Origin of the sequence: Delftia deserti (genome assembly GCF_042653485.1) — a bacterium.
GTDB lineage: Bacteria > Pseudomonadota > Gammaproteobacteria > Burkholderiales > Burkholderiaceae_C > Comamonas > Comamonas acidovorans.
In genome coordinates this window covers 6,866,144-6,920,839 of the sequence record NZ_JBHSIH010000001.1, presented here as the reverse complement: position 1 = coordinate 6,920,839, position 54,696 = coordinate 6,866,144, and the positions used below count along the sequence as shown (strand labels likewise).

Genomic DNA, 54,696 nt, shown 5'->3' with positions numbered 1-54,696 from the left:
CCGCTGAGCTAATCACCCGCGAAGCCGGCTGCGAGGCCAACTTCCTTGGAAAAAATGGTGGGTGATACATGGATCGAACATGTGACCCCTGCCGTGTGAAGGCAGTGCTCTACCGCTGAGCTAATCACCCATATGTCGTTACTGCGACAAGACTTAGATTATGTCATAACTTCTAGGACTGATTTTCGAAGCCGCGCCAAATTGTCTTGCCGCCGCTCGATTTGTCCATCTGCACCATCACATCCTCGTGTGCGGCCAGCTCCTGATCATTGGCGTGCACCACGCGCAGCTTGAAGCTGGCCAGATCCACCTGCGCCACCACCAGCCCACCCTCGGACTGGACAGGCTCCTCCGCCATCAACAGGGCCTCCTGGCCCCGCGTGAGGTTGATATAGACATCGGCCAGCAACTCCGCATCCAGCAACGCGCCGTGCAGCGTGCGCCCGGAATTGTCCACCTCCAGGCGATCGCACAGCGAATCGAGCGAGTTGCGCTTGCCAGGGAACATCTCCTTGGCCATGACCAGGGTGTCGATGACCCCGCTCACGCACTGGAGGATCGGCGGGCGGTTGGCGAGCTCAAGTTCCTTGTTCAGGAACCCCAGGTCAAAGGGCGCGTTGTGGATGATCAGCTCGGCGCCCTGCAGGTATTCCCAGATCTCCTCGACCTTGTGCTCGAAGCGCGGCTTGTCCTTGAGGAATTCGGTGGTGATGCCGTGCACGCGCAGCGCGTCCGGATGGCTGTCGCGCCCCGCATTGAAATACAGATGCAGGTTGTTGCCGGTCAGCTTGCGGTTGACCATCTCCACGCAGCCCAGCTCGATGAGCCGGTCGCCGTTGTCGGCTGACAGGCCAGTGGTTTCAGTGTCGAGAATGATTTGACGCGACATGTGCTGGCCCTCAGTGGTTTTCCTTGGCGTGATTGAGCGAGTACTTGGGAATCTCGATGGTCACGTCCTCGCGTGCCAGGATGGCCTGGCAGGACAGGCGGGACTGCGGCTGCAGACCCCAGGCACGGTCCAGCAGGTCTTCTTCCTCTTCCTCGGCCTCGTTCAGCGAGTTGTAGCCCGCCTTGACCACCACATGGCAGGTGGTGCAGGCGCAGCTCATGTCGCAGGCATGCTCGATCTTGATGTTGTTGTCCAGCAGGGCCTCGCAGATCGAGGTTCCGGCGGGCGCCTCGATTTCGGCTCCCTGGGGACAGTATTCGGCGTGGGGAAGTATTTTGATAACGGGCATGACGGATCTGCTGTCGGATCAGAAATCAGGAAAGGGATTGCACGCTCTTGCCGGCCAGGGCCTGCTGGATGCTGCGGTTCATGCGCTCGGCGGCAAAGGACTCCGTGCCCTTGGCCAGCGCTTGCGTTGCGGCCTCGATGACGGCGGCATCCTCGGAGCCCACGCTGGCGCGCAGGGAGTCGATCAGCGTATCGATGGCTGCGCGCTGGTCCGCGGCGAGCACATCGCCATCGGCCTGCAGAGCGCTCTCGGTGGCCATCAGCATGCGATCGGCGTCGACACGTGCCTCCACCAGTGCGCGGGCCTGCATGTCCTGCTGGGCCGTGGCAAAGCCGTCCTGCAGCATGCGGGCAACCTCGTCATCCGACAGGCCGTACGAAGGCTTGACATGGATATGGGCCTCGACGCCGCTGGTCTGCTCCTTCGCACCTACCGACAGCAGGCCGTCGGCATCCACGGTGAAGGTCACACGAATGCGGGCCGCGCCGGCCGCCATGGGCGGAATGCCGCGCAGCTCGAAACGCGCCAGGCTGCGGCAGTCCGCCACCAGGTCGCGCTCGCCCTGCACCACATGGACGGCCAGGGCCGTCTGACCATCCTTGTAGGTGGTGAAGTCCTGGGCACGGGCAGTGGGAATGGTCTCGTTGCGGCTGATGATCCGCTCGACAAGGCCGCCCATGGTCTCCACGCCCAGGGACAGAGGAATCACGTCGAGCAGCAGCATGTCGCCGCTGGAGCTATTGCCAGCGAGCTGGTTGGCCTGGATGGCTGCGCCCAGCGCGACGACTTCGTCGGGGTTGAGGTTGATGAGGGGATCGCGGCCAAAGAACTCGGCCACGGCCTCGCGCACCTGGGGCATGCGGGTGGAACCGCCGACCAGCACCACGCCCTGCACTTCATCGCGTGCCAGGCCCGCATCCTTGAGTGCACGGCGCACGGCCGCCAGCGAACGTGCTGTCAGATGGGCGGTGCTCGCATCGAAATCGCTGCGCTTTACGTCGAAATGCACGGCGCCGGTAGACAGCTCGGCCGTGAGCGTTGCGACCTGTGCATCCGTCAATGCCTGCTTGCAAAGGCGCGCCGCCATGCGCCAGCGGGCCTTGTCCTCGGCCGTCTGGGGAACCACGCCGGCCTGCTGCGCCACCCACTCGGCCAGGGCCGCATCGTAGTCGTCGCCCCCCAGGGCCGAATCGCCGCCAGTGGAGACGACCTCGAACACGCCCCGGGACAGGCGCAGGACAGAAATGTCGAAAGTACCGCCACCCAGGTCGTAGACCGCGTAGACCCCTTCGGAGCCATTGTCCAGGCCGTAGGCAATGGCGGCAGCCGTGGGCTCGTTGATCAGGCGCAGCAGGTTGATGCCGGCGAGCTTTGCCGCATCCTTGGTGGCCTGGCGCTGCGCGTCGTCAAAGTAGGCAGGCACGGTGATGACCGCGCCATGGATATCGTCATTGAAGGTGTCCTCGGCGCGAAAGCGCAGCGTGGCCAGGATCTCGGCGCTGACCTCCACGGCTGTCTTGGTGCCATCGACGGTCTCGATCCCGATCACGCCGCGGCCTGCCTCCTGCTCCGCAAAGCGGTAAGGCAGCTTTTCCGGCGCATCGATGTCAGCCAGCGTGCGGCCCATGAAGCGCTTGGCCGAGGCAATGGTGTTGCCCGCATCGGTAGACAGTGCAGCCTGGGCGGCGTGGCCGATCTCGCGGCGGCCCTGGGGCAGATAGCGCACGACAGAAGGCAGCAGCACCCGGCCCTGGTCATCCGGCAGACATTCGGCCACGCCATTGCGGACAGCTGCGACCAGCGAATGCGTGGTGCCCAGGTCGATGCCCACGGCAATGCGCCGCTGGTGGGGATCGGGGGACTGACCGGGTTCGGAAATCTGCAAAAGCGCCATGGAAATACTCGGGGAAATTGCAGGTCCGGGCCAGCCGGCCTGCCTTGTGAATGAGGGTCTCTCGTGGGAGGTACGGGTCGCGGGCTATTGTCCCAGTTGATCGCGGCGACGCTCTATGTCCTGCGCAAATCGCGCAACAAACATGAGGGCTCTGACCTGCTGCACAGCCGCCTGCGCATCGTGCAGCTCATCCAGCTGACGTCCGCATTCGGCCAGCATGCTCTTTCTCGCCTGCAGCACCTCGTCGTCCAGCGCATCCAGGGCGGCCTCGTCCTGCGCCTCTTCCAACGCCTCGCGCCACTCCATTTGCTGCATCAGAAAGGCCGTGGGCATGGACGTGTTGTCCTCGGCACGCACGGGGGCGCCCAGCAACTCGCAGAGATAGGCTGCGCGCCTGAGCGGCTCTTTCAGCCGCTGGTAGGCCTCGTTGATGCGCACCGACCATTGCATGGCCACGCGCTGCGCAGCAGCTCCCTGCGAAGCGAAGCGGTCGGGGTGGGCCTCGCGTTGCAATTCCTTCCAGCGCGCATCAATGGTGCTGCGCTCCTGCGCAAATTGGCGCGGCAGCGCAAACAGCTCGAAATCGTCCGATTGCAGGTTCATGTCGATAAAAAGCCGCCAGCACCGAAGCGATGGCGGCCTCTTGAGGGAGTAGAAAAAATCAGGGCCTGCCGGTCATGCCGCCAGGCCACAAGGGCCCGGCCACCCGGCAGATGCCGGTCAGATGCGAAAGCTCTCGCCGCAACCGCAGCGATCACGCTCGTTGGGGTTGTGGAACTTGAAGCCTTCGTTCAAGCCCTCACGCACGAAATCCAGTTCCGTGCCGTCGATATAGGCCAGGCTCTTGGGATCGACCAGCACCTTGATGCCGTGGTCCTCGAAGATCACGTCCTCGGGCAATTGCTCGTCCACATACTCCAGCTTGTAGGCCAGGCCAGAGCAGCCCGTGGTCTTGACCCCGAGGCGCACGCCGATGCCCTTGCCGCGGCGCGACAGGTAGCGGCTCACATGGCGGGCCGCAGAATCGGTCAGCGAGATCGCCATATCAGGCGGCCACCACCGCAGTGCGCTTGGCACGGTAGTCATCGACTGCTGCCTTGATGGCGTCTTCGGCCAGGATGGAGCAGTGCACCTTGACGGGAGGCAGAGCCAGCTCTTCGGCGATCTGGCTGTTCTTCAGCGCAGCCGCCTCATCCAGCGTCTTGCCCTTGACCCACTCGGTCACCAGCGAAGACGAGGCAATCGCGGAACCGCAGCCATAGGTCTTGAAACGCGCATCCTCGATGACGCCGGTTTCGGGGTTGACCTTGATCTGCAGCTTCATCACGTCGCCGCAGGCAGGAGCGCCGACCATGCCGGTGCCCACCGATTCGTCGTTCTTGTCGAACGAGCCCACGTTGCGGGGATTTTCGTAGTGGTCTACCACTTTGTCGGAATAAGCCATGATGTCTACCTCTTCAATACTTGATTCGCGTGCCTGCCAATGCTCAGTGAGCCGCCCATTGGATGGTGCTGAGGTCGATGCCGTCCTTGAACATCTCCCACAGCGGGCTGAGTTCGCGCAGCTTGACCACATTGGTGCGGATGGTGCTGATCGCGTAGTCGATTTCCTCTTCGGTGGTGAAGCGGCCGATCGTCATGCGCAGGCTGCTGTGCGCCAGTTCGTCGCTGCGGCCAAGTGCACGCAGCACATAGCTGGGCTCCAGGCTGGCCGATGTACAGGCCGATCCCGAGGACACCGCCAGACCCTTGATGCCCATGATGAGCGACTCGCCTTCGACGAAGTTGAAGCTCATGTTCAGGTTCTGCGGCACACGGTGCTCCATGCTGCCGTTGATGAAGACCTGCTCCAGATCCTTCAAGCCGTTGAGCAGACGCTGCTGCAGCGCGTAGGCCTTGGCGTTGCTTTCAGCCATCTCTTCCTTGGCAATGCGGAAGGCCTCGCCCATGCCGACGATCTGATGCGTGGGCAGCGTGCCCGAGCGCATGCCGCGCTCATGGCCACCACCGTGGATCTGCGCTTCCAGACGCACACGTGGCTTGCGACGCACATACAGGGCACCCACGCCCTTGGGGCCATAGGTCTTGTGCGCGGTCATGCTCATCAGATCCACCGGCAGCTTGGACATGTCGATCTCCACGCGGCCCGTGGCCTGCGCAGCATCCACATGGAACAGGATGCCCTTCTCACGGCACAGCGCGCCGATGGCGGGAATGTCCTGGATGACGCCGATCTCGTTGTTCACGAAGAGCACGCTGACCAGAATGGTGTCCGGGCGCAGCGCGGCCTTGAATGCCTCGATGTCGAGCAGGCCATCTGGCTGCACGTCCATGTAGGTCACCTCAAAGCCCTGGCGCTCGAGTTCACGCATGGTGTCGAGCACGGCCTTGTGCTCGGTCTTGAGCGTGATCAGGTGCTTGCCCTTGCCCTGGTAGAAATGAGCTGCGCCCTTGATGGCGAGATTGATGGATTCGGTGGCGCCGCTGGTCCAGACAATCTCACGGGGATCCGCGCCGATCAGGTCCGCGACCTGGCCGCGGGCCTTCTCGATGGCCTCCTCGGCTTCCCAACCCCAGGCATGGCTGCGCGATGCGGCGTTGCCGAAATGCTCACGCAGCCAAGGAATCATGGCGTCCACCACGCGAGGGTCCACGGGGGTGGTCGCACCATAGTCGAGATAGATGGGGAAATGCGGGGTCATGTCCATGACTGGCTCTTATCAAAGTTCCGGCTGGCAAAAATCGGGAAGGCGATGAACTCCGGTGAATCCATCCAGGCGGACAACACCGCGCCACACAGCCATGCGCGGCGGTGCCCTGCCCTCAGGGTGTCAAAAGTCGATCAGGACTTGGCGAAGGCGTTGCCCAGCGCGAATACCGAGTTCGGAGCATTCACACGGATGGGCTTGACCACGGGAGCCGTGGAAATCGCGCGGCGCACCACGGGCTTGTCCTCGATCTGGATGCCCTTGGCCAGTTGTTCGTCCACGAGCTTTTGCAGCGTCACGGAATCGAGGAACTCGACCATGCGCTGGTTCAGTGCAGCCCACAGCTCGTGCGTCATGCAGCGGCCGGCTTCGCCCAGGCAATTTTCCTTGCCGCCACACTGGGTGGCGTCAATGGGCTCGTCCACGGAGACGATGATGTCGGCCACGGTGATGTCGCCAGCCTTGCGGGCAAGTGTGTAGCCGCCGCCGGGTCCACGCGTGGACTCGACGAGTTCATGGCGGCGCAGCTTGCCGAACAGCTGTTCGAGATACGACAGGGAAATCTGTTGCCGCTGGCTGATGGCAGCCAGCGTGACAGGGCCGTTGTTCTGGCGCAGGGCCAGATCGATCATGGCAGTGACCGCAAAACGGCCTTTGGTGGTGAGACGCATTACGAGCTCCTTCAGTCAGGCTTGTACGTTACAGAAACACCCGCTCCAGCGATTTGACTGGAGTTGGGCTCAGTCTCCGCCCTTACTCCGTCCTGTTCAAAAGGTTCAGAGCCCTTCTTTTCATCGAAGTTTTTGTTGTTGTTGAGTGTTGACCCTTAGTGTACCACATTCCCCATCAATTTTGTCGGGTAACAAGAGCCAACAGTCTTCAGACAAGACACCGCCTCAGGAAACCTGCGCGGAAGAACCCCCGAACAGTTGCTCCTTGAGCAGTGCCAGCTGATCGCGCACCCGCGCAGCCTGTTCGAACTCCAGGCTGCGCGCATGTTCGAGCATCTGCTTCTCCAGACGCTTGATTTCCTTGGCCACATCTTTTTCAGACATGTCCTCGACACGCGCTCTTTCGAGCTGATTGGCCTGCAGGCGTTCCGCTTCCTTGCCACTTTTTTCGCTGTAGACACCATCAATCAGGTCTTTCACCCGCTTGACAATCTGCTTGGGCTCGATCCCGTTTTCCTCGTTGAAGCTTATTTGCTTGGCGCGACGGCGCTCGGTCTCGCCAATGGCCTTCTTCATGGACTCCGTGACCCGGTCCGCATAGAGAATGGCCTTGCCATGCAGGTTGCGCGCCGCGCGGCCGATGGTCTGGATGAGGCTGCGTTCGGCGCGAAGAAAGCCCTCCTTGTCGGCATCGAGGATGGCGACCAGCGAGACTTCGGGGATGTCCAGCCCCTCTCGCAGCAGGTTGATGCCCACGAGCACGTCGAAGACGCCCAGGCGCAGGTCGCGAATGATCTCCACGCGCTCCACGGTTTCCACGTCGGAGTGCAGATAGCGCACCTTGACGCCGTTTTCACTCAGGTAGTCGGTGAGCTGCTCGGCCATGCGCTTGGTCAGCGTGGTGATGAGAACGCGCTCCGTGCGCTCGACGCGCAGGCGGATTTCCTGCAGCACGTCGTCCACCTGATTGGTGGCCGGGCGCACTTCGATTTCAGGATCGATGAGGCCTGTGGGCCGAACGACCTGATCCACGACCTGGCCCGAGTGGGTCTTTTCGTAGTCTGCCGGCGTGGCAGAGACAAAGATGACCTGGCGCATGCGCCGCTCGAATTCCTCGAATTTGAGCGGCCGGTTGTCCAGTGCAGAAGGCAGCCGAAAGCCGTATTCCACCAGCGTGGTCTTGCGCGAGCGGTCGCCGCTGTACATGGCGTTGAGCTGGCCGATCATCTGGTGGCTCTCGTCCAGGAACATGAGGGCGTCGCCGGGCAGGTAGTCGGTCAGGGTGCTGGGCGGCTCGCCGGGTGCAGCGCCTGAGAGGTGGCGGGTGTAGTTCTCGATGCCCTTGCAGTGGCCGACCTCGGTGAGCATCTCCAGATCGAAGCGCGTGCGCTGCTCCAGGCGCTGGGCCTCGACCAGCTTGCCGTCACCCACCAGTTGCTTGAGCCGCTCGGCCAGCTCCAGCTTGATGGTTTCCACGGCGGCCAGCACCTTGTCGCGCGGCGTGACGTAGTGGCTGCTGGGGTAGACGGTGAAGCGGGGGATGCTCTGGCGCACGCGGCCCGTCAGCGGATCGAACAGTTGCAAGCTTTCGACCTCGTCGTCGAAAAGTTCGATGCGGATGGCCAGCTCGGAGTGCTCGGCGGGGAAGACGTCGATGGTGTCGCCGCGCACGCGGAACTTGCCCCGGCTGAAGTCCTGGTCGTTGCGCTGGTACTGCATGCGGATCAGTTGCGCGATGACATCGCGCTGGTTGATGCGGTCGCCGGTGCGCAGCGTCATGATCATGCGGTGGTAGCTTTCGGGCTCACCGATGCCGTAGATGGCCGAGACCGTGGCGACGATGACCACGTCGCGCCGCTCCATCAGGCTTTTGGTGCACGACAGCCGCATCTGCTCGATGTGCTCGTTGATGGCGCTGTCCTTTTCGATGAACAGGTCGCGCTGGGGCACATAGGCCTCGGGCTGGTAGTAGTCGTAGTAGCTGACGAAGTATTCGACGGAGTTCTTGGGAAAGAACTCGCGGAATTCGCTGTACAGCTGCGCTGCCAGCGTCTTGTTGGGCGCGAAGACGATGGCCGGGCGGCCCAGGCGGGCAATCACGTTGGCCATGGTGAAGGTCTTGCCCGAGCCCGTCACGCCCAGCAGGGTCTGGAACGATTCGCCGTCCTGGATGCCTTCGACCAGCTTTTCAATGGCTGCGGGCTGATCGCCGGCCGGCGGATAGGGCTGGAACAGCTCGAAGGGGGAGTCCGCGAAATGCACGAACTGGCCGGAGGCCTCAGGTGCTGGAGAGGAATCAGAGACTTCGTGCATGACGTGGGTTCGCAAAAGTGAGTATCGGCCGGCGAGATCGCTAGAATTCATGGGTTAACCCGAAAGCCTACCGTAGCTTGGGGCTAGCCGCGTTTTTTCCACCTCCCAAGACATCCCAAGGACGCTTCATGTCTCTGTTTACCGCCGTCGAAATGGCCCCCCGCGACCCCATCCTGGGTCTGAACGAGCAGTTCGCTGCCGACACCAACCCCAGCAAGGTGAATCTGGGCGTGGGCGTGTACTTCGACGACAACGGCAAGTTGCCCCTGCTCGAATGCGTGCAGGCCGCCGAGAAGGCGATGATGGACAAGCCCACGGCCCGCGGCTACCTGCCCATCGACGGCATCGCTGCCTATGATGCCGCAGTCAAGGGCCTGGTGTTCGGCGCCGAGTCCGACGTCGTCAAGTCCGGCCGCGTGTCCACGGTGCAGGCCATCGGCGGCACCGGCGGCCTGAAGATCGGCGCCGACTTCCTCAAGAAGATCAGCCCCGCCGCGAAGGTGCTGATCTCCGACCCGAGCTGGGAAAACCACAAGGCCATCTTCACCAATGCCGGCTTCGAAGTGGGCACCTATGCCTACTACGACGCAGTCAACCGCAAGGTGAACTTCGAAGGCATGCTGGCCGACCTGAACGCGGCAGCCGCCGGCACCATCGTGGTGCTGCACGCCTGCTGCCACAACCCGACCGGCTATGACATCACGGCCGAGCAGTGGGACCAGGTGATCGCCGCCGTCAAGGCCAAGGGCCTGGTGGCCTTCCTCGACATGGCCTACCAGGGCTTTGGCCACGGCATTGCCGAAGACGGCGCCGTGATCGGCAAGTTCGTGGCTGCCGGCCTGAACATCTTCGTCTCGACCTCGTTCTCCAAGAGCTTCAGCCTGTACGGCGAGCGCGTGGGCGCACTGTCGGTGGTGGCCAACGACAAGGAAGAGGCGGCCCGCGTGCTGAGCCAGCTCAAGATCGTGATCCGCACCAACTACTCCAACCCGCCCACCCATGGCGGCGCCGTGGTGGCCGCCGTGCTGAACAACCCCGAGCTGCGCGCCCTGTGGGAAAAGGAACTGGGCGAGATGCGCGTGCGCATCAAGGCCATGCGCCAGAAGCTGGTTGACGGCCTGAAGGCTGCCGGTGTCCAGCAGGACATGGGCTTCATCACCACCCAGATCGGCATGTTCAGCTACTCCGGCCTGAGCAAGGACCAGATGGTGCGCCTGCGCACCGAGTTCGGCGTCTACGGCACGGATACGGGCCGCATGTGCGTGGCCGCGCTGAACAGCAAGAACATCGACTACGTCTGCCAGTCGATCGCCAAGGTGGTCTGACCGTCACCCAGCCACCCGGCCCTGCGCCGGGTTGCAAAGCATGCCGCCGGCGCGCCCTGCCCTGGCGGCATTTTCTTTGTGCGGGCGGGTTTTGCATCCTCGCAGTCCGGTATGCGCCAGGTCTGCGCGAACACCGGTGCGATCATGCGGGCAGCCGAAACATCGAATGAAGAACGAGACACTCCATTCCCATGCCTGATCACGCCTGCCTCGCTGCCTCCACCTCCTCTTGCCCCGACGGGCTGCCACTGTCCGGCGTCCGGATCCTGAGTCTGGCCCTGAACCTGCCCGGACCTGCAGCCCTGATGCGCTGCGCGGACATGGGCGCGCAGTGCAGCAAGCTGGAGCCGCCATCTGCGCAGCCAGGGCCTGCCGGAGCGGACCCGATGGCTTTGTACAGCCCGCAGGCCTATGCCGACATGCACCAGGGCATCGCCGTCTGGCAGGCGCAGCTCAAGACCGAGGACGGACAGGCCGCGCTGCGCAAGGCGCTGGACAGCGCCGACATCCTGCTCACCTCGTTCCGCCCCGCCGCACTGGCCAAGCTGGGGCTGGACTGGGCGTCGCTGCAGCAGCGCCATCCGCAGCTGTCGCTGGTGCGCATCGTCGGCAGCGCGGGAGCCCTGGCCGATGTGCCGGGCCATGACCTGACCTATCAGGCCGAGGCAGGTCTGGTACAGAAAGGCGCCATGCCACCCAGCCTGTTTGCCGACATGGCCGGTGCACTGATGGCCAGCGAAGCCGTGCTCAAGGCCTGGCTGCTGCGCCAGCGCAGCGGCCGCGGCAGTCTCCAGGAAACAGGCCTGGCCCAGGCCGCGCAGTGGCTGGCCCTGCCCTGGCATTGGGGCCTGACCCGGCCCGATGGCGATGTGGGCGGCGCGCACGCAGGCTATCGCGTCTACGCCTGCGCCGATGGATCGGTGGCCGTGGCAGCCCTGGAGCCGCATTTCGCGGCCCGCCTGTGCGCCGTGGCGTCGGTGAATGGCGATGGCAGCATCGCCAGCATGCGCAGCCCCGCCATGCATGCCGCCCTGCAGGCCTTCCTGGCCCCCTTGTCCTGCGCCGAGCTGGCAGACCTGGCCGAGCAGCACGATCTGCCCCTGCACCCTCTTCCCAACCAGCCCTCGGCACTGCCTCGCTTGTAGGCGGATACCGAAAAGCACCACCTGCCCGCAACCTACAAGCCGCGCAGGTCATGGCTGGCCGCAGCATACGGGCACACTGCTGCCAATGACCCTCTTTACCGCGATAGCCCGCTCCTCTTAAATCGGAGTTGCGCATACAACCGGACAACCCGAACACATCTGGAAACACCCATAATCGGCTTATCTGGAGGCAGCCCCATGGTTCGAGAACATTCATCAACCGCCCGGATATCCGGGATGCGTCAGCCACCTAGCCATTCGGCGCCAGCCCTGCGGCGCATTGGCGCCAGCGCCTGAGCCGCCCACACGGCCAACCCTGCCCTGCTCCGCCCATGCAAAGCCAGCCCCCAGCCCATGTGCCGGTACTGCAGCTGGTGCAGCGCATCTGGCCCCTGGTGCTGGTGGTCGTGGTGCTGGTATTCATGGCCAGTGGCAGCCTGTACCTGGTGTCTGCGGTGCGGGCCTTCGTGGCCGGGGAAAGCCTGTGGTCCAAGGCGCAGAAAGATGCCATCTACGCCCTGAGTCGATATGTGGACAGTGGCTCGGCGCGTGACCTGGCACGCTTCGAGCAGGCCATGGTCGTTCCTGCAGGCGACTGGCAGGCCCGCATGGCGCTGGATGATGTGCCGGCAAGGATCAAAGACGCGCGCGCCGGCATTCTGCTGGGGGGCAACCACCCAGACGATGCCGACGCGCTGATCTGGCTGATGCAGACTTTTCGCCATGTCGAACTGCTGGAGGAGCCCTATCGTTACTGGAAACAGGGCGACCAGTACCTGCAGCAGCTCGACCGGCTGGCGCAGGAGATAGAGCAGCGTCACACCGTGGGAAGCGTGAGCGCCGAGGACGTCATCACCTGGAAGCGCGAGATCGAGCAGATCAATGCCGGCGTCACACCCGCCACCCAGCAGTTCAGCGCCTCGCTGGGCCGCAGCTCCCGGCAGATGGTGATGTGGCTGCAGGGCATTCACCTGGTGCTGGGCGTGGCGCTGATCCTGGTGGCGCTCTGGCATACGCGGCGCATGCTGCAGCAGCGCCAGCAGGTGCAAAACGACCTGCTGACCGAAAAGGAAAGGGCCCAGACCACGCTGGCCTCGCTGGGCGACGCCGTGATCACCACGGACGCCCAGGGCGTGGTGGACTATGCCAATCCCGCCGCGCTGGGCCTGCTGGGCAACAGCGAGCAGCAGCTCAAGGGCCGGCACCTGGCCAAGGGCCTGCATTTCAACAGCATTGATACCACCCAGACCGCGGAAAGCCTGCTGGCACATTTGCTGTCGGGCCAGCAATTGCGCGAGGAGCACACGCGCTGGCTGCGGCGCCATGACCGCAGCATCGTGCCGGTCAAGCTCATGGGCTCGGCCATCAGCGGCGGCGGGGAGCGCCCGGCGGGTGCGGTGATCGTGCTCAGGGATGTCTCGCGCGAGCAGCAGTATCTGGACCAGCTGTCATGGCATGCCAGCCACGACGGTCTGACCGGGCTGGAGAACCGCGTGGAATTCGAGCGGCGCCTGCAGCGCCTGCTCAACCAGGGCCAGCACAGGTTGCGGCCCGCAGCCCTGCTGTACATGGACCTGGACCAGTTCAAGCTCATCAACGAGACCTGCGGCCATCCGGCGGGCGACGAAATGCTGTGCGAGGTCAGCCGTCTGCTGCTGCACAATCTGCGCGAGACGGACACCCTTGCCCGCCTCGGCGGCGACGAGTTCGGCGTTCTTCTGGAGAACTGTCCGCCCGAGCCCGCCCTGCGCATTGCCGAAAAGCTGCGCCAGGCTGCCGAGGCCCTGCACGTTCATTGGGGCAAGCAGGTGCTGCGCACGGGGCTGAGCATCGGCCTCGTGCACATAGGCGGCGAAGTGCAATCGGCCCAGGACCTGCTGCGCATGGCCGACATGGCCTGCTACCGCGCCAAGGAGCGCGGCCGCAACCGCATCTATGTCTACCGCAGCGATGATGGCGAGTACACGCGCCACGTCAGCGAAATGGAATGGGTGACGCGCATACGCACGGCGCTGGAGCAGGAGCGCTTTTGCCTGTACGCCCAAAGCATTGCACCGCTGCAGCCCGACGGCCAGCGCGGCCTGCATTTCGGGGTGCTGCTGCGGCTGCGCGACGAGCAGGGCCAGATCATCTCGCCGGCCACCTTCATTCCCGCGGCCGAGCGCTACGGCATCATGCCCACGGTGGACCGCTGGGTGATCGCCAGAACGCTGGCCACGCTGGCCCAGCATCCGGCCGCACTGCGCCATATCGACACCTGCGCCATCAATCTGTCAGGCCCCAGCCTCGACGACGACGGACTGCTGGATTTCGTGCAGGCGCAGCTGAGCACGCACGGCATCGCGCCGCAGCTGTTGTGCTTCGAGATCACCGAGACCAGCGCCATCGCCAGCCTGTCCAGTGCCACCAGGCTGATCCAGGCCCTGCGCACGCTGGGCTGCCGATTTGCGCTGGACGACTTCGGCGTGGGCATGTCCTCGCTGACCTATCTGAAGCAGCTGCCCGTGGACTACCTGAAGATCGACGGCGGCTTTGTGCGCGACATGCTCCAGGACCCCAGCAACCACGCCATGGTGGAGATGATCAACCGCATAGGCCATATCCTGGGCAAGCGTACGGTGGCCGAGTATGTGGAAAGCCGGGAAATCGCCCAGGCCCTGCAGGCCGTGGGCGTGGACTATGCACAGGGCTTTGCCCTGGCACGGCCCGTGCCGCTGGACACGCAGTACTTCGAAAGCGGTGCCCATGCTGCCCGCCGCGAATGGCAGGGCACGCTGGCGCCGGCCGCCAGCTAGAGGCAAAGGCGCGTCAGCGCGGCTTGCGACCGCCCGGCGCCGCCTTGCGGCCCGAACCGGCAGCGCCCGCAGAACGGGAAGGACCGCCCACACCGGGTCGCGGCGGCAGACCCGTGTGCTGGGTCAGCATGCGGCCCGGCTGGGGCTGGCTGGAACGGAAACGCACATCGCCCGCAGGCTCGCGCGACTCTGCCAGCACCTTGCCCGGCCCGGCATTCTTGCCGCCGGCCTTGTTGAGGGCGTAGGCCTTGCCTTGCTGGGATACCACGGCACGCGCGGCCACGCCCGTGCCCTGGGTGCTGTTCTTGCGGCGCGCGCTCTGGTAGCCGCCATCGACCAGGGGCTGGAAGGTGGGGATCAGGTGCTGCTTGCCGTTGCCGATGAGGTCGGCACGGCCCATGGCCTTCAGGGCCTCGCGCAACAGCGGCCAGTTGTTGGGATCGTGGTAGCGCAGAAAGGCCTTGTGCAGGCGCCGGCGCTTTTCACCGCGCACGATGTCCACCGACTCCTCGTTCACGTCGCGCATCTCGCGGCGCACCTTGGTCAGCGTGTTGCGGCCCGAGTGGTACATGGCCGTGGCCGTGGCCATGGGGCTGGGATAGAAGGTCTGCACCTGGTCGGCGCGAAAGCCGTTCTTCTTCAGCCAGATGGCGAGGTTCATCATGTCCTCGTCGCTGGTGCCCGGGTGGGCCGCGATGAAGTACGGAATCAGGTACTGCTTCTTGCCCGCTTCCTCGCTGAACTGCTCGAACATCTGCTTGAAGCGGTCATAGCTGCCTATGCCCGGCTTCATCATCTTGGTCAGCGGCCCGGACTCGGTGTGCTCGGGCGCGATCTTCAGGTAGCCGCCCACATGGTGCTGGACCAGTTCCTTGACGTACTCGGGCGACTTCACGGCCAGGTCGTAGCGCAGGCCCGAGCCGATCAGGATCTTCTTGATGCCCGGCAGATTGCGCGCGCGGCGGTAGATCTTGACCAGCGGAGCGTGGTCGGTGTGCAGGTTCTGGCAGATGCCCGGGAACACGCAGCTGGGCTTGCGGCAGGCGGCCTCGATCTCGGGGCTCTTGCAGCCCAGGCGGTACATGTTGGCCGTAGGGCCGCCCAGGTCGGAGATGGTGCCGGTGAAGCCCTTGACCTTGTCGCGGATGTCCTCGACCTCCTGGATGATGGACTCCTCGGAACGGCTCTGGATGATGCGGCCCTCATGCTCGGTGATGGAGCAGAAGGTGCAGCCGCCGAAGCAGCCGCGCATGATGTTGACCGAGGTGCGGATCATCTCCCAGGCCGGGATCTTGGTCTCGCCCTCATGGCTGCCGCTGGCGTCGGCATAGCTGGGATGGGGGCTGCGCGCATAGGGCAGGCCGAAGACCCAGTCCATCTCGGCCGTGGTCAGCGGGATGGGGGGCGGGTTCAGCCACACATCGCGCGCGGTCACGCCCTCGCCGTGGGCCTGGACCAGGGCACGTGCATTGCCGGGGTTGGTCTCCAGGTGCAGCACGCGGTTGGCGTGAGCGTAGAGGATGGGATCGGCCTTGACCTGCTCGTAGCTGGGCAGGCGCAGCACGGTCTTGTCGCGCGGCGGCTGCTTGCCCTTGCCGCGCAGCGACGGATTGGGTACGAACTGGATGGTCTGAACGGCGGCGACCGAGGCACCGTCCGGCTTCGCGGCGGCATCACCCTCTTCCTTGGAGCAGGACTGGCCCTGGGCCTCGGCCTGCTCGCTGGTGGTCATGTAGGGGTTGATGTGGGGCTCGACCACGCCGGGCTCGTCCACCACGGAGGAGTCCAGCTCGAACCAGCCCGCTTCCGACTCGCGGCGGAAGAAGGCCGTGCCGCGCACATCGGTAATGCTTTCCACCGGCTCGCGCGCGGCCAGGCGGTGGGCCACCTCGACCAGGGCGCGTTCGGCGTTGCCGTACAGCAGGATGTCGCACTTGCTGTCCACCACGATGGAGCGGCGCACCTTGTCGCTCCAGTAGTCGTAGTGGGCGATGCGGCGCAGGCTGCCCTCGATTCCGCCGAGCACGATGGGCACGTCCTTGTATGCCTCACGGCAGCGCTGGCTGTAGACAATGGCCGCGCGGTCAGGGCGCTTGCCGCCCACGTCGCCCGGCGTGTAGGCATCGTCGGAGCGGATCTTGCGATCGGCCGTGTAGCGGTTGATCATCGAATCCATGTTGCCCGCCGTCACGCCCCAGAACAGGTTGGGACGGCCCAGGGCCTTGAAGGCCTCGGCGCTCTGCCAGTCGGGCTGGGCGATGATGCCCACGCGAAAGCCCTGCGCCTCCAGCACCCGGCCGATCACCGACATGCCGAAGCTGGGGTGATCCACATAGGCATCGCCCGTCACCAGGATCACGTCGCAGCTGTCCCAGCCAAGCTGGTCCATCTCGGCCCGGCTCATCGGCAGGAACGGGGCCGTGCCGAAGCGCTTGGCCCAGTACGGTCGGTAGCTGGTCAGCGGCTTGGCAGCGCGATGGAAAAAGGAAACGTCAACGGGGGCGTTCATGATGGGCGGTTCGGCTTCTGGGAGCCTGTGCGGAAGGAACCGGCCAGTGTACGTTTCAGCAGTCAACCCTGCACGCTAAGGGTCTTGCTCCAGCCCTCTGATATGGCCCTCCTGCTGCTGCCAGCCCGACCTCTTCGCGGCCTCCTGCGCCAGATAGGCCTTGGGCGTATGCCCGGACCAGCGGCGGAAGGCCCGCGCAAACACCTTGGGAGAGTCGTAGCCCGCATTCTCCGCAATGCGGGCCGATGACAGCCCGCCGGCCTCCATCTGCTGGGCGGCCAGCGCCATGCGGTGCGCCGTCAGGTAGCCGATGGGCGTGGCGCCCACCAGCTGCTTGAAGCGCATGCTGAAGCGGGTGCGCGACATGCCGGCCTCGGCCGCCAGCGTCTCCACGCTCCAACTGCGCTGCGGCTCCCGGTGCATGCAGACAATGGCGCGGGCAATGCAGGCATCGCCCAGGCCCCGCAGCCAGCCTTCACCCACGGCAGCCTCGCGCGCCAGGTGCTCGCGCAGGATGTTGACCAGCAAAAGCTCGCCCATGCGCGCGGCCGACAGGCGCCAGCCCGGGCGCCGCGCCAGCGTCTCCAGGGTGAGCGACTGCATGGTGGTGGCCAGGCAATCGGCCAGCGGCAGATCGCTTGCGCGGATGTGGATCAGCGGCGGCAGGATGCGGAATACCGAATGCCGGCAATAGGCTGAAAACCACAGCAGGGCCGAAAACATGTCGGTCGCCTCGCCCCCGCCGCCATGGCTGAAGACCAGCGGATTCTCGTCCTGCGGGCCTTCGGCATGGCGGGAGATCAGCCGCGAGAACAGCTCGCAGGCCATGCCCAGGTCCGAGGCCACCACATGTGCCGCACCCATGGGCAGCATGACCAGGTCGCCGGGCTCGACCCGCAGCGGCTGCATGCCCTCCACCTGTATCCAGTAAGGCGCGCCGCGCGCCATGCGGATCATGGCGCCCGTGACGCCGGTGGACTTCAGGCTCCACGGCGCGGTCAGCGCAAAACGCGCCGTCACGGCGCGCTCTGACCGGCAAATATCGAGAACTTCGCTCAGCACATCCATGGGGTCGTGGCATCCTTGATTCCGGGCCGATGTTAGCCAGCGCCGGCCACGCAACCACCCCGCAGGGCTAGCGGTTTACCCTAGGCTGGAGATCCTGCTGCGCCGCCTGCACCAGCTCGGAGAACTGCTGGGCGCTGCCCAGCCGCTCGGCTGCCAGCAGCGCCAGCTTGACCAGAAACAGCTCGGATTGCTGCGGGCCTGCCGCGTCAATGGCCGTGGCCAGTTGGTCGTAGACGGCCTCCAGACCGGCGATATCCAGGGTGCCGGACGATTCAAGCGTGTCGGGCGAAGTGGGTGCTTGGCTCATGCCTGGGCTCCTTGCGTGCAGGTGGCGTTGTCGAGTGCGGATTGCAGGCGCCGCGCATCCAGCGCCAGCCAGCGTGCGCAGACATGCTGGTCGGGCCGCAGCAGGTAGGCGGCGCCAGAAGGTGGATCGGCAGGCACGCCATGGCGTTCGCGGCAGCGGCCCTGACCATCGGAAAGGGTCAGGTCGGCGCCCTGAACTGGCTGCGGCTCCGCCTGGCTGGAGATGGCCACGATGCGCAGGCCCACGCCGCGGCCGCGCACCACGCGGGCAACCTCGCTCAACGCGGGCGGCACGGCCGAGCCATCGGTGAAATACAGCAGGTCGAAGCCGCCGCCCAGGTGGTCCAGCAGATAGTCGTCCGGCGCCAGGCACACGTTCTGCGGCGGCGCGCCATGGGCGGGGCCGCCCTTGAACAAATGGTTGTCGTCGTCCCTGCTGTTGAGGGGCGAGCAGGCGTACTCATGGGGGCGTGATGTACGCCAGTGGTACAGCGGGCGCACGAAGGCCTGGGTGAGCGACAGCGACAGCACGGCATCGCGCAGCAGCCGGAAGCCGCGCGAAGGCGGCGCCATGAAGCGCGTGCTCTTGCCGGCCTCTTCGACAATCTCGCGCGCCGCGCCCACGCGCTCGCTGCTGTAGCTGTCCAGCAACCGGGCCGGGGCCACGCCGCGCGCCACCAGGGCCAGGCGCCAGGCCAGTGCCTGGGCGTCCTGGAAACCGGTGTTGGCGCCGCGCACCCCGAAGATGGGCAGCAGGTGGGCCGCATCGCCCGTGAAGACCACGCGGCCGTGCACATAGTCCGGCAAGGTCAGCGCGCGTGCCGAGTAGACCGAGCTCCAGTCCATCTCCCAGGGCATGCCGCCAAAGCCGATCATCTCCAGTTGCGCGTCGATGCGCGCCTTGAGCGATTCGGGCTGCAGTGCCTGCTGCGGATCTTCGCCCGCAGGCAACTGGTAGTCCACGCGCCAGATGCCGTGCGGCTCGCGGTGCATGAGGATGGTGTTGCCGGGGTTCCACACCGGATCGAAGAAGGCCAGTCGCTCGGTGGGCAGCGGCAGGTCGATGCGGATGTCGGCAATCACGAAGCGGCCTTCGTATGACGCCCCTTCCATGACCAGGCCCATGGCCGTGCGTATGCCCGAGCGTGCGCCATCGGCGGCGACCAGCCAGTCGGCTTCCAGCGCATACGGCCCCTCGGGCGTGTCCACCTGCAGCCGCGCTTTTGCAGCAGCGCCTTCGCCAGCCTGCTCCACCCGCTCCACGCGGTTGCCCCAGCGCAACTCGATCAGCGGATGGGCCAGCACGGCATCGACCAGGTACTCCTCCAGGAACTGCTGCTGCAGGTTGGTCATGGGGAAGAAGCGGTCGTCCTCGCTGTGCGGTGCTTCCATGCGAAACACGCGCTGGCCCCGGTAGAAGGAGTTGCCAAAGCGCCATGGCAGCCCGCTCTCGCTGACCCGCCCGGCCACGCCCACCTGCTGGAGGATCTCCATGGAGCGGCGCGTGAAGACGATGGCGCGGCTGCCTTCGGATACCTGCAGCTCGGACTCCAGCAGCACGCATCGCTGCCCGTGGCGCGCCAGCTCCAGTGCCGTGGTCAGGCCTACCGGCCCCGTTCCGACGATGACGACAGGGTGCCGCTGCACCCCCTGATGCTCCGATGGCAGCCAGGGCCGATGCACCTGGTACCGGTAGTAGATGGACTGCCTGGGCTGGGCATGGGGCTGGTGCATGGGGGTCTCCATCGTGCGTCTTGTTCAGGGCGCAGTGTAGGCAGCACCGGCCATGGTGATGTCCCCGGATGGGGACATACCGAGACGCCTGCCCCTGGGCTCAGGACAGCGCCTCGGGCGCCATCAACAAGGCAAACAGCTCACGCTGCCCCTGCACGCCCAGTTTGGCGCAGACCCGCTTGAGATAGGTTCGCGCGCTGGACACGGTGATGCCCAGGCGCTGCGCCAGCCGCTCGGCATCAAGCCCCTCGATCACGCAGCGCACCACGTCCAGATCACGCTGCGTGAGATGGGAGAAGCGCCCGGCCAGGCGCGCCAGCACCAACCCCGCCAAATCGTCCTGCAGCGCCTGGCCCGCATAGTGCAGGCGCATGGCCTGCATGACCAGGGGCACAAAGGCTTCGATGCGTGCAATGGACTGCGCATCAAGGCAGCCGTGCTCCTCGCCCCGGTACAGGTTCACCGCCAGCCACCGTGCGCCAGGCTGCAGGGTCAGCAGCGAGAGCCGTTCCACCAGGCGCGGCAACCCGTAGCAGACATGGCGGTATTCGGGATGGCTGACATCGCCAGGGCGCTGGCGATGCAGCCAGACGCGCGCGGGAGCCTGCGGGTCGCGCTGCTGCCGCGCCAGTTCGGCCTGCATCACGCGCTGTGCGCCGTCGAGCGGATAGAAGCGCTCGCTGTAGTCCTGCGAAATCATGGGCAGCGCCCCCGTGCGTGCCCGGTCGCCAAAACCCACGATGCGCGGCCGCGATCGGCCCTGGAACGAAAAGATGGTGCACTGCGCCAGCGGCACGTGCCGGCCCAGCAAATGCAGCAACTGCCCGGCCACCTCGTCGCTGCTGCCGCTGGAGCGGCCCACCTGCTCCAGCAGCGCCGTCACATCGCCCAGGGGCACGGGCAGGCTGGCGTCGCTGGCGGAGGCAGGCGCCAGCAGCCAATGGCTGCGGCCGGTGTCAATGCTCATGGTTCCTGCAGGAATGCAAAAAGGCCGGCGCTTCGCGCAGCCGGCCTGGGTGGGTAGGTACGTGGAAATTGGAAACTGGAAATGATAAATCCAGCGCAGCGAGGCAAGAGCCTGCTGCGCCTGGTTCGCGGCCTGTTCGCTTGAGGGTCACCGCCTGTCGGCGGGCCGCTGCACGGTCCAGCCGGACCTGACAGCACTGATGCCGCTGCAGGCCCTTGGCCAGGCGGCACCTGCCATCACCATTCGCCGACGTTGCGGATGCGCTGGTCCAGATCCAGAGGAATGCCGCCGCCAGCGGCTTCATGGTCCTGACCAGCTTGCTCCAGCGCCATGGGCGGGGGACTGAAATGATCGCGGCCAAAGGTGTGTTCGGTGAGAACGGGATCGCGGGAAGGTGGGGTGTTCATGGTTGCGCCTCCTTGACAGAAAGCTTACTGCGAATCCTTCACGATTTCTGTAGGACAAACCTGGATGCAACCCTCTGAAGCTGAAATGACACAAGGTACGCATGCTCACAAATGTGTAGCGCTTCGTAATAAAGGCGTAATGAATCCATGGACCAAACCCGGGCCCAGGGACGATAGGGTAAGCTTGCCGGCCTCCATGCCACAGACACTCCGCGCGCCCGCGCACAGCGAACTCATCATCAAGAAAAGCCGCTTCATCGGTTGCGTGCAGCCCATGGCCGATCGCGCCAGCGCCCAGGCGGTGGTCGATGCGCTATGGCGCGAGCACCCCGGCGCCGCCCATGTCTGCTGGGCTCTGCTGGCAGGTGGCCAGTCGGCTGCCGTCGATGACGGCGAGCCCAGCGGCACGGCAGGCCGCCCCATGCTGGACGTGCTGCGCCACCAGGACCTGGAAGGCGTGCTGGCCACCGTGGTGCGCTATTTCGGCGGCGTCAAGCTGGGTGCGGGCGGCCTGGTGCGCGCCTACACCGATGCCGTGGCCCAGGCCCTGCTGACCGTCGAGAAAGTGACACTGCAGCGCATGCAATCGCTGCGCTGCGCCGTGCCCTATGCGCTGGAAGGCCTGGTGCGCCGCGAGATCGATGCGGCAGGCGCCGAACTGATCCAGGTCGAGCATGGCTCGCTGGTGCAGTTCGATCTGCGCCTGCCGCAGTCGCAGGCCGAAGGTTTTGTAGACCGCCTCAATGACGGTGGCCAGGGGCGCGTGGGGTGGATGGAAATCCACCATGGCGAATGAAATGCGCCGAGCTGAAGCAGTTCAACCAGCCAGCGGCACCCAATGGGCGGCGCCCACGACGATGTTGTCGTCGTTGAAGTCATAAGCCCGGGTTCTGCACCATGCAGGCGCCTTGCTCGCTTGCCTCGCCATTGCGCCTGCAGCGTGACATGTTACGGACCCAGCAGCTCCAGCGCGATCTGGCGCGCGAAGTCCGTCTCCCTGGGCGTGCTGAACAACACGGCATAGCCGGGCGGCCAGTCGAGTTGCGCCTGCGCGCCGAAGCCCTCGGCCTGCACACTCGCCAGATCGCGAATGCGCTGCTACAGCCGCCTGCGCACGGCGGCATCCGACGCACGCACGCTCAACTCCAGCACGGCACTGTGGGCAATCACGTTGTCGGCCCTGCCTGCGTGGATGGCTCCCACGGTCACCACCGCCCATTGCAGCGGATCCATGTTGCGCGAACCGATGGCCTGCAAGGCCACGACGATGCTGGCGGCCGCCACGATGGGTTCTGCCGTGCGGCATGGCACCGTGCCCTCCCACGCCGGTGAGGGTGAGCTTGGCGTAGCGCGCCTCGGCCTGGTCACGCTGCGCCAGCGCAGCGAGGCACCGGCGCTGGCCACCTTGCGGGGGCTGATGGAAGAGTCGATGGGAGGCGCGAGTCACCCGCTGCGACCTGGTGCAAACGCTGCGGACGGCGGGCCGGCGATTTCGGGGATTGACCTACGCACACCCGCAGCGGGCAAATGCAGACTAGGCCGGGCATGGAAACGGCGCCCTTCAGGGGACCGCGATCAAAGGAATGACCGCATGAAAAACCCACCCACCACCGCTCTGGACGTCATCATCGTCGGCGCCGGCTCGGCCGGACTGTCGGCTCTGCGCGAGGTGCGCAAGCACACTGAGCATTTCGCCATCGTCAACGACGGCCCCTGGGGCACGACCTGCGCGCGGGTAGGCTGCATGCCGTCCAAGTTGCTGATCGAGGCGGCCAACGCCTTCCATGCCCGCCATCACTTCGAGGCCTTCGGCATACGCGGCGCGAGCGGACTGCAGCCGGACCTGCCCGCCGTGCTGCGCCGCGTGCGCAAGCTGCGCGACGAGTTCGTGGCGAGCACGATCGAGGCCACGGAGGGCCTGGGCTGGCGGGCCGTTGACGGGCGTGCCCGGCTGCTGGCGGCCAATCGCATCGAGGTCAACGGCAAGGTGCTGGCCGCGCGCAAGCTCATCCTGGCGCCGGGCTCCGCTCCCGTGGTGCCCGATGAATGGAAGCGCTTTGGCAAGCGCATCCTGACCACCGATACCTTGTTCGAGCGCAAGACCCTTGGCCCGCGCGTGGCCGTCGTCGGCCTGGGCCCTCTGGGCGTGGAGATGGCCCAGGCGCTGGCACGGCTGGGCCTGCAAGTCACGGCCCTGGGACGGGGCCCGAAGCTTGCCGGCCTGTCCGACCCCAATGTCACCGACGCATTGCGGCATCTGCTTGAGAAAGAGATGAGGGTGATCACCGACCATGAAGTGCAGTTGAGCAAGGGCCCGGAAGGCAGCATCGTCGTGCGTGCGGGCGACGCCCGCATCGTCGTGGACCATGTGGTGGCGGCCCTGGGCCGGCGCCCGCAGCTCGAAGGCCTGGGCCTGGAGACGCTGGGCCTTGAACTGGACGAGCACGGCCAGCCGCCCGTGAGCCGGGAGACGCTGCAGGTCGGCGAGCTGCCGCTGTTCCTGGCTGGCGACGCCAACGGCGACCGCCCCTTGCTGCACGAGGCCGTGGACGAAGGCCATATCGCCGGCACCAACGCCATGGCAGAGAACCTGGCCTGCTTTGAGCGGCGCGCGCCGCTGTCCATCGTCTTCAGCTCGCCCAACGCGGCCGTCGTGGGCCAGCCCATGAAGGCGCTGCTGGGGCAGGACTTCGTGGTGGGCCGGGTGGATTTTGCACACCAGGGGCGTGCACGCGCTGCGCAGCGCAACGCAGGCCTCCTCCATGTCTATGCGGACCCGGCCAGCGGCCTGCTGCTGGGCGCGGAAATGTGCGCGCCGGGCGGCGAGCATCTGGCCCATCTGCTGGCCCTGGCCGTGCAGCAGCAGCTGACCTTGCACGAGTTGCTGCGTGCGCCCTTCTACCACCCCGTGCTCGAAGAGGGCCTGCGCACCGCCCTGCGCGATGCGGTACGCCAGTTGCCCGAGCAGCCGCCGTCCGACCTGGGCAACTGCGACCCCTTGCCCATGGATGATTGATCGCGCGCGGCACAGGGCCGCACGCGGATCAAGCCCGAGGCGCGCTTTGCGGTGCACTTCCTTCCGACAGCGCCCACCCGCCATTGCCATCGACCGCCAGCGCGTGGGTATGGAAACCCGCCAGCGTGCTGCGGTGGCCCACGCTCACCAGCATGGTCGAGCGCATCTGCTCGCGCAGCAGCGTGTACAGCGCATGCTCCAGGCCCTCATCCATGGCCGAGGTGGATTCATCGAGAAAGACGATGGCGGGCCGGTTGAACAGCACGCGGGCAAAGGCCAGGCGCTGCTGCTCGCCAATCGACAGGATGCGGGACCAGTCCTGGTTGACATCGAGCTTGTCGGCCAGATGGGCCAGGCTGACCTGACGCAGCGCCTGCTGAAGGCGGCCGTCGTCCTTCGGCGAGGCGTCCATGGGATAGGCAATGGCCGTGCGCAGGTCGCCCAGCGGCAGATACGGGCGCTGCGACAGGAACAGCGCCTGGTGGCCGCCCGGGCGGCCCACCGTGCCTTCGGCGTGCGGCCACAGGCCGGCAATGGACCGCAGCAAGGTGGTCTTGCCGCTGCCCGAGGGGCCCTTGATCAGCAGCGCCTGGCCGGGCAGGAGCGTCAGTTGCAGGCCGTTGAGCAGGTGGTGGCCGTCCGGGCGGCTGACCTGCAGGCCCTCGATGTCCAGGGCGCCGGGCTGCTCCCGGTGGACCACCTGGGGCAGTTCGCGGGTCTGGGCATTGGCATCCAGAAAGCCGCACAGGCGGTCCAGGGCAGCGCGGTACTGGGCAAAGGTGTCGTAGGAGGTGCGGAAGAAGGACAGCGCATCCTGCACCTGGCCAAAGGCCTGCGAGGTCTGCATGACGTCGCCGAGCTTGATGGCACCGCTGAAAAAGCGCGGTGCCTGCAGCAAAAATGGAAAGACCACGGCTACCTGGTTGACGGTGAGGTTGAAGCCGTCGAACTTCAGGCTGCGGTAGACCAGGGCCCAGACATTGGCGATCAATGCAGAGAAGCGCGTCAAAAGCGTGTTGCGCTCGATGCCCGCACCCTGGTAGAAGGCGATGTTCTCCGCGTATTCGCGCACGCGCACCAGGGCGTAGCGGAAGTTGGCGGTCAGCCTCTCGTTCAGGAAGTTCAGCCGGATCAGCGGCTGGCCCAGGCGAAAGGCGATCAGCGTGGCGATGATCACATAGATGTAGACCGCAAAGACCATGGCCCGCGGAACCTCCACGCCCGCCACGGCAATGGGCGCGGACAGCCCCCAGAGAATGCCCGTGAAGGCCACCAGCGAGACGACGGCGCTGACGGCACCCAGCGCCAGGGTCAGCGAGTTCGAGACAAAGGTGTTCACATCCAGCTCGATGCGCTGGTCGGGGTTGTCCACCGGCTCGTCCAGGAAATGGCTGCGGTAGTAGGCATCGCCGCGCATCCAGTCGGTGGTCACGCGCTCATTGAGCCAGACCCGCCAGCGGATGCGGAACGCCTGGTTCACGTAGTAGTTGAACAGCTCGCGCATCACATGGATGGTGGCCAGCACCGCGAAGATGCCCAGGAATCGCCAGAAGCCTTTCTGGTCCAGCTCCTGCAGCGCGCTGTAGAAGCCGTTGTACCAATAGGAGAACAGCACGTTCATGCGCACCGAGATCAAGGCCAGCACCAGCAGCAGGGTGAACACCAGAAGCGGCCACCAGCTGTTTCTGGGGTGCAGGAACGGGCCGGCCAGCTGCCAGAACTGCTTTCCCCAGCGCGTGCATCGAACCAACAGCAGCGCCACGGCCGCGAAGGCCACGACGGTGATCACTGAGGCAGCCGCCAGCCAGGCCAGGCTTTCCTGCAGCGCCTTGCTCCAATCCATGTCCATGTCGGAGATCCTTGGTTTTTGTGGGTGGGAAGAATCTACTCCTGTTCAGGCACGCCGGCGGACAGGGCATGGCACGCGCAGGCGGCAAGCCATCTGCGCTTGCAATGCCCCCATCGCCGTTGCCGATGGGGCCGCTGCCGACAAGGCCACTGCGCAGGATTAATATGCCGTGCGTGCCGCCCCTGCGGCACGCACGGAGACAGGATCGGCCCGCACGGTTCCACCCCATGACAACAGCGATGCCGTCCCCGGGCCCTGCCCCGGGCGGCCCAGACACAAGCCAGAACATGCCCGCATCGCCGCCACCGGCTTCCCCGCCACACGACACCGCCGATGCGCCTGCCCAGCGCCCTGCCCCCGCCAACCTGCGCGACCTGTTCTGGTCCTTCACCTGGCTGGCCCTGCAGGGCTTTGGCGGCGTGCTGGCCGTGGTGCAGCGCGAGCTGGTCGAGAAAAAGCGCTGGCTGACCAACGACGAGTTCGTGGAGGACTGGGCCGTGGCCCAGATCATGCCCGGGCCCAATGTGGTCAACCTGTCCATCACCATTGGCGAGCGCTACTTCGGCTGGCGTGGCGCCGTGGTCGCCGTGTGCGGGATGCTGTGCTTTCCCATGCTGCTGGTGCTGACGCTGACCGTGATCTATTCGCAGCTGGCCGGCCACCCCGCCATGGCCGGGGCGCTGCGCGGCATGGGCGCCGTCGCGGCTGGCCTGGTGGCGGGCATGGGGCTGAAGCTGACCAGCACGCTGAGCCGCCACCCGCTGGGGCGCTGGTGCAGCGCGGCCCTGGCGCTGGCCTCGTTCATTGCCATGGCCGTGCTGCGCGTGCCGCTGGCCTGGGTGCTGCTGGTGGTCGGCGGTGCCGGCTGCGTGCTGACCTGGAGAAAGCTCGCCCCATGAACGCCGCCCACCAGATCGCCCTGAACCTGCAGCCCGCCGACTGGCTGCAGTTGCTGCTGTATTTCCTGACGCTGTCGCTGATGGCCGTGGGCGGCGCCATTGCCACGGCGCCCGACATGCACCGCTTCCTGGTCGATGGCCACGGCTGGCTCAGCGAGGCGCAGTTCAGCAGTTCCATCGCCATCGCCCAGGCAGCGCCCGGGCCCAATGTGCTGTTCATCGCCCTGCTGGGCTGGAACCTGGGCCTGAATGCGGGTGGGGGCACCGGGCCGCTGGCATGGGCCTTTGGCGCGCTGGGCGTGACCATTTGCATGGTCGGCATCCTGCTGCCCAGCTCCCTGCTGGCCTGGCAGGCCTCGCGCTGGGGCCAGCGCAACAAGAACCGGCGCGGCGTGCGTGCCTTCAAGCAGGGCATGGGGCCGCTGGTCATCGGGCTGCTGCTGGCCACGGGCTGGCTGCTGGGCAGCGCCAGCGGCCGCCCCGCCCAGGACTGGCGCCTGTGGCTGCTGACCCTGGCCTGCGCCCTGCTGGTGTGGCGCACGCGCATCCACCTGCTGTGGCTGCTGGGCGCGGGCGCGTTGCTGGGTGCGCTGGGCTGGATCTGAGAGGTCCTGAGGACTACCCTGGTTTTTTCGTCAAAAGGAGCCGTACATGGCGCAAGCCCCTTCCCTTCGTCCCCTTGGCCGCAGCGGCCTGCAGGTCTCGCCGCTGTGCTTTGGCGGCAATGTCTTCGGCTGGACCGTGGACGAGGCCACCTCGTTTTCGCTGCTCGACGCCTGGCTGGATGCCGGCATGAACTTCATCGACACGGCCGACGTGTACTCGCGCTGGGCGCCGGGCCACGCGGGCGGCGAGTCCGAGTCCGTGATCGGCAAATGGCTCAGGCGCAGCGGACGGCGCGCCGACATCGTGCTGGCCACCAAGGTCGGCAAGGACATGGGCGGGGGCCGGGTGGGCCTGCGCCCCGAGTACATCCACCAGGCCGTGGATGCCTCGCTGCAGCGCCTGCAGACGGACTACATCGACCTGTACCAGTCGCATGACGACGACGCCAGCGTGCCGCTGGCCGATACCCTGGGCGCCTTTGCCGACCTGATCGCCGCAGGCAAGGTGCGGGCCATCGGCGCCTCCAACCACAGCGCGCCGCGCCTGGCCGAGGCCCTGCGCACCAGCGCCGAGTTGGGCCTGCCGCGCTACGAAAGCCTGCAGCCGCTGTACAACCTGTACGACCGCGCCGTGCTGGAGCGCGATCTGGCGCCGCTGTGCGAGGCCGAGCAGGTGGGCATCATCAACTTCTATGCGCTGGCGGCGGGTTTTCTGACAGGCAAGTACCGCAGCAGCGAAGACGCAGCCAAGAGTGCGCGCGGTGGCAAGACCGTGGCCACCTACCTGAATCCACGCGGCCTGCGCATTGTGCAAGCCCTGGACGCCGTGGCCGCGCGCCTGGACAGCCAGCCCGCGTGCGTGGCCCTGGCCTGGCAGATGCAGCGCCCGTTTGTGACCTCGCCCATAGCAAGCGCGACCTCGCTGGCCCAGTTGCAGCAACTGGTGCAGGCCACGCGCCTGCAGCTGTCGGCCCAGGACGTGGCAGAACTCAACCAGGCCAGTCAGGAAGAAGGCGCAAGGGACTGACCTGCGCAGGCCAGGGCAGCCTGCCCGCCCTGGCCCGGGGCCTCTCAGCCCGCCAGCAGCGCGGGCAGGATCCGGGCCGATGGGCCGCGCAGGCACTGGTGCGCTGCGTCATCCAGCTCGGAAGGTGCCGGGTTGATGACGGCCACGTGCGCGCCGGCCTGGCGCGCGATCCGAGCCAGCCCCGCGGCCGGATACACGGCGCCCGAAGTGCCGACCACCAGCAGCACATCGCAGCGCTGCACGGCAGCCTCGGCGGCCTGCCATACGCCCATGGGCAGGGACTCGCCGAACCAGACCACGCCCGGGCGCACCAGGTTGCCGCAAACAGGGCATTGCGGAGGCTCGCCAGGGTTCTGCCCGGCCAGGTCGCAGCAGGCGCGGGGCCGCTCCAGCCAGCGGTCGCGCATCAACTCGCCATGCAGGCACAGCACGCCGGGGCTGCCCGCGCGCTGGTGCAGGCCATCCACGTTCTGCGTGACCAGGGTCATGCGGCCCGGGCGCTGCAAGGCCCACTGCGCCAGCGCATGGTGGCCTGCATTGGGCTGCACTGCCGCCACGGCCTCGCGCCGGTGCGCATACCACTGCCACACGCGCCGTGGGTGGGCGCGAAAGCCCGCCTCGCTGGCCATGTCCTGCGGGTTGAACTGTGCCCAGTAGCTGTTCTTGTCATCGCGGAACGTGGGCACGCCGGATTCGGCACTGACGCCTGCGCCCGTGAGCACGGCCATGTGCGCTGCACCTGCAATGCGCTCGCGCAGCTCGCCCTGGCCGGGCAGTTCAGTAGCGGTAGAAGGCAGCGCAGTGGGGGAAGGTTCGTCGGGCATCGGAGGGCGAAGGAAAAAAAGCAGGCCATTGTGCGGCAGTGCCGCACCAGGGTGCATCAAATGCCTTTTTCCACCATCTCCAGCAGGCGCAGCGCCAGCGCCCGCCGCTGCTCGGGCGTGGCACGGCGCAGCGGGCCATCGATCACCAGCAAGGCCATGCCATGCACGGCCGACCAGGCCAGGAACTCGGCCTGGGGCCGGCGCTCGGGCGGCAGCACGCCGGCCTCGGCCATGCTGTCCAGCGCGTAGCCCAGCAGCTCGAACGGGTTCAGGCCCATGGCCGCCGCACGCGTGTTGTCGGGCGGCAGGTCCACGTCGTACTCGACGGAGGCAAAGGCCGTGCGGAACCAGCCGGTCTCCGTCTGGGCAAAGCCCAAGTAGCCCCGGCCCACGGCGGCCAGCAAGGCGCGCGAGCGCAGCAGCGCATCGGGCAAGGCACGGGCCTGGGCCATTTCGGCCTCGATGGCCACGGCCAGCGCGCCCAGCGCGGCAGCGCGCACCGCGTCAAACAAGGCCTGGCGATTGGCAAAGTGACGATAGGCCGCATTCGGCGCCACGCCCGCCCGCCGCGTGGCCTCGCGCAGCACGATGGCCTGGGGACCACCTTCACGCGCCAGCGCCAGGCCAGCCTCGACAAGGGCCTGGCGCAGGTCGCCGTGGTGGTATGACTCACGCCTGACACGTCGCTGCGTCACTGTTTTGGTTCCTTTTTTTTCTGCATGACCACGTCAAACGCAAGGGACGACAGCCCTGCCCCGCCGATTTACAGCTTGACACCGAAGCTGACAGCACCTGATGTGGACAGCGTCCATTTTAGTCCCTAGCATATGTGAACGGCGTACACACGCCGGGCAGAAATCGATAAAAAGCCGGCATCGAACGGCAAAAAGCGGTTTTCACCGTCACCAAGGAGACAAGCATGGCTTTGCACACCGGCCGCATCCAGCCCTGCCTCTGGTTTGACAACCAGGGCGAGCAGGCGGCGCGCTTCTATACGGAAGTCTTTCCCGATTCCCGCATCACGGCCATTGCCCGCTATGGCGAAGCCGGCCACGACATCCACGGCAGGCCGGCCGGCAGCGTGATGACAGTGCAATTCGAGCTGGACGGCCAGCCCTTTCTGGCGCTCAACGGCGGCCCGATGTTCCGCTTCAACGAGGCCGTCTCGCTGATGGTCAGTTGCGATACGCAGGACGAGATAGACCACTACTGGGGCGCCCTGTCCGAGGGCGGCGACCCGGCGGCGCGTCAATGCGGCTGGCTCAAGGACCGCCATGGCCTGTCGTGGCAAATCGTCCCGGCCCAGATGGCGGGCTGGATGGGGGGCCCCGACATGGCCGCCGCCCAGCGCGTGATGCAGGCCCTGCTGGGCATGCAAAAGCTGGACATCGCCGCTCTTGAGCGAGCGCATGACGGCCACTGAGGCCTCCTGCGCCCATCCTCCCACTCCTCTCCCCCTCTCCTCGCCACCATCCGCTTCAGGAGCGTTCCATGCAATTCATCCCCTATCTGAACTTCAACGGCAACTGCGCCGAGGCCTTTGCCTTCTACGCCAGGCTGTTCGGCGGCACCATCGTGCACCAGAGCACCTTCGGCGAGACACCGGGCATGGAGCAGATGCCCGATTCCGCCAAGGGGCTCATCATGCATGCCCACCTGCAGATCAAGGACCAGGCGCTGATGGCCTCGGACGCCACCGACAACTGCGGTGGCGGAGGCTACCAGCAGGCCCAGGGCATGTGGATCTCGATCGGCGTGGACGATGCCACCGAAGGCGGCCGCATCTTCAACGCGCTGGCCGAAGGCGGCAAGGTGACCATGCCCTTCCAGGCCACGTTCTGGTCGCCGGGCTTTGGCATGGTGACGGACCGCTTCAACACACCCTGGATGGTCAACGTCAAGGGCGAGGCCTGAACAAGGCCGGCCGACACATTGCCTCTGTCACCCAAGAAGGAGTCTTCATGAACGCCAATCCCGTCGTCTGGTTCGAGATCCATGTGCAGGACATGGCGCGTGCGCGCCGGTTCTATGAAACCGTCTTCCAGGGCAAGCTGGAGCATCTGCCGGCGCCAGATGGCTCCGACAGCCAGGAGATGCTGTCCTTTCCGATGGACATGACAGGCCCCGGCGCGGGCGGAATGCTGGTGCGGATGGACGGCGCACCTTCCGGCGGCGGCGGCACCCTGGTCTATTTCGGCTGCGAGGACTGCGCCATCGAACAGGGCCGCGTCGAGGCCGCAGGCGGGCGCATCGAGCAGGCCAAATTCTCCATAGGCCCCCACGGGCACTGCGCCGTCGTGGTGGACACCGAGGGCAACCGAATCGGCCTGCATTCCATGCAATGAGGAGCGCCATGACAGCACAAGACCTTCCCGATCACGCCAACGACCTGGTGCTCACGCGCCTGCTGGACATTCCCGCCGACAGGCTCTACCGCTGCTGGACCGAACCCGCGCTGATCCAGCAATGGTTTGCGCCCAGCCCCTGGAGCGTGGCCCGCGTGGACAACGATGTGCGGCCCGGCGGCCACAGCCTCATCGTCATGCGCAGCCCTGAAGGCCAGGAGATGCCCGGCAGCGGCGTCTACCTGGAAGTCATTCCCAACCGCCGCCTGGTCTTCACCGACGCCTTCACCCAAGGCTGGGTGCCTGCCGACAAGCCCTTCATGACGGGCATCGTCAGTTTCGACCCCGAAGGCGGCCAGACCCGCTATACCGCCCGGGTGCGCCATTGGAGCGCTGCCGACCGCGCCCGGCATGAAGCCATGGGTTTTCACACCGGCTGGGGCCAGTGCACGGACCAGCTGGCCGAACTCGCGACCCGGCTCTGAAGCCGGATTTCACCAGGAGAGAGCCATGCACTACATCGACGGATTCGTACTGCCCGTGCCCCGGGCCAACCTGCAGGCCTACCGCGAGGTGGCGCATGCCGCCGGCCAGGTATGGATGGAATACGGCGCGCTGCAGTACTGGGAATGCGCGGGCGATGACGTGCCCATGGGCAAGCTGACCTCGTTTCCCCAGGCCGTGCAGCTCAAGGAAGGCGAGATCGTGTTCTTCTCATGGATCATCTATGCGTCGCGCGCGGAGCGCGACCGCATCAATGCCGCCGTCATGAAGGACCCGCGCATTGCCTCCATGGACCCGGCCACCATGCCCTTCGACGCCAAGCGCATGTTCTGGGGCGGCTTCGAGAGCGTGGTGGAACTGGGCACGGGCGAGGGTGCAAGTGCGGGCGCCAGCGGCGCGCCGGCCTAGATCTGGTCAGCCGGGGCGGCAGACACGGCAGGCGTGGTGCCCTGGCCGCGCTGGCGCAGCGCTTCGTACAGGCACACGCCGCTGGCCACGGACACGTTGAGGCTGGAGACGGCGCCCATCATGGGGATGCCGATCAGCTCGTCGCAGGTCTTGCGCGTGAGCTGGCGCATGCCGTCGCCTTCGGCGCCCAGCACCAGGGCGGTGGGGCCCGTGAGGTCCACCTCGTACAGGGTCTTGGGCGCATCGTCGCTGGTGCCGATGATCCAGATGTCGCGCTCCTTGAGCTCATTGAGCGTGCGCGCCAGGTTGGTGACCATGAAATAGGGCACGGTCTCGGCCGCGCCGCTGGCCACCTTGGCCACGGTGGCGTTCACGCCCACCGCATGGTCCTTGGGCGCAATCACCGCATGGGCGCCGGCGCCATCGGCCACGCGCAGGCAGGCCCCCAGGTTGTGCGGATCGGTCACGCCGTCCAGCACCAGCAGCAGCGGCTTGCTGATGCCGTCTGCCTCCAGCTGCTCCAGCAATTCGTCCAGCGAATGCACCTGGGCCACCGCCTCCACGCGAGCGGCCACGCCCTGGTGGCCATGGCTGCCGGCCAGCTTGGCAAGGCGTTCGCCGTCGGCCTCGATCAGCCGGACGCCGGCCGACTTGGCGCGGTCGAGGAACTGGCGCATGCGCGCATCGCGGCGCGTGGCCTCGTAGTAGACCTCGATGATGGATTGGGGCGCGGTCTTCATGCGCACGCCGACGGCGTGGAAGCCGAAGAGAACTTTGGGGGACGACATGGGGCGCAATTATCCCGCCAATTGAGCGGTGCCCCGGCCCCCGCCTTGCGAAGCCCGTCTGCGCGCAACGGCTCCTGTGGTTTTTACGTAGCCGCTACACTGCGCGGCTTGGCCGCCTTCCAGCAGCCCTGCACATTGCGGCATGCACCGTAGCCACGGGCATGCCGCTTTGCATTTTTCCATCGCTTGGGTTTTTTCCTTTTCTTTGCCAACCATCATGCTCAAAGCCCTCTTCGCCCGGCTTGCCCGCACCAGTCTGGTCGGCCAGATCGCCATCAGCCTGGTCGCTGGCGGCCTGCTGGCCTGGCTCTGGCCCGAGGCCGCCCGGTCCGTGTCCCTGCTGGGCACGCTGTTCATCTCCGCCCTCAAGGCCGTGGCGCCCGTGCTGGTGCTGCTGCTGGTGGTCTCGGCCACCAGCAACCACCGGCCTGGCCAGGCCACGCAGATCCGCCCCATCCTGTGGCTGTATGTGCTGGGCACCTTTGCGGCGGCCGTGGTCGCCGTGGCGGCCAGCATGGCCTTCCCTTCCACCATCCAGTTCAAGGATGCCGCCCCGGCCCAGGGCGCGCCCGGGCGCATTGGCGAAGTGCTGATGGCCCTGGTGCAAAGCGCCTTCGACAACCCCGTGCGTGCGCTGATGAATGCCAACTACATCGGCATCCTCGCCTGGGCACTGGCCATGGGCATGGCCCTGCGCCATGCCTCGGAGTCCACGCGCACCGTGATGCAGGACCTGGGCCAGGCCATCACCCGCGTGATCCAGGGCGTGATCCGTCTGGCGCCGCTGGGCATCTTCGGCCTGGTGGCCGGCACCTTTGCCCAGTCGGGCCTGGAAAAGCTGCTGGACTACGCGCACCTGCTGGCCGTGCTGCTGGGCTGCATGCTCTTCGTGGCCCTGGTGGTGAACCCGCTCATCGTCTGGACGCAGACGCGCCGCAACCCCTATCCGCTGGTGCTGACCTGCCTGCGCGAGAGCGCGGTGACGGCCTTCTTCACCCGCAGCTCGGCCGCCAACATCCCCGTGAACCTGGCGCTGGCCAAGCGCCTGGGCCTGGATGAGGACACCTACAGCGTCTCCATCCCGCTGGGCGCGACCATCAACATGGCCGGCGCCGCCGTCACCATCAGCGTGCTCTCGCTGGCTGCGGCCCATACGCTGGGCATCGAGGTCGATCTGCTGACCGCCATCTTGCTGTGCGTGGTGTCCGCAGTGTGCGCCTGCGGCGCCTCGGGTGTGGCCGGCGGCTCGTTGCTGCTGATTCCGCTGGCCTGCAGCCTGTTCGGCATCTCCAACGATCTGGCCATGCAGGTGGTGGGCGTGGGCTTTGTCATCGGCGTGATCCAGGACTCGGCCGAAACCGCGCTGAACTCCTCGACCGACGTGATATTCACGGCAGCTGCCTGCGAGGCAGCCGGGCGCCGTGAGGCCGTGGCGGCCTGAGCTTCACCCCATGCCGGCGTCCGATCAGGCCGCCAGCGCCTGTCCCTCTTCGATGCGGGCGACGCGGCCGGCCTCGATGGTCACGCGACGCTCGCAGCGCGCAGCAATGGCGCGGTCATGGGTGACCATGACCAGGGTGGTCCCGCGCTCGCGGTTGAGCGCGAACATCAGCTCCATGATGGTTTCGCCGGTCGCAAAGTCCAGGCTGCCCGTGGGCTCGTCGGCCAGCAGCACGGCGGGCTCGACCACGAAGGCACGGGCCAGCGCCACGCGCTGCTGCTCGCCGCCCGACAGCAGCTTGGGATAGTGGCCCAGGCGCTGGCCCAGGCCCACGCGCTCCAGCATCTCGGTGGCGCGGCGGCGGGCCTCGCGGCTTCCCGCCAGCTCCAGCGGCAGCATCACGTTCTCCAGCGCCGTCAGATTGCCCAGCAGCTGGAAGCTCTGGAACACAAAGCCCAGCTTTTGCGCGCGCACGGCGGCGCGTGCATCCTCATCCAGCGCGAACATGTCCTGGCCCTGCAGCCGCACCGTGCCGCGCGTGGGCGTATCCAGGCCGGCAAGAATGGACAGCAGCGTGCTTTTGCCCGAGCCCGAGGCACCGACGATGGCCACGGTTTCCCTTGCGGCAAAACGCAGATCGATATCCCGCAGAATATCCAGTGTTCCGGTCGAATCGCTGACCGACTTGAAGACATGCTCGACTTCGATCAGGGGCTGGGCAGTGCTTTGTGACATGGAGGATGGGAAGACGATGCAAGACAAGCTGCGCGCAATGCGCCGACGCCGCCACTTTATATCGGCCGGCTTGGCCTTCGGCCTGCTGGGTACTTGGACGGCCACGTCCACGTGGGCAGCCGAGGCGGGCCCGCTGCTGGTGCTGGGCGACTCGCTGAGTGCCGAGTACGGGCTGGCCCGTGGCACGGGATGGGTGGCACTGCTGCAAAAGCGCCTGCAGGAGAGCCAAAAGAATGTGCCGCTGGTCAATGCCAGCGTGAGCGGCGAGACCACCTCGGGCGGCCGCTCTCGCCTGCCTGCCTTGCTCAAGCAGCACAAGCCATCGGTGGTGGTGATCGAATTGGGTGGCAACGATGCGCTGCGGGGTCTGCCGCTGCAAAGCACGCAGGGCAATCTGGACGCCATGGTGCGCGCAGCCCGGGATGCCGGAGCCAAGGTGCTGCTGGTGGGCATGCAGGTGCCGCCCAACTATGGCAACGGCTATACGCGCCAGTTCGAGCAGTTGTTTGCCAAGGTGGCGCAGGAGCAGAAGGTGCCGCTGGTGCCCTTCCTGCTGGCCGGCATCGGTGACGCGGCCGATTCGGCCCAGTGGTTCCAGGCCGACCGCATCCACCCCACGGCCAAGGCCCAGCCGCGCATGCTGGACAACGTCTGGCCCCAGCTCAGCCGGCTGCTGCCCTGAGCTCAGGGCAGGCAGGGTGTCAGCTGCCGCGGCCTTCCTCGCCGGGACGGGCTGCTGCAGGAGATGCCTGCGCATTACCTTCTGAGCCGCCGCCCTCATGGTCGTCGGGTCTTTTTTCGGCCTTGGCCTTCTCCTTCTCTAGCTTCTTCTGCTTCTTGGCCAGTTCGCGCTGGCGTTTTTCATAGGCGTAATTGGGTGTCGCCACAGGTGGACTCCTCTGTTGTTGCAAGCCCCACTGTAGCCGCAAGACGGGGCATGCCAGGAAAACCTCAGGATATGGTGGACGCAGGCACGGCGGAATCGCCCACGCTGCAGCGGTATGCATGCCAACTGGCACAGCCCAGCAAAGGCCCCACCAGCAGCAGGCCCGCGCCGTACCACCACAGGGCAACCGCCACCAGCACGGTGATGATCGCGGCCCACTGCAGCATGACGACCAGGTTCAGGCCGACCACGCGCATGCTCGTGATGCAGGCCGTGAGCGCGTCGCTGCCCCGATCCAGCATGGCCGGCAGCGCCACCACCATGCTGGCGAACACCAGGGCCGCGAATGCGCCGCCAACCAGCAGGTAGATGGCCAGGAATTCCCAGTTCTCGGGCCGCGCCACGGCCTGCAGCATGCCGGCCGTGGTGGGCATGCCGGTATCGAAGAACACGGCAAAGACCACCATGGAGGCGCGCGCCCAGAGCATCTCCAGCACCAGCAGCACCATGACCAGCATGCCCATGCTGCCCATCTGCGTGTCCCAGCAGGTCAGCGAGCTGCTCAGTTGGGGCGGCAAGCCCCGCTCCAGCCTGCGGCTGGTGTCGTACAGGCCCATGGCCAGGAAGGGGCCGATGAGCAGGCAGCCGCTGGCCATGGCCATGCTGTATTCCGGGCTGGCGCGGAACACCCAGCCGATCAGCAGGGCCATGGCCCAGAAGCACAGGCCGTAGAACAGCGCCACGCCGGGCGCACGCCGCAGATCGCGCCAGCCCAGGGCCAGCCAGTGCCAGGGGTCGCCCATGCGCAGCAGCTGCACCTGCAGCGTGCCGGCCGGGTTGTCGGAAGCTTTCTCGCGAGCGGGGGATGCCTGCATGCCTGGACCTCCTGGATCAGCGGGTCCAAAGTTATCGCAGCCATGGCACTGCTGCCATGGCGGAAACTACCGAGGCCCGCCCAGACCCCCAGGTCTGTACCCCAGTCTGCACTCAGGCCTGGACCAGCTTGCCCGGCTGGCCGGGCAGCACCTTCCAGGCCGCATCGCGCACAGCCTGGTACTGGCGGCTGAACACGGTGTCCACGTAGATCCACTCGGCCTGGCAGGCCTGCGGCGTGGCCGTGACGATCATGTAGCCACGGCGCGAGGTATCGCAGTACTTGAGCGTGGAGATGAATTGCAGCAGTGCGCCACGCAGCTGGGCCGGGTCCTGGCCCGACAGGTATTCCTCGAAACCCGGCGAGCTGACGGACGAGGTGGCGAACTCCACGCCCACGGCCTGCCCGCTGCGGTCACGCAGTTCGCTGGCCCAGGCATTGTGGGTGTCGCCCGCCAGCACGACCAGGTTCCTGCCCAGGCTGCGCGCCGTGGCCAGCACGGTCTCGCGTGCCACGGCGTAGCCGTCCCATGCATCGAGGTTGTAGGGAATGCTGGGCTGGGCCAGGATGGCCTTTTCCGCCGCCGTCAGGCTGGCCGGGTTGGCCTGCGCCTTGGCCAGCAGCGCCGCGTAGGCCGGCAGCGAGACACCACTGCCGGGGCTGAGGATGTCCATCAGCAAGGGGGCCGGCAGCTCCATGCGCCCCATCAGCACCTGCTGGCCCAGCACCTGCCAGGTGGCCTGGGAGGCCGCCAGTTGCTGGCCCAGCCACTGGGTCTGGGTGGCGCCCATGAGCTGGCGCGCAGGATTGGCCATGTCGGAGGTGAAGCGTGCCGCGTCCAGGCCCTGGGCGGTGAAGTAGTCGGCATAGTCCAGCTGTTCGTCGCGGCCGATGACACGCGTGTCCAGCATGTGCAGCGCCAGCAGGTCGCCGAAGGCGAAGCTGCGGTAGATGATCTCGGGCTGCGCGTTGCGCGTGGGCATCCACTCGTGGTAGGCCTTGAGCGCCGCTACCTTGCGCAGTTCGAAATCGCCCTCGGTGGCCGGCTGGTGGTTTTCGGCGCCGTGCATCCATGTGTCGTTGGAGATTTCGTGGTCGTCCCAGACGGCGATCATGGGCGCCGCCGCATGCAGGGCCTGCAGGTCGGCATCGCTCTTGTACTGGGCATGGCGCTGGCGGTAGTCGGCCAGGCTGACGATTTCGTTGGCAGGCAGGCTCTGGCGCTGCATGGCTTCGGCCTTGCCATTGGCATAGCCTCCGCGTGCGTATTCATAGATGTAGTCGCCCAGGTGCACGGTGGCATCCAGGTCGCCCTGGCGCGCCGCATGCGCGTAGACATTGAAGTAGCCGGCCGGGTAGTTGGCACAGGAGAACACGGCCAGCTTGACCTGCTGCACCGCGCCCACGGGCAGGGTGCGCGTGCGGCCCGTGGCGCTGGTCATGCCCTGGCAGCGAAAGCGGTAGTGGTAGCGCGTGGCGGGCTTGAGGCCCGTGGCGTCGGCCTTGAAGGTGAAGTCCTGGGTGGCGCGCGCCATGGCCTTGCCCGAGGTCACGATGGTCTTGAAGTCGGCGTCCGAGGCCAGCTCCCACTCCACCTCGATGTCGCTGGAATGGCCCTGGGGCGGCGTCACGCGGGTCCAGAGGATGACGCGGTCGCTCAACGGGTCGCCGCTGGCCACGCCGTGGCGGAACTCGACGGGAATGCTGCTGTCGCCATCGGAGCCGCCGCAGCCGGCCAGTGGCAAGGCCAGCGCCGAGACGCCCATGCCGCGCACGAAATGGCGGCGGCTGGCCACGATGCCGGACCCATCGGACGCGGTCTTCGCGTGCTGCAGGATATTGGTGATGCTCTCTTTGTGCTTCATGCTGGACCAGGGCCTGGAGGCCCCCGTGGGATGGTATGAAGCCAACGAGCATCGGTGCTGCCGGTGACAGGCGCATGTCACCGGCGCCTGGCGCTCAACTATGCGAACGCGGCGGCCAAGGCCTGCTCCAGGTCGGCACGCAGGTCCTGCACGGCCTCCAGGCCGATGGCAAAGCGCACCACGGTGCCGCTGCGTAGCTGGGGCGTGGGGCAGCTGCGCATGGACGGCAGCTCATAGGGCACGACCAGGCTGATGGGGCCGCCCCAGCTGTAGCCGATCTTGAACAGGCGCAGGCTGTCGCAGAAGCGGTCCACGGCCTGTTGGCCGTGGCGCGGGTCGATGACCACGCTGAACAGGCCGGCCGCCACGCCCTCGCCGCCGCCGGCTGCGCCGCACAGGGCCTTCCAGTTCTCGTGGCCCGGAGCGCCCTCGAGCGCGGGATGCAGCACCTGGACCACGGCCGGCTGCTGCTGCAGCCAGCGCGCCAGCTCGCGCGCGGCGCGGTCCTGTGCGTGGTAGCGCAGTGCGATGCTGGGCAGCGATCGCAGCACGGCCTCGGTGTCGTTGCCGCCCACGCCCAGGCCCAGGCGCATATGGGCCAGCTTGATGCGCATGTGCAGCGCCTGGTCGCGCGTGATGATGCTGCCCATGAGCACATCGCCGCCGCCGCTGGGGTACTTGGTGAGCGCGTGGACGGTGGCGTCCACGCCCAGACTGTGCGAGCCGTCGCCCAGCAGGTCGAAGGGATTGAAGGCCAGGCCCGCGCCCCAGGTGTTGTCCAGCACGGTGGTGATGCCGCGCGCGCGGCACAGGCGCACCATGGCGATGAGGTCAGGGAACTCCATGGTCACCGAGCCCGGCGCCTCCAGCCAGACCAAACGCGTCTTGGGCGTGATCTTGGCTTCGAGGTCGGCAACATCCAGGGCGTCGTAGCACTGGTGGCGCACACCGAAATGGGCCAGCTCGCCCTCGCTCAGGGTCTTGTTGGGACCGTAGGCGTTGTCGGGCAGCAGCATCTCGTCGCCGGTGCGCAGCAGGGCCAGGGAGGTGGTGGCGATGGCCGCCAGGCCGCTGGGCACCAGCAGGCACTGCAGGCCGCCTTCCAGCGCACTCAGGCGCTCTTCCAGCAAGAAGGTGGTGGGCGTGCCGTGCAGGCCGTAGGTGTAGCTGCTCTTGTCCAGCCACTGGCGGCGGCGCATGGCCGCCACGTTCTCGAAGATCACCGTCGAGGCCTTGTGCACCGGCGGCTGCGGCGCGACAAAGCCTTCGGGCGGCTGGTAGGGATGGTGGATGAGATGGGTGCTGATCTGCAGGTCGGGTGTACTCATGCAGCGCATCTTATGCGCTGGGCCACGGCGTTCAGGCATAAAAAAACCAGGCGGACAGAGCGCCTGGTTTTCATTGGGGGAGCAAAGCCGGTAGCTGCGATCAGCTGGCCTTGATCTCCAGCATGTTGCTGACGTTGTTCACGCCCTTGACGGCCTTGGCAATGTCGCCGGCGCGCATCTTGAGCGCATCGCTGGGCACCGAGCCGGTCAGCGTGACGGCGCCGGCCTTGGTGTCCACGTCGATCTTGAGGGCGGAGATATCGGGTTCCTTGATCAGGTCGGCCTTGATCTGGGCGGTGATGCCTGCATCGTCGAGCGCGGCACCTGCCTGGCTCATGGCGTTGTTGGTGGCCGTTTCGGCCTTCATCGCGCCTTCCTCGATCTTGGTGCCGGCGCTGCTCATGGCGTTGTCGATCTTCTGGCCTGCGCTTTGCGCGGCCTGCTGGGACTGCTGGACGGCGGAGTCGAGCTTCTGGCCGGCAGTGTCTTCGGTCTTGCCGCATGCGGCGAGGCCGAAGGCCAGGGCGGACACGGCGAGGATGTGGCAGCAGCGTTGGGTGATGAAAGTCATGCGGTTACTCCTTGAATAGTTGTGAGGCGGTCAACACAGGCCTCGACTTTATTTATGGCCCTGGGACAAACCCATACGACGCCGACGCAAGCGCCTGTAGGACAAGCCCGAACATCCCGGCACCATCCAGTTAGCATGACAATAGCGGCCATGCATTCCCTGGCGCGCTGGTTTCCCTTCCTGGCATGGCCCAGACCTTCGGCAGCCGTGCTGCGCGGGGAGTTCTGGGCAGGTCTCACCGTTGGTCTGATGCTTCTGCCCCAGGGCGTGGCCTATGCGGCGCTTGCCGGCATGCCGTTGATCACCGGCATTTACGCCTCCATCGTCCCTGCCCTGGTGGCCGTGATGTTCAGCGGCTCGCCGCGGCTGGGTGTGGGGCCCACGGCCTTGAGTGCCCTGTTGATCGGCGCCTCCCTCACGGGCCTGGCCGAACCCGGCTCCGCGCACTGGGTGGCCCTGGCCGCCTGGATGGCGATTCTTTCGGGCCTGGTGCAGTGGTCGCTGGGCCTGATACGCGCCGGCTGGCTGCTCAATCTGGTGACCTCGCCCGTGCTCACGGGTTTCACACAGGCCGCAGCGCTGCTGATCCTGGCCTCGCAGTTGCCCACCCTGCTGGGACTGCGTTCGACCTGGAGCGCGGTCTGGAACACGCCTTCGCTGCAGCTTTTCGACTGGCAGTCCATCCTCTACGGCATTGCCAGCATTGCGCTGCTGGTGCTGGCCAAGCGCTGGCGCGCGGCCTTTCCCTCGGCCATCTTCATCATTGCGCTGACCGGCGTGATCAGCTGGGCCACGGACTTTGCCGATGACGGTGGCGCCGTGGTCGGCCACCTGCCGGCAGGCCTGCCCAGCTTCCAACTGCCGGGATTGCTGAGCTGGGACGAGTTCGGCGCCCTGGTGATGCCGGTGCTGGTGATCTCGCTGGTGAGCTTTCTGGAGACGGCCTCCAGCGCCCAGGTGGAGCACCAGCAGGCCGGCACGCGCTGGAACGAGAACCAGGACCTGATCGCCCAGGGCCTGTCCAAGATCAGTGCGGGCCTGTTCGGCAGCTTTGCCACCAGCGCCTCGTTCTCGCGCTCGGCCGTGAACCTGCTGGCCGGAGCCAAGACAGGCTGGTCCAACGTATTCTCCATCCTGCTGGTGGTCATCGTGGTGCTGTGGTTCATCCCGGCGCTGTACCACGTGCCCAAGGCGGCGCTGGCGGCCATCGTGATCACGGCCGTGGTCAACCTGGTCAAGCCGCGCGTGCTGCTGCAGTTGTTCAAGGTGTCGCGCGTGGAGGGCAGCATTGCGCTGGCCACGCTGCTGCTGACCATCGTCACGGCGCCGCGCATGTACTGGGGCGTGTTCGCGGGCATTGTGCTGAGCCTGGGCTACTTCCTCTACCAGCGCCTGCATCCGCGCATCATCGAGGTGGGCCAGCATCCCGACGGCAGCCTGCGCGACCGCAACCTCTGGCAACTGCCGCCACTGGCGCCGGGCCTGCTGGCCCTGCGCATGGATGCCGAGCTGGACTTCGGCTCGGCCTCGGCCCTGGAGCGCCGCATCGGTGACGAATGGGCGCTGCGCCCGGAGACACACCATCTGTGCCTGCTGGCCCAGCCCATCAACCGCATCGACGTGACGGGCGTGGAAACCTTCGTGCGCCTGCAACTGCTGGCGGCCAAGCGCAGCGGCGTGCTGCATGTGGTGGGCCTGAAGCTGCCGGCCGAGCAGGTGCTGCTGCGGGCGGGCGCCCTGCACCGCGGACCCCACCTTCGGCTGTACCGCACCGATGCGGAATTCCTCGCCTCCCTTGCCCTGCCGCCGTTCGTGCCTGCACCAGGATCAACATCTGTTACCACCGATGGCGCAAAAGTCGATGCCGGCGCGGCGACAATCGAGCCTACACACTGATACACTTCACTGGCTTTTCATTCAGCCCTCCGTGACTGCCCCCGCATCCCACCAATCCGTATACCTGCGCGACCTGCGCCTGGCCACAGCCCACGCGCTGGTTACCCACGCTGGTGGGGCGGTCCATCTGCCCACGGATTCGCCGACGCGATATCTGCAGGCGCTGATCGATGAACTGTGCTCGCTGTCGCTGCGCGACCCGCTCACGGGGCTGGCCAACCGCCGCCATTTCCGCACCATTGCCGAGCGCGAGATCGACCGCGTGGCGCGGTCTGGCGAAGCGGCCCTGATGCTGATGCTGGACATCGACCATTTCAAGCAGATCAACGACCAGCACGGCCATATCGTGGGCGACCGGGTTCTGCAGTCGGTGGCCCGTACCCTGACCAATTGCGTGCGCCCCATGGACACGCTGGCCCGCTACGGAGGAGAAGAATTCGCCATCGTGCTGCCCGCCTGCCCTGCGACCTTCGGTGTCTCCGTGGCCGAACGCATACGCAGCGCCATCGAGCGCATGCCGGTCGTCATCTCACCCACGCTGACACTGCAGATCACCATCAGCATCGGCGGCGCCTATGCGCTGCAGTGGATACGCAGCACCACAACCTTGTGGACCGAGCGTGCCGACAAACAGTTGTACCTGGCCAAGTCTGCCGGCCGCAACCGCGTGCACATTGAAGAACAACCTGACAGTACGGTAAGCGCGGAGGAAAAAAGCCTGCTTTTCGGACCTTTGTATGCCCCGTCCCCGTTTGACAATGGGCTGAATCCAGATATTGCAACCGATGTGGACCCCGAAGATGGACTCCGCTGATAGCCAGGTGGTAAGCGACAACGCCATTCCCCACCCCTCCCTGCCCGCTGCCGTTCCGATGAGCGATGCCGTGCGCGCCAAGCCGCGCGGACACATCATCGCCGTGACCAGCGGCAAGGGCGGCGTGGGCAAGACCTTCGTTTCGGCCAATCTGGCCGCAGCGCTGACACGCCATGGCCTCAAGGTCCTGGTGCTTGACGCCGACCTGGGTCTGGCCAACCTGGATGTGGTGCTCAACCTCTACCCCAAGGTCACGCTGCACGATGTATTCACCGGCCGCTCCTCGCTGGAGGAAGCCATCCTGCCCGCGCCCGGTGGCTACTCGGTGCTGCTGGCCGGCTCCGGGATGATCGAGTACTCGCGGCTCACGCCCGAGATCCGCCAGCAGTTCACGCACACCATCGAGACACTGGCCCCGCGCTACGACATCGTGCTGCTGGACACCGGCGCAGGCATCTCGGACGTGGTGCTGTTCTCCGTGTCCATGGCTACCGAGGTGCTGGTCATCGCCACCCCCGAGCCCACCTCGCTGACCGATGCCTATGCGGCCATCAAGGTGCTGGCCATCCAGCAAAAGCGCCAGCAGATCCGCCTGGCCATCAACCAGGCGGCACGCCCCGGAGATGGCCGCGCCATCACGGGCCAGCTGCAGCAGGTGCTCAACCGCTTTGTCAGCACGGCCTCCGGCGAGCCATTGCGACTCACGCACCTGGGCGACATTCCCTCCGACCCGGCCGTGCGCGAGGCCGTGATGCGCCGCCAGTTGCTGCTGCAGTCCATGCCCGGTGCACCGGCTTCGCTGGCAGTGGCCCAGCTGGCCAATAAAATCAAGGCCCTGCTGGTGTCGGGCGGCTGATAGGGCCGCCCCTCGCCGGGCGCCCGGCAAGGGGCGCCCCGATCCAACCCGCGGCCTGTGCCGCACCCGCCTGCCTGCCCGTGTCCGACATCCTCAATATTTCCTGCTACAAGTTCACGCCACTGCCCGATGCAGCGGCGCTGCGCGACACCCTGGCCGAGCGCGCCCAGGCCCTGGCGCTCAAGGGCACCATCCTCCTGGCCGAGGAAGGCATCAACTTCTTCCTGGCCGGCCCCGCACAGGCGGTGCACAGCTTCGTTGACCAGTTGCGCGCCGACGAGCGCTTTGCCGACCTGGCCCCCAAGGAAAGCTGGTCCGACACCGTGCCGTTTCGCAAGATGCTGGTCAAGGTCAAGCGCGAGATCATCCGCATGGACCACCCCACCATCCGCCCGGCAGAGGGCCGCGCGCCATCGGTCAGCCCCGCCACGCTGCGCCGCTGGCTGGAACAGGGCCACGATGACGAGGGCCGCGAGGTGGTGACGCTGGACACGCGCAACGACTTCGAGGTCGATGCCGGCGCCTTCAAGGACACCATCGACTGGCGCATCACCAAGTTCACCGAGTTCCCGCCCGCGCTGCGCGCCCACAAGGCCGATCTGGCCGACAAGACCGTGGTCAGCTACTGCACGGGCGGCATACGCTGCGAGAAGGCCGCCATCCTGATGCGGGACGAGGGCCTGGAGCATGTCTACCAGCTGGAAGGCGGCATCCTCAAGTACTTCGAGGAAACCGACGGCGCCTTCTATGACGGCGGCTGCTTCGTCTTTGACGAGCGCCGGGCCGTGGGCGCAGACCTGGCCATCACGCCCCTGGCTGCGGCAAAGCCGCTGGAGCCGATACAGCCGACAAGCCCGCCAGGCAAGGCTTAGGCCTTCAGGCGCAGCGCCTGCTGCGCCACGCGCTCGCCGAACACGCGCGCCGTCTCCAGGTCGCCCGGCAGCATCTCGGCGGCCGACGCATCCGAGGCCGATTGCGCCATGGCACCGCTGAAGGCGCCTATCCAGTTGAGGTCATTGCGCTGCGCGGCGCGCGCGTTGGACGGCAGCATGCCGCTGCCCACCCACAGGCCGCCATGCTGCATGGCCAGCTGGAACAGGTAGTCCAGCGTGGTCTGCTTGTTGCCGTTGACGCTGGCGCTGTTGGTGAAGCCGGCGAACAGCTTGTCCTTCCAGGCCTGCACGAACCACGGCTTGGACGAGGCATCGGCAAAGCGCTTGAATTGCCAGCTGGGCCCGCCCATGTAGGTGGGCGATCCAAAGACGATGGCGTCTGCCGCCGCCAGCAACTCCCAGCCACCCGCAGGCAGCTGGCCATCGCTGTCGATCGACAGCATGCGTGCGCCTGCGCCGTCGGCCACGGCCTGGGCCATGCGCTGGGTGTGTCCGTAACCCGAGTGGTAGACCACCACGATATCTGCCATACAAGAAATCCAATCCTCGGACGCCCTGCGCAGCCACAGGCCAGCCAGCGCCGCATTCATCAATCCATCCACGCCAAAGGGCCCCGCAGCGCTGCTGCGGGGCCCACTCAAGGCAGTAGCCTAACAAAAATCAGGGCATGGCCAACGCTGCCCCACCCACTCAATGGCGGCGCGCATCCACGCTCCAGCCGCCGGCACCGTGGGCTGCAAAGCCCAGCAGGCCGCCAGTCACGGCGATGTTCTTCCAGAACAGCAACTGCTGCATCATGGCCGCGTCGGCCGGCACGCTCCAGTAGGTGTGAAAGAAGAAGCTGGCCACCAGCGTGAAGAACGCCAGCACCAGGGCCGCCCAGCGCGTGCACCAGCCCAGCAGCAAGGCCAGGCCGCCGACGATCTCCACCACCAGGGCAATGGCCACGCCGATCTGCGGCATGGGCATGCCGACCGATGCGGCATAGCCCACGGTCCCGGCGAAGCCTCCGATTTTCTGAAAGCCCGCGGGCACGAACATCAGCGCGATCAGAATGCGGCCGGCCAGCGCCAGCGGGTTGCTCAGACGGTTCAACATGATGGGTACTCCTCGTGAATCTTCAGCGCGTGCTGCGCTCTCAGGCTTGCAGATCGAACACCAGGACCTCGGACTGCTCCCCGTCGTGCAGGCGCAGTCGCGGTTCATTCTCCACAAGGGCCGCATCGCCCGTTGTCAGCCGTTGCCCATTGACGCTCAGCGCGCCGCGCACCAGGTGCACATAGGTCTTGCGGCCGGCAGGCAGCTCCAGCTCGGCCTGCTCATCCGCGTCGAACAGGCCGGCGTAGAGCCGGGCATCGGCATGGACGCTGACCGAACCCTGGGCGCCATCGGGCGAGGCCACCAGGCGCAGACGGCCGCGCTTTTCCTCGTCGGCAAAGGCTTTTTGCGCATAGCCGGGCGCAATGCCCGTCTCGCTGGGCAGCAGCCAGATCTGCAGGAAATGCGTGGTCTGGCCCGGCGCATGGTTGTGCTCGCTGTGGACCACGCCCGAGCCGGCGCTCATGCGCTGCACCTCCCCGGGCGAGATGGTCTGCTCGTTGCCCATGCTGTCCTTGTGCGAGAGCCGGCCTTCGAGCACGTAGCTGATGATCTCCATGTCCTTGTGGCCATGGGAGCCGAAGCCCGTGCCCGGGGCGATGTGGTCCTCGTTGATCACGCGCAGGTTGCCAAAGCCCATGTGGCGCGGATCGTGGTAGCCCGCGAACGAGAAGCTGTGATGCGAGCGCAGCCAGCCGTGGTCGGCATGGCCGCGTTCCCGGGATTTGCGCAGGGCGATCATGTTTTTTGTCCCTTTCCAACGTGTCAGGTCTTCGAAATTCTTGCGTCGATGGCTCCACTGTAGAAGCCGCTGCCGCAGGCAAGGCGCAGCAGGATTGATGGCATCATTCAAAGCTTTTGAAGCCATAACGCCCCATGCCCAGCCCCCGCGACGTGCTCACTCCCGACAGCCTGGCCATGCTCCAGGCCATTGCCGAGGCCGGCAGCTTTGCCGCCGCTGCACGCCAGCTGGGCCTGGTGCCCAGTGCCCTGACCTACCGTGTGCGCCAGATCGAGGATGCGCTGGACGTGCTGCTGTTCGACCGCCGCTCGCGCCACGCCCAGCCCACCGAGGCCGGCCGGGAGCTGCTGCGCGAGGGCGCCCGGCTGCTGCATGAGATCGACACCGTGGCCCACCGCGTGCGCCGCGTGGCCACGGGCTGGGAGCCGCACCTGACCATCGTGGTCGATGGCGCCGTGGCGCGCACGCCGATGCTGGAGCTGGTCGAGGCCTTCTACGCCATGCAGCCGCCCACGCGGCTGAAGCTGCGCGACGGCATCCTCACCGGCACGCTGGAGACGCTGACCTCGGGCCGCGCCGACCTGGCCATCGGCGTGGCCGTCAACTCCAGCAACGTGGCGGGCCTGCAGGCCTGCGAGCTGGGCGAGCTGGACTTCGTCTTTGCCGTGGCGCCCCACCATCCGCTGGCCACGGCGCCCGAGCCCATCACGGACGCGACGCTGCTGCAGCACCGCATCATCGCCGTGGCCGATTCAGGCCTGCGCGACAGCGCCAGCATGGGCCTGCTCAGCGGCCAGGACATCTTCACCGTGGACTCCATGCAGGCCAAGATCGAGGCCCAGGTGCGCGGCATAGGCTGCGGCTTCCTGCCCCATTTCATGGCCGATGTGTATGTGCAGGCCGGCCTGCTGGTGACGCGCCAGGTCGCCCGCCCCTCGCGCAATGTGCGCATGCACTACGCCTGGTCCTGCCCGCCGCAGCAGGTCCCGCCGCGTGCGCTGCAGTGGTGGCTGCAGCAGCTGGAGAGCCCCGCCACGCGCCGCGCTCTCATGGAAAATCATCACCGACATTGAGCTGGCGCACGCCGTCGGGCGGTCCGAGCGGGTGTAGAGTGGTTACAGGTCCCGGCCTGTTCCGCCGCAGCGGTGCAACAGGCCGGAACGGACATGCTTCCCGGAATCTGCCACTGCCCGCAAAGGTCTGCTCCATGAACGCTTCCCGCGCCGCCTCCAAGTCCACGGTCAAGAAAAAGGCCACCAAGCCCCCCGAAGCCTCCAAGGCGCGCCCCAAAGCCGGCGCACGCCGCATTGCCGTGATTGGCGCCGGCATGGCGGGCCTGGCCTGCGCACGCACGCTGATGCAGGCCGGCCACGATGTCCATGTCTACGAGCGGCTGCCCCAGGTGGGCGGGCGCATGCGCTCTGTCAACGCCGCGCATGGCGCCTTCGACATCGGCGCGCAGTATTTCACCGTGCGCGACAAGCGCTTCGAGCTGGCCCTGCAGACCGTGCCCGGCCTGTGCCGCCCCTGGAGCGTGAGCACGCTGCGCGTGCTGGATGCGCAGGGCCGCCAGTCCAGCGCTGCACCCGCACCCACCGAAGCCCATTGGGTGGCCACGCCCGACATGCAGGCCCTGCCGCTGGCCTGGGCCGCGCCGCTGTGGGATGCCGACCGCCTGCACCTGGGCCAGCGCGTGACCAAGCTCGAACGCCAGCCCGGCCCGCGGGGCTGGAGCCTGCATGTGGAGACGACCGAGCCGACCACGCAGATCCGCGCAGGCTTCGATGAAGTGATACTCGCCCTGCCCGCTCCACAGGCACGCCAGCTGCTGCAGACCACGCCCCTGGCCCTGTCGCTGGTGCAGGGCATGGCGGCCGTGGAAATGGCGCCTTGCTGGGCGCTGACACTGTCCTACCCCATGGCCACCGAGGCCGGACTGTCCACCCTGGGGCCGCAGTGGAATGCAGCCCGCACCACGCATGAGCGCGCGATCTGGGTGGCACGTGAATCCTCCAAGCCGGGCCGCTCCCAAAGCGAGCGCTGGACCGTGCTGGCCAGCCCCCAATGGTCGCAGGAGCACCGCGCCGACGACGCTCCGCGCGTGCTGGCCAAGATGCAGAAGGCCTTTGGCGAGATCACGCGCATCCGCATCCCTGCCCGCCATGCCAGCGTCTACCTCTGGCCCCATGCCCAGACCCTGTCGCCGCTGGGCCGCAGCCATTTGCGCAACAAGGATGCCGGCCTGGGCCTTTGCGGCGACTGGTGCATTGGCCGCCGCGTGGAGGATGCCTTTGTCTCGGGACTGGAAATGGCCCTGGCGTTGGTTGCAGACTGAACCCGCCCACCAGGTCATGGCAAGGGGCGGCGCAAGGCCTTAACATCCGGCCCCGATGATTCCCGCCGCCCCTGAATCCGCCGAAACCGGCAGCGCACCTGCAACGCCACCATATGTCGGCCGCTTTGCCCCCTCACCCACGGGCCTGCTGCATGCAGGCTCTCTGGTGGCGGCGCTGGCCAGCTGGCTGGATGCGCGCGCCCATGGCGGCCGCTGGCTGGTGCGCATCGAGGACATAGACCCTCCGCGCTGCCAGCCCGGTGCCGACACCGCCATCCTGAACCAGCTTGCCAGCTGCGGCCTGCTGCCGGACGAGGAGCCCGTCTGGCAGTCCCGCCGCCACAACGTCTACGAAAGCGCACTGGAGCGGCTCAAGGCCCACGGCCTGGCCTATCCCTGCGGCTGCACGCGCAAGGACGTCGAGGCAGCCTGGGAAAACCTGGGCTGGACCCATGAGCGCCATGTGGAGCGGCCCTACCCCGGCACCTGCCGCGACGGCCTGCACGGCAAGAGCGCCCGGGCCTGGCGCTTTGCGCTGGACCGCTTCACCCGCCACGACCCCGTGCTGCACTGGCAGGACCGCCGCCTGGGCGCCCAGCAGCAGGATGTGATCCACGGCGTGGGCGACTTTGTCCTGCGCCGGGCCGACGGCCTGTGGGCCTACCAGCTGGCCGTGGTCGTCGATGACGGCCTGCAGGGCATCACCCATGTGGTGCGCGGCGCCGACCTCGCCGACAATACGCCCCGCCAGATGCTGCTGCAGCACGCCCTGGGCATGGGTCACCCGCAGTACCTGCACACGCCGCTGGTGCTCATGCCCGACGGCGAAAAGCTTTCCAAGCAGCACGGCGCCCCTGCACTGGACCTGAGCTCCCCTGTGGCCGCGCTGCGCACCGCAGCCGCCCACCTGGGGCTGCCCCAGCCTTCTCCCCAGGCCGCATTGGGCGAAGCACTGCAGTTCTGGGTCCGGGGCTGGCGCCATACATACAATTGAGCCCGTGAACCCAACTTCTTCCCCCCACGCCGAGCAGTCCATGGACGGCGATACCCCGAACACCATGTCCGCTGCCCCAGGTACGCCGCACGATTCATCCTCCCCCTCCGCACCTGCGGCCGCCCGTACCGGCCAGCCGCCCGAGGGCGTGGCCCATCCCAAGACCATCAAGAGCTATGTGCGCCGCGCAGGCCGCACAACGACCGGCCAGGCCAAGGCCTTCGAGGAGCTGGGCCCGCGCTTTGTGCTGAACTACCAAGCCGCGCCGCTGGACGCAGCGGCCACCTATGGCCGCCAGGGCCCTCTGATCCTGGAGATCGGCTTCGGCATGGGCGAGGCCACGGCGCACATTGCGCGCGTGCGCCCCGATGACAACTTCCTGTGCTGCGAGGTGCACGAGCCCGGCGTGGGCGCCCTGCTCAAGCGCATTGGCGAGCAGGACATCTCCAACATCCGCATCCTGCAGCACGATGCCGTCGAGGTCATAGACAACATGCTGCCCGAGGCCAGCCTGGACGGCATACACATCTTCTTCCCCGATCCCTGGCACAAGAAAAAGCACAACAAGCGCCGCCTGATCCAGGAGCCTCTGGTGGCCAAGCTGGCGCGCCGGCTGCGTCCCGGCGGCTACATCCACTGCGCCACCGACTGGGAGCCCTATGCGGTGCAGATGCTGGAAGTGCTGGGCGCGGAGCCTCTGCTGGCCAACACGGCCGAAGGCTATGCCGCCAAGCCCGACTACCGGCCGCTGACCAAGTTCGAGAACCGTGGCATCCGCCTGGGCCACGGTGTATGGGATCTGGTGTTTGAGCGCCGCTGAGCCGGTCGCGCCCTCCTCCAATACAAGGCCTCGCATGCAGCCATTGCTACAGAATCTGGTCGAGATGACGGCCCACAGGGACCATCTGCGATTGGAAATCTCGGTGCTGTCCACCCTGTTCAAGCTCAATGGCGTGGTGCAGGTGCGGGCGCTGGAGCTGTTCGCCATGCCCGACGGCAGGCACTGCGTGCGTGCACGCACCTGGAGCCAGGGCGATCAGGTCATGTCCACCGATGCCGAGGCCTTGTATGACCCGCAAAGCGTGGAGCTGGCATCCATGCCCGCGCTGCAGCAGGCACTGCAGCAGCGCGCCCTGATCGCCTCGGCCGTGCAGCCCGATGGCCAGCACGTGCTGTGGCTTCCGCTGTGGCGGCAGGAGACGGCCTACCACTGCCTGGAGATCACGCAGTCCACGGCCTTCTCGCCCAGCCGGCTCGATGTGATACAGGGCATCTTCGGCGTCTATCACAACTACCAGAGCCTGCTGGACTACAGCGAACGCGATGCGCTGACCGGCCTGCTCAACCGCAAGACCTTCGACGAGCAGTTCCTGCGCCTGTCGCTGCAGGAGCCGCCGATGGCCATGCCGGGCGTGGCCACGGAAGACGTTCCCGGCCAGTGGCTGGCCGCCATCGACATCGACCATTTCAAGCGCATCAACGACCGCTTTGGCCACCTGTATGGCGACGAGGTGCTGATCCTGGTCGCCAACATCCTGCGCAGCTGCTTCGACGCCAAGGACCGCGTATTCCGCTTCGGCGGCGAGGAATTCGTGGTGCTGCTGCGCTCGGTCAGCCTGGCCAATGCACGCAAGGCGCTGGAGCGCCTGCGCCACGACGTGGAGAGCTACGAGTTCCCCCAGGTCGGCCGCATCACCGTGAGCACGGGCTTTGCCGCCATGGGCACGGGCGCGCCCGTGGAGGTGCTGGGCCAGGCGGACCAGGCGCTCTACCACGCCAAGGAACATGGCCGCAACCAGACCTGGTACTACGGGGATCTGATCACCCAGGGGCTGCTGGCGCCCCAGGTGAACAGCAACGACATCGAGCTGTTCTGAGCCGGTCCTGGCGCCGCGCCGCTCAGTCAAGGCCGGCCACGCGCACGCAGTCGCGCCCGGCGTGCTTGGCCTCGTAGAGCATGGCATCGGCGCGCTGCAGCAGTTCCTGCGCACTCTCGGCGCCCTGCAATTGCGCCACGCCAAAGCTGGCCGTCGCAGCCAGTTCCAGGCCATGGACCTGTATGGGCGTGGAGCGTATGGCCTCGCGCAGCTGCCCGGCCAGCGCCCAGGCCTGGGCCGCAGCGACACCGGGCATCACGATCAGGAACTCCTCCCCGCCATAGCGCGCCATCCATTGCGCAGAAGGCTCCCGCTCCAGTGCGTGCCGGCAACGCAGTGCCACCTCGCGCAGCACGGCATCGCCTGCGGCATGGCCATGCCTGTCGTTGACCTGCTTGAAGCGGTCCACGTCCACGAACATCACGCTCAGGGCCGCTCCCAGGTGCTGGCCCTGGGCGACCTCGGAGGCCAGGCGCTCGTCCATGGCACGGCGGTTGAGGCATCCGGTCAGCGCATCGGTCAGCGACATGCGCTTGACCTCTTCCACCAGCTCCTCCAGCTGGGCCGTGCGCTGGGCCACCAGCAGGTCCAGATGCTCGATGTGGCCGCGCAGGTCATGCTGCAGCTGGCCAAAGCCCTGCACCACCATGTCGATCTCGTCGCGCTGCCCGCGGCGCGCCCGCTCCAGCACCAAGGGCCTCGACAACTCATTGGGCTTGAGGCTGGCCGCAAAGCCCGCAATCTGCTGCAGCGGCTGGCGCAGCTCCCTGCGCATCACCCAGGCCACCATCAGGCACACCAGGGCCGTGAACAGCGCATAGCCCAGCAACACGCGCAGCGTGGAGTCGCGCAGCACCTCCAGGTAATGGCCCCGGTTCTCCCAGACCTGCAGTTCGCCCAGCGGCAGGCTGGACTGGCTGTGCCTGGGCGCGGGAATCACCATGGAAACGGCGGGCGGACGGCCATCCCTGGGCTCTCCAGCCTCGTACATCTCGCCCGTGGAGGTGACGCGCAGCTGCACATGACCCACCAAAGGCAGCTTGCCAAGCCACTGGACCTGCTCGCGCACCAGGGCCGGTTCGATATCCCACAGCGCGGCGGACAGCGAGATCATGCTGTTGGCCACCAGCGTCTCCATGGAGCGTCGGAATTCCTGCTGCCCCTTGCGGTACTCCCACCAGGCATGGGCACCACCGAACACCAGCATGCAGGCCATGGCCAGCAGCATGATGCGCAGGATCAGCAGGGAGGCAATCGAGCGGAAGCGGGGCATGGAAGGCGCTCAGCGCAGCAGGTGCTTCAGCTCGAATCCGTAGCGCCGCAGCCGGGGATTGAGGTGCTTGCTGTAGCTGCGAAAGTCCAGAGGGGCCGGCGGCGCGCTGATCCTGTGCTCGTAGCGGTCGATCTGGGACTTGTCCAGCAGCGTGAACATGGGCCGCACCTGCTCCAGCCCTTCGGAGGCGAAATCGGTGCCGTGCGCATGGTCGTAGAGCATGACCAGGGCCCAGGCGCCGGTCAGGAAATGGCCGCCCGCCAGTGCCGACAGCTCGCCCGTGCGCAGCGCCGTCATGGCGGCGGCCGATGAATTGATGGCGCTGAAGAAGGCGTCGCGCCCCGGCGAGCCGCCCCGCGCGCGCCAGGCCTGCATGGCGCCAAAGGCCATCTCGTCGTTGCCCGCCCAGACCAGGCGCACCTCGGGATAGCGCTGGAACAGCACGGCCGCCTGCTGCTCGGCGCGTTCGCGGCGCCATTCGCCGAAGACTTCCTGCTGCAGCACCACGTCGCTGGCCTCGGCCGCCGCGCGGCGCATGCCGGCATTGCGCTCCACCGAGGAGGGCGTGGAGCGGTCCCCGGCAATGGCCACCATGTGCAGCCGGCCATCGGCCGCACGCGCCTGGCCCGATGCCCGCGCAGCGGCGAACAGCGACTTGGCGGTCAGGTAGCCGGCCTCCTCGGCGCCCGGCTCCAGGCTGCCCAGCCAGTGGCGATAGCGCTCCCGCGCCACGCCGGTCTGCCCGCGCAAGGTCTCGGGCACGCCGCTGAAGGCCATGAAGCTGTCGATGCCCGCGGCCTCCAGCGTGCGCAGGATTTCAGGCGCCACGCTGTAGTCGTTGGTAAACATCACGTAGCGGGGCCGCTGCGCCTT

General features: G+C 66.7%; 54 protein-coding genes, 2 tRNA genes and 1 pseudogene (2 of these 57 only partly in view). 24 read left to right on the top strand and 33 right to left on the bottom strand.

Annotation, left to right across the window (positions count from 1 at the left end):
• The 11 genes from ACFPFG_RS32600 to uvrB form a co-directional block, all read right to left on the bottom strand.
• Positions 1–18, bottom strand: a tRNA-Val gene (locus ACFPFG_RS32600); it reaches 57 nt to the left of the window's first position.
• Positions 19–55: 37 nt separating this feature from the next.
• A tRNA-Val gene (locus ACFPFG_RS32595) sits at positions 56–130 on the bottom strand.
• Positions 131–172: 42 nt separating this feature from the next.
• Positions 173–889: a DNA polymerase III subunit epsilon gene (gene dnaQ, locus ACFPFG_RS32590; protein WP_183021959.1), complete on the bottom strand. Its 717-nt coding sequence runs from the start codon at positions 887–889 to the stop codon at positions 173–175.
• A gap of 10 nt (positions 890–899) precedes the next feature.
• Positions 900–1,238: an ISC system 2Fe-2S type ferredoxin gene (gene fdx / locus ACFPFG_RS32585; protein ID WP_013802212.1), complete on the bottom strand. Its 339-nt coding sequence runs from the start codon at positions 1,236–1,238 to the stop codon at positions 900–902.
• Between the two features lie 25 nt (positions 1,239–1,263).
• The gene (gene hscA, locus ACFPFG_RS32580) at positions 1,264–3,132 is read right to left on the bottom strand and encodes a Fe-S protein assembly chaperone HscA (protein ID WP_183021958.1); all 1,869 of its coding nucleotides are present in this window, start codon (positions 3,130–3,132) and stop codon (positions 1,264–1,266) included.
• A gap of 84 nt (positions 3,133–3,216) precedes the next feature.
• Positions 3,217–3,735, bottom strand: coding sequence for a Fe-S protein assembly co-chaperone HscB (gene hscB / locus ACFPFG_RS32575; RefSeq protein ID WP_012205821.1), 519 nt, complete (start codon positions 3,733–3,735; stop codon positions 3,217–3,219).
• Between the two features lie 117 nt (positions 3,736–3,852).
• Positions 3,853–4,176 carry an iron-sulfur cluster assembly protein IscA gene (iscA, locus tag ACFPFG_RS32570; RefSeq protein WP_012205822.1) on the bottom strand — a complete coding sequence of 108 codons (324 nt, stop codon included), beginning with the start codon at positions 4,174–4,176 and terminating at the stop codon, positions 3,853–3,855.
• Between the two features lies 1 nt (position 4,177).
• Positions 4,178–4,576 carry a Fe-S cluster assembly scaffold IscU gene (gene iscU / locus ACFPFG_RS32565; protein WP_012205823.1) on the bottom strand — a complete coding sequence of 133 codons (399 nt, stop codon included), beginning with the start codon at positions 4,574–4,576 and terminating at the stop codon, positions 4,178–4,180.
• 43 nt (positions 4,577–4,619) lie between these two features.
• A complete protein-coding gene (locus tag ACFPFG_RS32560) occupies positions 4,620–5,840 on the bottom strand; it encodes an IscS subfamily cysteine desulfurase (protein WP_096916439.1) in 1,221 nt (406 codons plus the stop codon).
• A gap of 134 nt (positions 5,841–5,974) precedes the next feature.
• Positions 5,975–6,511 (bottom strand): Fe-S cluster assembly transcriptional regulator IscR, encoded by a 537-nt coding sequence (gene iscR, locus ACFPFG_RS32555; RefSeq protein WP_012205825.1) that lies wholly within the window; start codon positions 6,509–6,511, stop codon positions 5,975–5,977.
• 225 nt (positions 6,512–6,736) lie between these two features.
• Positions 6,737–8,824 carry an excinuclease ABC subunit UvrB gene (gene uvrB, locus ACFPFG_RS32550; RefSeq protein ID WP_183021957.1) on the bottom strand — a complete coding sequence of 696 codons (2,088 nt, stop codon included), beginning with the start codon at positions 8,822–8,824 and terminating at the stop codon, positions 6,737–6,739.
• Between the two features lie 128 nt (positions 8,825–8,952).
• Between uvrB and ACFPFG_RS32545 the strand changes: the two genes are divergently transcribed.
• The 3 genes from ACFPFG_RS32545 (at position 8,953) to ACFPFG_RS32535 (ending at position 14,089) form a co-directional block, all read left to right on the top strand.
• Positions 8,953–10,149 (top strand): amino acid aminotransferase, encoded by a 1,197-nt coding sequence (locus ACFPFG_RS32545; protein WP_012205827.1) that lies wholly within the window; start codon positions 8,953–8,955, stop codon positions 10,147–10,149.
• A 191-nt stretch (positions 10,150–10,340) separates the two neighbouring features.
• Complete coding sequence (locus ACFPFG_RS32540) at positions 10,341–11,294, top strand: CoA transferase (RefSeq protein ID WP_197956100.1); 954 nt, start codon at positions 10,341–10,343, stop codon at positions 11,292–11,294.
• Between the two features lie 332 nt (positions 11,295–11,626).
• On the top strand, positions 11,627–14,089 hold the full coding sequence (locus ACFPFG_RS32535; protein ID WP_380110006.1) for an EAL domain-containing protein: 2,463 nt from the start codon (positions 11,627–11,629) through the stop codon (positions 14,087–14,089).
• Positions 14,090–14,102: 13 nt separating this feature from the next.
• Here the strand turns inward: ACFPFG_RS32535 and ACFPFG_RS32530 are convergent, their stop codons facing one another.
• From ACFPFG_RS32530 to ACFPFG_RS32505, 6 genes are all read right to left on the bottom strand, one after another.
• A complete protein-coding gene (locus tag ACFPFG_RS32530) occupies positions 14,103–16,598 on the bottom strand; it encodes a YgiQ family radical SAM protein (RefSeq protein WP_183021954.1) in 2,496 nt (831 codons plus the stop codon).
• A gap of 75 nt (positions 16,599–16,673) precedes the next feature.
• Positions 16,674–17,666, bottom strand: a complete 993-nt coding sequence (locus ACFPFG_RS32525; protein WP_183021953.1) for an AraC family transcriptional regulator — start codon at positions 17,664–17,666, stop codon at positions 16,674–16,676.
• A gap of 67 nt (positions 17,667–17,733) precedes the next feature.
• A complete protein-coding gene (locus ACFPFG_RS32520; RefSeq protein ID WP_312372021.1) occupies positions 17,734–17,973 on the bottom strand; it encodes a DUF2783 domain-containing protein in 240 nt (79 codons plus the stop codon).
• Positions 17,970–19,706: an FAD-dependent monooxygenase gene (locus ACFPFG_RS32515; RefSeq protein ID WP_380110003.1), complete on the bottom strand. Its 1,737-nt coding sequence runs from the start codon at positions 19,704–19,706 to the stop codon at positions 17,970–17,972. The genes ACFPFG_RS32520 and ACFPFG_RS32515 overlap by 4 nt, the downstream gene beginning before the upstream one ends.
• Positions 19,707–19,806: 100 nt before the next feature.
• A complete protein-coding gene (locus ACFPFG_RS32510) occupies positions 19,807–20,673 on the bottom strand; it encodes a helix-turn-helix transcriptional regulator (RefSeq protein WP_197956096.1) in 867 nt (288 codons plus the stop codon).
• 236 nt (positions 20,674–20,909) lie between these two features.
• Complete coding sequence (locus tag ACFPFG_RS32505; RefSeq protein ID WP_012205835.1) at positions 20,910–21,080, bottom strand: hypothetical protein; 171 nt, start codon at positions 21,078–21,080, stop codon at positions 20,910–20,912.
• Between the two features lie 196 nt (positions 21,081–21,276).
• Here ACFPFG_RS32505 and ACFPFG_RS32500 point away from each other — a divergent pair, with 196 nt between their 5' ends.
• On the top strand, positions 21,277–21,876 hold the full coding sequence (locus ACFPFG_RS32500; RefSeq protein WP_380110001.1) for an IMPACT family protein: 600 nt from the start codon (positions 21,277–21,279) through the stop codon (positions 21,874–21,876).
• 21 nt (positions 21,877–21,897) lie between these two features.
• On the opposite strand, the pseudogene ACFPFG_RS32495 reads toward ACFPFG_RS32500, so the two are convergent.
• Positions 21,898–22,500, bottom strand: a pseudogene (locus ACFPFG_RS32495) (peptidase dimerization domain-containing protein); the annotation flags it as partial.
• 171 nt (positions 22,501–22,671) lie between these two features.
• Between ACFPFG_RS32495 and ACFPFG_RS32490 the strand changes: the two are divergent.
• The gene (locus ACFPFG_RS32490) at positions 22,672–24,096 is read left to right on the top strand and encodes a dihydrolipoyl dehydrogenase (RefSeq protein WP_312372027.1); all 1,425 of its coding nucleotides are present in this window, start codon (positions 22,672–22,674) and stop codon (positions 24,094–24,096) included.
• Positions 24,097–24,124: 28 nt separating this feature from the next.
• On the opposite strand, the gene ACFPFG_RS32485 is transcribed toward ACFPFG_RS32490, so the two are convergent.
• Positions 24,125–25,945 carry an ABC transporter ATP-binding protein/permease gene (locus tag ACFPFG_RS32485; protein WP_197956094.1) on the bottom strand — a complete coding sequence of 607 codons (1,821 nt, stop codon included), beginning with the start codon at positions 25,943–25,945 and terminating at the stop codon, positions 24,125–24,127.
• 287 nt (positions 25,946–26,232) lie between these two features.
• Between ACFPFG_RS32485 and ACFPFG_RS32480 the strand changes: the two genes are divergently transcribed.
• Genes ACFPFG_RS32480 through ACFPFG_RS32470 form a run of 3 tightly spaced genes read left to right on the top strand, consistent with a single transcriptional unit; the run spans position 26,233 to position 28,476 of the window.
• On the top strand, positions 26,233–26,844 hold the full coding sequence (locus tag ACFPFG_RS32480) for a chromate transporter (RefSeq protein ID WP_183021946.1): 612 nt from the start codon (positions 26,233–26,235) through the stop codon (positions 26,842–26,844).
• A complete protein-coding gene (locus ACFPFG_RS32475; RefSeq protein ID WP_183021945.1) occupies positions 26,841–27,449 on the top strand; it encodes a chromate transporter in 609 nt (202 codons plus the stop codon). Before ACFPFG_RS32480 ends, ACFPFG_RS32475 begins: the two co-directional genes overlap by 4 nt.
• 46 nt (positions 27,450–27,495) lie before the next feature.
• Entirely contained in the window at positions 27,496–28,476 is a 981-nt protein-coding gene (locus ACFPFG_RS32470) for an aldo/keto reductase (RefSeq protein WP_380109998.1), read from the top strand.
• A gap of 44 nt (positions 28,477–28,520) precedes the next feature.
• Here ACFPFG_RS32470 and ACFPFG_RS32465 read toward each other — a convergent pair whose 3' ends face one another.
• Positions 28,521–29,300 (bottom strand): SIR2 family NAD-dependent protein deacylase, encoded by a 780-nt coding sequence (locus ACFPFG_RS32465; protein ID WP_232245780.1) that lies wholly within the window; start codon positions 29,298–29,300, stop codon positions 28,521–28,523.
• A gap of 56 nt (positions 29,301–29,356) precedes the next feature.
• Positions 29,357–29,995, bottom strand: a complete 639-nt coding sequence (locus ACFPFG_RS32460) for a TetR/AcrR family transcriptional regulator (RefSeq protein WP_183021943.1) — start codon at positions 29,993–29,995, stop codon at positions 29,357–29,359.
• Positions 29,996–30,219: 224 nt separating this feature from the next.
• Here ACFPFG_RS32460 and ACFPFG_RS32455 point away from each other — a divergent pair, with 224 nt between their 5' ends.
• The 5 genes from ACFPFG_RS32455 to ACFPFG_RS32435 all read left to right on the top strand — a co-directional run bounded on the left by ACFPFG_RS32455 (position 30,220) and on the right by ACFPFG_RS32435 (position 32,557).
• Complete coding sequence (locus ACFPFG_RS32455) at positions 30,220–30,723, top strand: VOC family protein (RefSeq protein WP_374617682.1); 504 nt, start codon at positions 30,220–30,222, stop codon at positions 30,721–30,723.
• Positions 30,724–30,791: 68 nt separating this feature from the next.
• Positions 30,792–31,214 (top strand): VOC family protein, encoded by a 423-nt coding sequence (locus ACFPFG_RS32450; protein ID WP_034394280.1) that lies wholly within the window; start codon positions 30,792–30,794, stop codon positions 31,212–31,214.
• A gap of 47 nt (positions 31,215–31,261) precedes the next feature.
• On the top strand, positions 31,262–31,645 hold the full coding sequence (locus ACFPFG_RS32445; protein WP_013802186.1) for a VOC family protein: 384 nt from the start codon (positions 31,262–31,264) through the stop codon (positions 31,643–31,645).
• Between the two features lie 8 nt (positions 31,646–31,653).
• Entirely contained in the window at positions 31,654–32,130 is a 477-nt protein-coding gene (locus ACFPFG_RS32440; RefSeq protein WP_197956090.1) for an SRPBCC family protein, read from the top strand.
• A gap of 25 nt (positions 32,131–32,155) precedes the next feature.
• On the top strand, positions 32,156–32,557 hold the full coding sequence (locus tag ACFPFG_RS32435) for a DUF1428 domain-containing protein (RefSeq protein ID WP_183021940.1): 402 nt from the start codon (positions 32,156–32,158) through the stop codon (positions 32,555–32,557).
• On the opposite strand, the gene rlmB is transcribed toward ACFPFG_RS32435, so the two are convergent.
• The gene (gene rlmB, locus ACFPFG_RS32430; protein WP_012205857.1) at positions 32,554–33,345 is read right to left on the bottom strand and encodes a 23S rRNA (guanosine(2251)-2'-O)-methyltransferase RlmB; all 792 of its coding nucleotides are present in this window, start codon (positions 33,343–33,345) and stop codon (positions 32,554–32,556) included. The two genes, ACFPFG_RS32435 and rlmB, sit on opposite strands and share 4 nt — an antisense overlap.
• Before the next feature lie 217 nt (positions 33,346–33,562).
• Here rlmB and sstT point away from each other — a divergent pair, with 217 nt between their 5' ends.
• Positions 33,563–34,786 carry a serine/threonine transporter SstT gene (gene sstT / locus ACFPFG_RS32425; RefSeq protein WP_197956089.1) on the top strand — a complete coding sequence of 408 codons (1,224 nt, stop codon included), beginning with the start codon at positions 33,563–33,565 and terminating at the stop codon, positions 34,784–34,786.
• 24 nt (positions 34,787–34,810) lie between these two features.
• On the opposite strand, the gene ACFPFG_RS32420 is transcribed toward sstT, so the two are convergent.
• Entirely contained in the window at positions 34,811–35,521 is a 711-nt protein-coding gene (locus ACFPFG_RS32420) for an ABC transporter ATP-binding protein (protein WP_183021938.1), read from the bottom strand.
• 16 nt (positions 35,522–35,537) lie between these two features.
• On the opposite strand from ACFPFG_RS32420, the gene ACFPFG_RS32415 reads away from it, so the two are divergent.
• Positions 35,538–36,203 (top strand): arylesterase, encoded by a 666-nt coding sequence (locus ACFPFG_RS32415; RefSeq protein WP_312372051.1) that lies wholly within the window; start codon positions 35,538–35,540, stop codon positions 36,201–36,203.
• A gap of 19 nt (positions 36,204–36,222) precedes the next feature.
• Here ACFPFG_RS32415 and ACFPFG_RS32410 read toward each other — a convergent pair whose 3' ends face one another.
• The 5 genes from ACFPFG_RS32410 to ACFPFG_RS32390 all read right to left on the bottom strand — a co-directional run bounded on the left by ACFPFG_RS32410 (position 36,223) and on the right by ACFPFG_RS32390 (position 41,045).
• On the bottom strand, positions 36,223–36,408 hold the full coding sequence (locus ACFPFG_RS32410; protein WP_016451670.1) for a hypothetical protein: 186 nt from the start codon (positions 36,406–36,408) through the stop codon (positions 36,223–36,225).
• A 64-nt stretch (positions 36,409–36,472) separates the two neighbouring features.
• Entirely contained in the window at positions 36,473–37,282 is an 810-nt protein-coding gene (locus tag ACFPFG_RS32405; RefSeq protein WP_312372054.1) for a DUF2189 domain-containing protein, read from the bottom strand.
• 112 nt (positions 37,283–37,394) lie between these two features.
• On the bottom strand, positions 37,395–39,146 hold the full coding sequence (locus ACFPFG_RS32400) for an alkaline phosphatase D family protein (RefSeq protein WP_183021934.1): 1,752 nt from the start codon (positions 39,144–39,146) through the stop codon (positions 37,395–37,397).
• Between the two features lie 98 nt (positions 39,147–39,244).
• Complete coding sequence (locus tag ACFPFG_RS32395) at positions 39,245–40,474, bottom strand: PLP-dependent transferase (protein WP_380109993.1); 1,230 nt, start codon at positions 40,472–40,474, stop codon at positions 39,245–39,247.
• Positions 40,475–40,574: 100 nt separating this feature from the next.
• Entirely contained in the window at positions 40,575–41,045 is a 471-nt protein-coding gene (locus tag ACFPFG_RS32390; protein WP_013802176.1) for a BON domain-containing protein, read from the bottom strand.
• A gap of 150 nt (positions 41,046–41,195) precedes the next feature.
• Between ACFPFG_RS32390 and ACFPFG_RS32385 the strand changes: the two genes are divergently transcribed.
• From ACFPFG_RS32385 to ACFPFG_RS32370, 4 genes are all read left to right on the top strand, one after another.
• Complete coding sequence (locus ACFPFG_RS32385) at positions 41,196–42,941, top strand: SulP family inorganic anion transporter (protein ID WP_380109990.1); 1,746 nt, start codon at positions 41,196–41,198, stop codon at positions 42,939–42,941.
• Positions 42,892–43,755, top strand: a complete 864-nt coding sequence (locus ACFPFG_RS32380; protein WP_225613977.1) for a GGDEF domain-containing protein — start codon at positions 42,892–42,894, stop codon at positions 43,753–43,755. The genes ACFPFG_RS32385 and ACFPFG_RS32380 overlap by 50 nt, the downstream gene beginning before the upstream one ends.
• Positions 43,742–44,611 carry a MinD/ParA family protein gene (locus ACFPFG_RS32375; protein ID WP_096916463.1) on the top strand — a complete coding sequence of 290 codons (870 nt, stop codon included), beginning with the start codon at positions 43,742–43,744 and terminating at the stop codon, positions 44,609–44,611. The genes ACFPFG_RS32380 and ACFPFG_RS32375 overlap by 14 nt, the downstream gene beginning before the upstream one ends.
• An 80-nt stretch (positions 44,612–44,691) precedes the next feature.
• On the top strand, positions 44,692–45,483 hold the full coding sequence (locus ACFPFG_RS32370; protein ID WP_197956083.1) for a sulfurtransferase: 792 nt from the start codon (positions 44,692–44,694) through the stop codon (positions 45,481–45,483).
• On the opposite strand, the gene ACFPFG_RS32365 is transcribed toward ACFPFG_RS32370, so the two are convergent.
• The 3 genes from ACFPFG_RS32365 to ACFPFG_RS32355 all read right to left on the bottom strand — a co-directional run bounded on the left by ACFPFG_RS32365 (position 45,480) and on the right by ACFPFG_RS32355 (position 47,344).
• A complete protein-coding gene (locus ACFPFG_RS32365) occupies positions 45,480–46,034 on the bottom strand; it encodes a flavodoxin family protein (protein ID WP_043796746.1) in 555 nt (184 codons plus the stop codon). The genes ACFPFG_RS32370 and ACFPFG_RS32365 overlap by 4 nt on opposite strands.
• Before the next feature lie 160 nt (positions 46,035–46,194).
• The gene (locus ACFPFG_RS32360; protein WP_012205870.1) at positions 46,195–46,602 is read right to left on the bottom strand and encodes a DoxX family protein; all 408 of its coding nucleotides are present in this window, start codon (positions 46,600–46,602) and stop codon (positions 46,195–46,197) included.
• A gap of 40 nt (positions 46,603–46,642) precedes the next feature.
• The gene (locus tag ACFPFG_RS32355; RefSeq protein ID WP_183021931.1) at positions 46,643–47,344 is read right to left on the bottom strand and encodes a pirin family protein; all 702 of its coding nucleotides are present in this window, start codon (positions 47,342–47,344) and stop codon (positions 46,643–46,645) included.
• A 134-nt stretch (positions 47,345–47,478) separates the two neighbouring features.
• On the opposite strand from ACFPFG_RS32355, the gene ACFPFG_RS32350 reads away from it, so the two are divergent.
• The 5 genes from ACFPFG_RS32350 (at position 47,479) to ACFPFG_RS32330 (ending at position 52,550) form a co-directional block, all read left to right on the top strand.
• Complete coding sequence (locus ACFPFG_RS32350; protein ID WP_183021930.1) at positions 47,479–48,417, top strand: LysR family transcriptional regulator; 939 nt, start codon at positions 47,479–47,481, stop codon at positions 48,415–48,417.
• A gap of 134 nt (positions 48,418–48,551) precedes the next feature.
• Positions 48,552–49,679 carry an NAD(P)/FAD-dependent oxidoreductase gene (locus ACFPFG_RS32345; protein WP_197956081.1) on the top strand — a complete coding sequence of 376 codons (1,128 nt, stop codon included), beginning with the start codon at positions 48,552–48,554 and terminating at the stop codon, positions 49,677–49,679.
• Between the two features lie 55 nt (positions 49,680–49,734).
• Positions 49,735–50,673, top strand: a complete 939-nt coding sequence (gene gluQRS / locus ACFPFG_RS32340) for a tRNA glutamyl-Q(34) synthetase GluQRS (RefSeq protein ID WP_197956080.1) — start codon at positions 49,735–49,737, stop codon at positions 50,671–50,673.
• A gap of 40 nt (positions 50,674–50,713) precedes the next feature.
• Entirely contained in the window at positions 50,714–51,493 is a 780-nt protein-coding gene (gene trmB / locus ACFPFG_RS32335; RefSeq protein WP_197957397.1) for a tRNA (guanosine(46)-N7)-methyltransferase TrmB, read from the top strand.
• 34 nt (positions 51,494–51,527) lie between these two features.
• Positions 51,528–52,550, top strand: coding sequence for a GGDEF domain-containing protein (locus ACFPFG_RS32330; RefSeq protein ID WP_183021927.1), 1,023 nt, complete (start codon positions 51,528–51,530; stop codon positions 52,548–52,550).
• Between the two features lie 22 nt (positions 52,551–52,572).
• Here the strand turns inward: ACFPFG_RS32330 and ACFPFG_RS32325 are convergent, their stop codons facing one another.
• Both ACFPFG_RS32325 and ACFPFG_RS32320 read right to left on the bottom strand, forming a co-directional pair.
• On the bottom strand, positions 52,573–53,823 hold the full coding sequence (locus tag ACFPFG_RS32325; protein WP_183021926.1) for a GGDEF domain-containing protein: 1,251 nt from the start codon (positions 53,821–53,823) through the stop codon (positions 52,573–52,575).
• A 9-nt stretch (positions 53,824–53,832) separates the two neighbouring features.
• A protein-coding gene (locus tag ACFPFG_RS32320; RefSeq protein ID WP_183021925.1) for an ABC transporter substrate-binding protein crosses the window boundary here: on the bottom strand, positions 53,833–54,696 show its 3' portion. Its footprint extends 219 nt past the window's final position; only the last 864 of its 1,083 coding nucleotides appear in the window; the start codon falls outside the window, past its right edge; its stop codon occupies positions 53,833–53,835.

Excerpts from the sequence above, each read along its gene's own strand:
- dnaQ (WP_183021959.1), bottom strand. The coding sequence starts at position 889 with ATGTCGCGTCAAATCATTCTCGACACTGAAACCACTGGCCTGTCAGCC.
- fdx (WP_013802212.1), bottom strand. The coding sequence starts at position 1,238 with ATGCCCGTTATCAAAATACTTCCCCACGCCGAATACTGTCCCCAGGGA.
- hscA (WP_183021958.1), bottom strand. The coding sequence starts at position 3,132 with ATGGCGCTTTTGCAGATTTCCGAACCCGGTCAGTCCCCCGATCCCCAC.
- hscB (WP_012205821.1), bottom strand. The coding sequence starts at position 3,735 with ATGAACCTGCAATCGGACGATTTCGAGCTGTTTGCGCTGCCGCGCCAA.
- iscA (WP_012205822.1), bottom strand. The coding sequence starts at position 4,176 with ATGGCGATCTCGCTGACCGATTCTGCGGCCCGCCATGTGAGCCGCTAC.
- iscU (WP_012205823.1), bottom strand. The coding sequence starts at position 4,576 with ATGGCTTATTCCGACAAAGTGGTAGACCACTACGAAAATCCCCGCAAC.
- ACFPFG_RS32560 (WP_096916439.1), bottom strand. The coding sequence starts at position 5,840 with ATGGACATGACCCCGCATTTCCCCATCTATCTCGACTATGGTGCGACC.
- iscR (WP_012205825.1), bottom strand. The coding sequence starts at position 6,511 with ATGCGTCTCACCACCAAAGGCCGTTTTGCGGTCACTGCCATGATCGAT.
- uvrB (WP_183021957.1), bottom strand. The coding sequence starts at position 8,824 with ATGCACGAAGTCTCTGATTCCTCTCCAGCACCTGAGGCCTCCGGCCAG.
- ACFPFG_RS32545 (WP_012205827.1), top strand. The coding sequence starts at position 8,953 with ATGTCTCTGTTTACCGCCGTCGAAATGGCCCCCCGCGACCCCATCCTG.
- ACFPFG_RS32540 (WP_197956100.1), top strand. The coding sequence starts at position 10,341 with ATGCCTGATCACGCCTGCCTCGCTGCCTCCACCTCCTCTTGCCCCGAC.
- ACFPFG_RS32535 (WP_380110006.1), top strand. The coding sequence starts at position 11,627 with ATGCAAAGCCAGCCCCCAGCCCATGTGCCGGTACTGCAGCTGGTGCAG.
- ACFPFG_RS32530 (WP_183021954.1), bottom strand. The coding sequence starts at position 16,598 with ATGAACGCCCCCGTTGACGTTTCCTTTTTCCATCGCGCTGCCAAGCCG.
- ACFPFG_RS32525 (WP_183021953.1), bottom strand. The coding sequence starts at position 17,666 with ATGGATGTGCTGAGCGAAGTTCTCGATATTTGCCGGTCAGAGCGCGCC.
- ACFPFG_RS32520 (WP_312372021.1), bottom strand. The coding sequence starts at position 17,973 with ATGAGCCAAGCACCCACTTCGCCCGACACGCTTGAATCGTCCGGCACC.
- ACFPFG_RS32515 (WP_380110003.1), bottom strand. The coding sequence starts at position 19,706 with ATGCACCAGCCCCATGCCCAGCCCAGGCAGTCCATCTACTACCGGTAC.
- ACFPFG_RS32510 (WP_197956096.1), bottom strand. The coding sequence starts at position 20,673 with ATGAGCATTGACACCGGCCGCAGCCATTGGCTGCTGGCGCCTGCCTCC.
- ACFPFG_RS32505 (WP_012205835.1), bottom strand. The coding sequence starts at position 21,080 with ATGAACACCCCACCTTCCCGCGATCCCGTTCTCACCGAACACACCTTT.
- ACFPFG_RS32500 (WP_380110001.1), top strand. The coding sequence starts at position 21,277 with ATGCCACAGACACTCCGCGCGCCCGCGCACAGCGAACTCATCATCAAG.
- ACFPFG_RS32490 (WP_312372027.1), top strand. The coding sequence starts at position 22,672 with ATGAAAAACCCACCCACCACCGCTCTGGACGTCATCATCGTCGGCGCC.
- ACFPFG_RS32485 (WP_197956094.1), bottom strand. The coding sequence starts at position 25,945 with ATGGACATGGATTGGAGCAAGGCGCTGCAGGAAAGCCTGGCCTGGCTG.
- ACFPFG_RS32480 (WP_183021946.1), top strand. The coding sequence starts at position 26,233 with ATGCCCGCATCGCCGCCACCGGCTTCCCCGCCACACGACACCGCCGAT.
- ACFPFG_RS32475 (WP_183021945.1), top strand. The coding sequence starts at position 26,841 with ATGAACGCCGCCCACCAGATCGCCCTGAACCTGCAGCCCGCCGACTGG.
- ACFPFG_RS32470 (WP_380109998.1), top strand. The coding sequence starts at position 27,496 with ATGGCGCAAGCCCCTTCCCTTCGTCCCCTTGGCCGCAGCGGCCTGCAG.
- ACFPFG_RS32465 (WP_232245780.1), bottom strand. The coding sequence starts at position 29,300 with ATGCCCGACGAACCTTCCCCCACTGCGCTGCCTTCTACCGCTACTGAA.
- ACFPFG_RS32455 (WP_374617682.1), top strand. The coding sequence starts at position 30,220 with ATGGCTTTGCACACCGGCCGCATCCAGCCCTGCCTCTGGTTTGACAAC.
- ACFPFG_RS32450 (WP_034394280.1), top strand. The coding sequence starts at position 30,792 with ATGCAATTCATCCCCTATCTGAACTTCAACGGCAACTGCGCCGAGGCC.
- ACFPFG_RS32445 (WP_013802186.1), top strand. The coding sequence starts at position 31,262 with ATGAACGCCAATCCCGTCGTCTGGTTCGAGATCCATGTGCAGGACATG.
- ACFPFG_RS32440 (WP_197956090.1), top strand. The coding sequence starts at position 31,654 with ATGACAGCACAAGACCTTCCCGATCACGCCAACGACCTGGTGCTCACG.
- ACFPFG_RS32435 (WP_183021940.1), top strand. The coding sequence starts at position 32,156 with ATGCACTACATCGACGGATTCGTACTGCCCGTGCCCCGGGCCAACCTG.
- rlmB (WP_012205857.1), bottom strand. The coding sequence starts at position 33,345 with ATGTCGTCCCCCAAAGTTCTCTTCGGCTTCCACGCCGTCGGCGTGCGC.
- sstT (WP_197956089.1), top strand. The coding sequence starts at position 33,563 with ATGCTCAAAGCCCTCTTCGCCCGGCTTGCCCGCACCAGTCTGGTCGGC.
- ACFPFG_RS32420 (WP_183021938.1), bottom strand. The coding sequence starts at position 35,521 with ATGTCACAAAGCACTGCCCAGCCCCTGATCGAAGTCGAGCATGTCTTC.
- ACFPFG_RS32415 (WP_312372051.1), top strand. The coding sequence starts at position 35,538 with ATGCAAGACAAGCTGCGCGCAATGCGCCGACGCCGCCACTTTATATCG.
- ACFPFG_RS32405 (WP_312372054.1), bottom strand. The coding sequence starts at position 37,282 with ATGCAGGCATCCCCCGCTCGCGAGAAAGCTTCCGACAACCCGGCCGGC.
- ACFPFG_RS32400 (WP_183021934.1), bottom strand. The coding sequence starts at position 39,146 with ATGAAGCACAAAGAGAGCATCACCAATATCCTGCAGCACGCGAAGACC.
- ACFPFG_RS32395 (WP_380109993.1), bottom strand. The coding sequence starts at position 40,474 with ATGAGTACACCCGACCTGCAGATCAGCACCCATCTCATCCACCATCCC.
- ACFPFG_RS32390 (WP_013802176.1), bottom strand. The coding sequence starts at position 41,045 with ATGACTTTCATCACCCAACGCTGCTGCCACATCCTCGCCGTGTCCGCC.
- ACFPFG_RS32385 (WP_380109990.1), top strand. The coding sequence starts at position 41,196 with ATGCATTCCCTGGCGCGCTGGTTTCCCTTCCTGGCATGGCCCAGACCT.
- ACFPFG_RS32380 (WP_225613977.1), top strand. The coding sequence starts at position 42,892 with ATGGCGCAAAAGTCGATGCCGGCGCGGCGACAATCGAGCCTACACACT.
- ACFPFG_RS32375 (WP_096916463.1), top strand. The coding sequence starts at position 43,742 with ATGGACTCCGCTGATAGCCAGGTGGTAAGCGACAACGCCATTCCCCAC.
- ACFPFG_RS32365 (WP_043796746.1), bottom strand. The coding sequence starts at position 46,034 with ATGGCAGATATCGTGGTGGTCTACCACTCGGGTTACGGACACACCCAG.
- ACFPFG_RS32360 (WP_012205870.1), bottom strand. The coding sequence starts at position 46,602 with ATGTTGAACCGTCTGAGCAACCCGCTGGCGCTGGCCGGCCGCATTCTG.
- ACFPFG_RS32355 (WP_183021931.1), bottom strand. The coding sequence starts at position 47,344 with ATGATCGCCCTGCGCAAATCCCGGGAACGCGGCCATGCCGACCACGGC.
- ACFPFG_RS32350 (WP_183021930.1), top strand. The coding sequence starts at position 47,479 with ATGCCCAGCCCCCGCGACGTGCTCACTCCCGACAGCCTGGCCATGCTC.
- ACFPFG_RS32345 (WP_197956081.1), top strand. The coding sequence starts at position 48,552 with ATGAACGCTTCCCGCGCCGCCTCCAAGTCCACGGTCAAGAAAAAGGCC.
- gluQRS (WP_197956080.1), top strand. The coding sequence starts at position 49,735 with ATGATTCCCGCCGCCCCTGAATCCGCCGAAACCGGCAGCGCACCTGCA.
- trmB (WP_197957397.1), top strand. The coding sequence starts at position 50,714 with ATGGACGGCGATACCCCGAACACCATGTCCGCTGCCCCAGGTACGCCG.
- ACFPFG_RS32330 (WP_183021927.1), top strand. The coding sequence starts at position 51,528 with ATGCAGCCATTGCTACAGAATCTGGTCGAGATGACGGCCCACAGGGAC.
- ACFPFG_RS32325 (WP_183021926.1), bottom strand. The coding sequence starts at position 53,823 with ATGCCCCGCTTCCGCTCGATTGCCTCCCTGCTGATCCTGCGCATCATG.